Annotated in this window: 41 protein-coding genes, 1 pseudogene and 1 riboswitch (1 of these 43 only partly in view); of the genes and pseudogenes, 17 read left to right on the plus strand and 25 right to left on the minus strand. The window is 71.1% G+C overall.

Going from position 1 to position 50409, the window contains the following annotated elements:
* Positions 1-150: the 3' portion of an NADPH-dependent FMN reductase gene (locus HGBR_RS06890; RefSeq protein WP_019158603.1), read on the plus strand. It extends 423 nt beyond the left edge of the window; only the last 150 of its 573 coding nucleotides appear in the window; its start codon lies off the left edge, out of view; the stop codon is at positions 148-150.
* Positions 151-315: 165 nt separating this feature from the next.
* Here HGBR_RS06890 and HGBR_RS06895 read toward each other — a convergent pair whose 3' ends face one another.
* Together HGBR_RS06895 and HGBR_RS16865 are read right to left on the minus strand one after the other, a co-directional pair.
* Positions 316-1380: an alcohol dehydrogenase gene (locus tag HGBR_RS06895; RefSeq protein ID WP_019158604.1), complete on the minus strand. Its 1065-nt coding sequence runs from the start codon at positions 1378-1380 to the stop codon at positions 316-318.
* A gap of 171 nt (positions 1381-1551) precedes the next feature.
* The gene (locus HGBR_RS16865; protein WP_147522342.1) at positions 1552-2178 is read right to left on the minus strand and encodes a hypothetical protein; all 627 of its coding nucleotides are present in this window, start codon (positions 2176-2178) and stop codon (positions 1552-1554) included.
* 166 nt (positions 2179-2344) lie between these two features.
* Here HGBR_RS16865 and HGBR_RS06905 point away from each other — a divergent pair, with 166 nt between their 5' ends.
* The 3 genes from HGBR_RS06905 to HGBR_RS18775 are packed head-to-tail and all read left to right on the plus strand — an operon-like array spanning position 2345 to position 5852.
* Positions 2345-3805, plus strand: a complete 1461-nt coding sequence (locus HGBR_RS06905) for a sensor histidine kinase (RefSeq protein WP_019158606.1) — start codon at positions 2345-2347, stop codon at positions 3803-3805.
* Positions 3793-4437, plus strand: coding sequence for a response regulator transcription factor (locus HGBR_RS06910; RefSeq protein ID WP_019158607.1), 645 nt, complete (start codon positions 3793-3795; stop codon positions 4435-4437). Before HGBR_RS06905 ends, HGBR_RS06910 begins: the two co-directional genes overlap by 13 nt.
* Before the next feature lie 50 nt (positions 4438-4487).
* On the plus strand, positions 4488-5852 hold the full coding sequence (locus HGBR_RS18775; RefSeq protein WP_019158608.1) for a DUF4097 family beta strand repeat-containing protein: 1365 nt from the start codon (positions 4488-4490) through the stop codon (positions 5850-5852).
* A gap of 156 nt (positions 5853-6008) precedes the next feature.
* Here HGBR_RS18775 and HGBR_RS18780 read toward each other — a convergent pair whose 3' ends face one another.
* Positions 6009-6818: a pyroglutamyl-peptidase I gene (locus tag HGBR_RS18780; protein WP_019158609.1), complete on the minus strand. Its 810-nt coding sequence runs from the start codon at positions 6816-6818 to the stop codon at positions 6009-6011.
* A gap of 80 nt (positions 6819-6898) precedes the next feature.
* On the opposite strand from HGBR_RS18780, the gene HGBR_RS06925 reads away from it, so the two are divergent.
* Positions 6899-7975, plus strand: a complete 1077-nt coding sequence (locus HGBR_RS06925) for an NADP-dependent oxidoreductase (protein WP_019158610.1) — start codon at positions 6899-6901, stop codon at positions 7973-7975.
* 83 nt (positions 7976-8058) lie between these two features.
* On the opposite strand, the gene HGBR_RS06930 is transcribed toward HGBR_RS06925, so the two are convergent.
* From HGBR_RS06930 to ribD, 10 genes are all read right to left on the minus strand, one after another.
* Positions 8059-9084, minus strand: coding sequence for an asparaginase (locus tag HGBR_RS06930; RefSeq protein WP_019158611.1), 1026 nt, complete (start codon positions 9082-9084; stop codon positions 8059-8061).
* 95 nt (positions 9085-9179) lie between these two features.
* Positions 9180-10094 (minus strand): prenyltransferase, encoded by a 915-nt coding sequence (locus tag HGBR_RS06935; RefSeq protein WP_019158612.1) that lies wholly within the window; start codon positions 10092-10094, stop codon positions 9180-9182.
* Positions 10091-10531, minus strand: coding sequence for a lycopene cyclase domain-containing protein (locus HGBR_RS16880; protein WP_019158613.1), 441 nt, complete (start codon positions 10529-10531; stop codon positions 10091-10093). The genes HGBR_RS06935 and HGBR_RS16880 overlap by 4 nt, the downstream gene beginning before the upstream one ends.
* Complete coding sequence (locus HGBR_RS06945) at positions 10528-10923, minus strand: lycopene cyclase domain-containing protein (protein ID WP_083882777.1); 396 nt, start codon at positions 10921-10923, stop codon at positions 10528-10530. The genes HGBR_RS16880 and HGBR_RS06945 overlap by 4 nt, the downstream gene beginning before the upstream one ends.
* Complete coding sequence (crtI, locus tag HGBR_RS06950; RefSeq protein ID WP_019158615.1) at positions 10920-12605, minus strand: phytoene desaturase family protein; 1686 nt, start codon at positions 12603-12605, stop codon at positions 10920-10922. The genes HGBR_RS06945 and crtI overlap by 4 nt, the downstream gene beginning before the upstream one ends.
* Positions 12602-13594, minus strand: coding sequence for a phytoene/squalene synthase family protein (locus HGBR_RS16885; protein ID WP_245533285.1), 993 nt, complete (start codon positions 13592-13594; stop codon positions 12602-12604). The genes crtI and HGBR_RS16885 overlap by 4 nt, the downstream gene beginning before the upstream one ends.
* A 37-nt stretch (positions 13595-13631) precedes the next feature.
* Complete coding sequence (ribH, locus tag HGBR_RS06960) at positions 13632-14150, minus strand: 6,7-dimethyl-8-ribityllumazine synthase (RefSeq protein ID WP_019158617.1); 519 nt, start codon at positions 14148-14150, stop codon at positions 13632-13634.
* A complete protein-coding gene (locus HGBR_RS06965) occupies positions 14150-15553 on the minus strand; it encodes a bifunctional 3,4-dihydroxy-2-butanone-4-phosphate synthase/GTP cyclohydrolase II (RefSeq protein WP_019158618.1) in 1404 nt (467 codons plus the stop codon). Before HGBR_RS06965 ends, ribH begins: the two co-directional genes overlap by 1 nt.
* The gene (locus tag HGBR_RS06970; RefSeq protein WP_019158619.1) at positions 15550-16287 is read right to left on the minus strand and encodes a riboflavin synthase; all 738 of its coding nucleotides are present in this window, start codon (positions 16285-16287) and stop codon (positions 15550-15552) included. Before HGBR_RS06970 ends, HGBR_RS06965 begins: the two co-directional genes overlap by 4 nt.
* A 3-nt stretch (positions 16288-16290) precedes the next feature.
* Positions 16291-17373 carry a bifunctional diaminohydroxyphosphoribosylaminopyrimidine deaminase/5-amino-6-(5-phosphoribosylamino)uracil reductase RibD gene (gene ribD, locus HGBR_RS06975; RefSeq protein ID WP_019158620.1) on the minus strand — a complete coding sequence of 361 codons (1083 nt, stop codon included), beginning with the start codon at positions 17371-17373 and terminating at the stop codon, positions 16291-16293.
* 129 nt (positions 17374-17502) lie between these two features.
* A riboswitch (FMN riboswitch) is annotated at positions 17503-17636 on the minus strand.
* 77 nt (positions 17637-17713) lie between these two features.
* Between ribD and HGBR_RS20740 the strand changes: the two genes are divergently transcribed.
* Both HGBR_RS20740 and HGBR_RS06990 read left to right on the plus strand, forming a co-directional pair.
* A complete protein-coding gene (locus tag HGBR_RS20740) occupies positions 17714-18532 on the plus strand; it encodes a DUF6176 family protein (protein ID WP_245533286.1) in 819 nt (272 codons plus the stop codon).
* A 208-nt stretch (positions 18533-18740) separates the two neighbouring features.
* Positions 18741-20858, plus strand: coding sequence for a RecQ family ATP-dependent DNA helicase (locus tag HGBR_RS06990; RefSeq protein WP_019158622.1), 2118 nt, complete (start codon positions 18741-18743; stop codon positions 20856-20858).
* Between the two features lie 92 nt (positions 20859-20950).
* Here HGBR_RS06990 and HGBR_RS18785 read toward each other — a convergent pair whose 3' ends face one another.
* Entirely contained in the window at positions 20951-21790 is an 840-nt protein-coding gene (locus tag HGBR_RS18785) for a DUF4184 family protein (protein WP_019158623.1), read from the minus strand.
* Between the two features lie 71 nt (positions 21791-21861).
* Here HGBR_RS18785 and HGBR_RS07000 point away from each other — a divergent pair, with 71 nt between their 5' ends.
* Positions 21862-22836, plus strand: a complete 975-nt coding sequence (locus tag HGBR_RS07000) for an NADP-dependent oxidoreductase (RefSeq protein WP_019158624.1) — start codon at positions 21862-21864, stop codon at positions 22834-22836.
* A 54-nt stretch (positions 22837-22890) separates the two neighbouring features.
* On the opposite strand, the gene HGBR_RS07005 is transcribed toward HGBR_RS07000, so the two are convergent.
* Together HGBR_RS07005 and HGBR_RS07010 are read right to left on the minus strand one after the other, a co-directional pair.
* On the minus strand, positions 22891-23658 hold the full coding sequence (locus tag HGBR_RS07005) for a DUF3152 domain-containing protein (RefSeq protein ID WP_245533287.1): 768 nt from the start codon (positions 23656-23658) through the stop codon (positions 22891-22893).
* A 12-nt stretch (positions 23659-23670) separates the two neighbouring features.
* Positions 23671-24963 carry an MFS transporter gene (locus HGBR_RS07010; protein ID WP_019158626.1) on the minus strand — a complete coding sequence of 431 codons (1293 nt, stop codon included), beginning with the start codon at positions 24961-24963 and terminating at the stop codon, positions 23671-23673.
* Positions 24964-25036: 73 nt separating this feature from the next.
* On the opposite strand from HGBR_RS07010, the gene HGBR_RS07015 reads away from it, so the two are divergent.
* Positions 25037-25546: a winged helix-turn-helix transcriptional regulator gene (locus HGBR_RS07015; RefSeq protein ID WP_019158627.1), complete on the plus strand. Its 510-nt coding sequence runs from the start codon at positions 25037-25039 to the stop codon at positions 25544-25546.
* 15 nt (positions 25547-25561) lie between these two features.
* On the opposite strand, the gene HGBR_RS07020 is transcribed toward HGBR_RS07015, so the two are convergent.
* Positions 25562-26293: an IclR family transcriptional regulator gene (locus HGBR_RS07020; RefSeq protein ID WP_019158628.1), complete on the minus strand. Its 732-nt coding sequence runs from the start codon at positions 26291-26293 to the stop codon at positions 25562-25564.
* A gap of 160 nt (positions 26294-26453) precedes the next feature.
* On the opposite strand from HGBR_RS07020, the gene HGBR_RS07025 reads away from it, so the two are divergent.
* Together HGBR_RS07025 and HGBR_RS07030 are read left to right on the plus strand one after the other, a co-directional pair.
* Complete coding sequence (locus tag HGBR_RS07025) at positions 26454-29303, plus strand: FAD-dependent oxidoreductase (RefSeq protein WP_019158629.1); 2850 nt, start codon at positions 26454-26456, stop codon at positions 29301-29303.
* A gap of 323 nt (positions 29304-29626) precedes the next feature.
* Positions 29627-31879, plus strand: a complete 2253-nt coding sequence (locus HGBR_RS07030) for an HNH endonuclease signature motif containing protein (protein ID WP_019158630.1) — start codon at positions 29627-29629, stop codon at positions 31877-31879.
* A 182-nt stretch (positions 31880-32061) separates the two neighbouring features.
* Here the strand turns inward: HGBR_RS07030 and HGBR_RS07035 are convergent, their stop codons facing one another.
* Together HGBR_RS07035 and HGBR_RS07040 are read right to left on the minus strand one after the other, a co-directional pair.
* Positions 32062-33681, minus strand: a complete 1620-nt coding sequence (locus HGBR_RS07035) for an iron-sulfur cluster-binding domain-containing protein (protein WP_019158631.1) — start codon at positions 33679-33681, stop codon at positions 32062-32064.
* Positions 33678-34979 carry an aromatic ring-hydroxylating oxygenase subunit alpha gene (locus HGBR_RS07040; RefSeq protein WP_019158632.1) on the minus strand — a complete coding sequence of 434 codons (1302 nt, stop codon included), beginning with the start codon at positions 34977-34979 and terminating at the stop codon, positions 33678-33680. Before HGBR_RS07040 ends, HGBR_RS07035 begins: the two co-directional genes overlap by 4 nt.
* A gap of 335 nt (positions 34980-35314) precedes the next feature.
* On the opposite strand from HGBR_RS07040, the gene fdhA reads away from it, so the two are divergent.
* A complete protein-coding gene (gene fdhA, locus HGBR_RS07045; protein ID WP_040364829.1) occupies positions 35315-36529 on the plus strand; it encodes a formaldehyde dehydrogenase, glutathione-independent in 1215 nt (404 codons plus the stop codon).
* A gap of 187 nt (positions 36530-36716) precedes the next feature.
* On the opposite strand, the gene HGBR_RS07050 is transcribed toward fdhA, so the two are convergent.
* The gene (locus tag HGBR_RS07050; RefSeq protein ID WP_019158634.1) at positions 36717-37676 is read right to left on the minus strand and encodes a LysR family transcriptional regulator; all 960 of its coding nucleotides are present in this window, start codon (positions 37674-37676) and stop codon (positions 36717-36719) included.
* Positions 37677-37809: 133 nt separating this feature from the next.
* Positions 37810-39270, minus strand: a complete 1461-nt coding sequence (locus HGBR_RS18790; RefSeq protein ID WP_026077412.1) for a S1C family serine protease — start codon at positions 39268-39270, stop codon at positions 37810-37812.
* A gap of 205 nt (positions 39271-39475) precedes the next feature.
* On the opposite strand from HGBR_RS18790, the gene HGBR_RS07060 reads away from it, so the two are divergent.
* Positions 39476-39922: a hypothetical protein gene (locus tag HGBR_RS07060; protein WP_019158636.1), complete on the plus strand. Its 447-nt coding sequence runs from the start codon at positions 39476-39478 to the stop codon at positions 39920-39922.
* A gap of 11 nt (positions 39923-39933) precedes the next feature.
* Here the strand turns inward: HGBR_RS07060 and HGBR_RS16910 are convergent, their stop codons facing one another.
* Positions 39934-42279, minus strand: a complete 2346-nt coding sequence (locus HGBR_RS16910; RefSeq protein WP_019158637.1) for an alkaline phosphatase D family protein — start codon at positions 42277-42279, stop codon at positions 39934-39936.
* 311 nt (positions 42280-42590) lie between these two features.
* On the opposite strand from HGBR_RS16910, the gene dnaK reads away from it, so the two are divergent.
* The 4 genes from dnaK to HGBR_RS07085 all read left to right on the plus strand — a co-directional run bounded on the left by dnaK (position 42591) and on the right by HGBR_RS07085 (position 46847).
* Positions 42591-44444: a molecular chaperone DnaK gene (gene dnaK / locus HGBR_RS07070; protein WP_019158638.1), complete on the plus strand. Its 1854-nt coding sequence runs from the start codon at positions 42591-42593 to the stop codon at positions 44442-44444.
* Complete coding sequence (locus tag HGBR_RS07075; RefSeq protein WP_019158639.1) at positions 44441-45190, plus strand: nucleotide exchange factor GrpE; 750 nt, start codon at positions 44441-44443, stop codon at positions 45188-45190. Before dnaK ends, HGBR_RS07075 begins: the two co-directional genes overlap by 4 nt.
* Positions 45191-45344: 154 nt before the next feature.
* A complete protein-coding gene (locus HGBR_RS07080) occupies positions 45345-46376 on the plus strand; it encodes a DnaJ C-terminal domain-containing protein (protein ID WP_019158640.1) in 1032 nt (343 codons plus the stop codon).
* A gap of 6 nt (positions 46377-46382) precedes the next feature.
* Entirely contained in the window at positions 46383-46847 is a 465-nt protein-coding gene (locus HGBR_RS07085; protein WP_019158641.1) for a heat shock protein transcriptional repressor HspR, read from the plus strand.
* Between the two features lie 19 nt (positions 46848-46866).
* Here HGBR_RS07085 and HGBR_RS07090 read toward each other — a convergent pair whose 3' ends face one another.
* From HGBR_RS07090 to HGBR_RS20435, 3 genes and pseudogenes are all read right to left on the minus strand, one after another.
* Positions 46867-47643, minus strand: coding sequence for a maleylpyruvate isomerase family mycothiol-dependent enzyme (locus HGBR_RS07090; protein ID WP_019158642.1), 777 nt, complete (start codon positions 47641-47643; stop codon positions 46867-46869).
* 41 nt (positions 47644-47684) lie between these two features.
* Positions 47685-49316, minus strand: a complete 1632-nt coding sequence (locus HGBR_RS07095) for an SLC13 family permease (RefSeq protein WP_019158643.1) — start codon at positions 49314-49316, stop codon at positions 47685-47687.
* 195 nt (positions 49317-49511) lie between these two features.
* Positions 49512-50409: pseudogene (locus tag HGBR_RS20435) on the minus strand (PT domain-containing protein); the annotation flags it as partial.

Here is a 50409-nt window from a genome sequence, read left to right on the forward strand (position 1 = left end):
TTCTCGATCTTCACGGACTTCGCAGACGGCGCATTCGCTCCGGAGCAGGTCTCCGCAGACACCTTCGGCCCCATGATCGAGGATCTCGTGGCCTGGGCCGAGGGCTTCGCGGTGGTCCGCCGGAACGCCGAGGCCGCCGTCGCCTCCTGACGCAGAGCGGGGCTGGTCTCGGGCCAGGTCTGAGGCCGCCCCTCACACACGGACGGGGTCCGGTGCGCAGTGCTTCTGCACTGCGCACCGGACCCCGTCCGTCATTCACACGGCGATGCCCAGCCCCGCCTGCGGGCGCTGCGCCTCACCGGCCGAAGGCGTGCCTCAGCCGGCGACGAGCACCGTGCGGCCGGAGACCGTCCGCTCCTCGATGGCCTTGAGGGCGGCGTTGACCTCGTCGGCCTCGAGCGGCTTCTCGACGATCGGCAGCTGCGGCAGGTCCGTCGACTTCGCGAGCTCCACGAGCTCCTTGAGCTCCGGCAGGCTGCCCACGAAGTTGCCCTCGATCTTCAGTTGCTGGAGCGCCACGAGGGTCGTGGGGAACTGCAGCTGGCCGCCGAACAGGCCGACGCTCACCAGCTTCCCGCCCGTGCCCAGCGCACCCAGCGCGGTCGAGGAGGTCACGCCGTTGTTGACGAAGTCGATCGCGGAGGCGAGCTTGCCGCCGCCGGCCTTGACGATGTCGCCGGACGGGTCCTCGCCGGTGGTGAGGACGGTCGCGGTGGCGCCTGCGGCCTCGGCGTTCTTGAGCGAGTCCTCGGAGACGTCCGCAGCGACGATGTTCTTGTGCCCGCGCGCCTTGAGCAGCGCGACCGCGCTGAGGCCCACGCCGCCGGTGCCGATGACCGCGATGGGGCGGTCGGCCTCGGGCGTGAGCGCCTTCGTGACGGCGGAGTAGCTGGTGACGCCGGAGCAGGCCAGCGTCGCCGCCCAGCTGGGATCCAGGTCGCCCACGGGGATGAGGTAGCGCTCGTGCGGGACGTAGACCTCGCGCGAGAACCCGCCGTTCAGCTGCAGCGACAGGTTGCGGCGGGCGCCGGTGCAGGAGTTCTCGCGGTCCTCGGCGCATGCGGCGCACTCACCGCAGCCGATCCACGGGAACACGATGTACTTCTCCGCGCCCGGCTGCACCGAGGCGTCGGGGCCGGCCGCGATGACCTCGCCCACGATCTCGTGGCCCAGGACCAGCGGGAACGCCATGCCCAGGGACTCGACGGGCGCCTTGCCCGCGTCGCCCATGTCGAAATAGCCCTCCGCGCAGTGCACGTCGGAGTGGCACACGCCGGAGTTCGTCACGCGGACCAGCACGTCTGCACCGGTCAGCTCGGGAGTGGGGTGGTCCGCCTCCTGGGCGGGCGCGCCTGCTGATGGGACCTCGAAGACCTTCATGGTTCCTCCTGCCGATCGTGAGCCCCCGCCTCGTCGCAGGGGTCTCCGGACTCAGCCCATCACACCTGGTGGGGCCGGTCACAGTCCCATTCCAGTGGATGAGACGACCGCCGCCGAGGTCGTGGACACCGACCGTCGCGGGTCCGGTTCCGCCGGGGCCCGGTCGGCCGGTCAGGTGCGCACGCGGGCGGACTTGCGGAGCGTGCGGAGGTGCTGGCCGCGGACGGTGCCCACGCCCACCAGCAGGAGGGTGACGGCGGCGGTGAAGCCGATCGACGACCACTGGACCCCCGCGTGCTGGGGCTCGAACGCGAGTTCGTTGATGAGGGAGGAGAGGATCGAGGCGCAGACGGCCGGGATCGTCCACGAGGCGGAGACGCGGGAGGAGATCGAGATGATGACGATCGCGCCGGCGGCCATCGCCAGGGGGGCGACCTGCCAGACCGTGATGACGACGAGGCCGGCGACCAGGGCCGACGGCGGGCCGATGTAGGTGTCCTCGCGCAGCTCCTCCGTGTCGTGGGCGATCGCCGCCGGCAGCAGGAACAGCGCCATGACGCCCAGGACCACGTCGGACCCGATGAGCACGGTGACCAGCTGCGGGTCGTTGAGGTGGAGGCCGGCGATCCAGCCGTTGAACGAGGCGGAGTGGTGCACCGCGGAGTTGACGACGCCCAGCACGATCGCAGAACCCACCAGGATGACCGTCCGCTGCCGGGACCTGTGCGGGGTGAGGGTGCGCGACGCGAGGGTGCGCGGAGCCTGCGAGGGGGGTCGTGCCTCTGGGTGCCTGCTCATGACCACGAGTATGGTCCCCTCACCCGAGTGCGGGCTGGGGGTCGCCCGCACGCGGGCCGAATGGACGCGGACGGCTCCACCCCACCCCGGCGACTAGGGTTTTCCCCACAGAGGTGTGCTGATCACCCCGTGTCCGCGGCTCGTCGTGCGGAGGAGAGTGGATGCCATGAACGAGACACAGACCTACCGAGGGGGCGGAGATCCCCCGCCCTCGTCGGACGCACCGACTCGCATCGACCTCCCGACCGATCCCGCCCGCATCCACGACACCCCGCAGCACCCCTCCGGCACCCCCGGTGCGGTGGGCGGCGCACCGCTCGCCGCAGACGACGGCACCGGCGCGTCTGCCGACCCGACGGACGCGCGCCTGGTCCACCAGCCCATGCCGTGGGCGATGGGCATCCTCAACGTCCTCTTCTCCGCCGTCCTCGCCGTCGTCTGGCTGTGGATCCCCGTCGGCCTCTTCGTCTCCGGCGTCGCCGGCGTGTTCGCACTGGGCTTCGGGATCATCTTCCTCCTCGTCTGGTTCCTGCTGCAGCGCGGCATCAACCACCTCGAGCGGTTGCGGTCCGAGGCCGTGTACGGCGAGCGGATCCGCGTCCCGCAGACACGGACCACACTGCGCACCGGGTTCGGGGGATGGCTGCACCAGCAGTGGCTCATCCTCACCTCCGCCGCGTTCTGGCGCTCGACCGTCCACTCCTTCGTCAAGACCCTGTACGGCGGGACGATCGGCATCCTGCTGCTGGCCGGACTGGGCTTCGGCACCTTCGCGCTGGCCCTGTCGATCAACCCCACCTTCCTCGCCACCTCGGACGTCACCATCAGCAGCCGGGCGGGGCTGGGTGTCCTGGGCGGCGCGGCGATCGTCGTCGCCCTCCTGATCCTGGGCGTGTCCCCGATCCTGGACCGCCTCATAGACCGCGGCCTGCTGCCGTCGACGCGAGCGGCCGCCCTGCGCGCCGAGCGCGACAGCCTCACCCACGAGGTGGGCGCCCTCGAGACCGCCCGCACCGGAGCGGTCGACGCCGCGACGGCGGAGCGCCTGCGCATCGAGCGCGACCTGCACGACGGCGTCCAGCCCATGCTCGTCGCCCTCAGCATGAAGCTGGGGATGGCCCGCCGGAAGCTGGACACGGACCCGGACGCGGGCAAGGATCTCGTCGCCGAGGCCCACCAGGACTCCAAGGACGCGATCACCGAGCTGCGCAACCTGGCACGCGGCATCCACCCGGCGGTCCTCGAGGACCGCGGCCTGGACGCGGCGATCAGCGCACTGGCCGCCCGCTCGCCCGTCCCCGTGACGGTCGACGTGCAGGTGCCGGAACGCGTGAGCGCCGAGGCGGAGAGCGTGTCCTACTTCGTCGTCGCGGAGTCCCTCACGAACATCGCGAAGCACGCCCGGGCGCAGTCCGCGCGGGTCTCCGTCCGAGCGGTGAACCCCGATCGCCTCCAGATCGTCGTCGTGGACGACGGTGCCGGCGGCGCACGGATCGACCGCGGCGGCTCGTCCACCGGCCTGGCCGGCCTGGACGACCGGATCGCCGCGGCACGCGGAACCCTGTCCGTCACCAGCCCCGTGGGCGGACCCACCACCATCGTTGCGGAGGTGCCATGCGCATCGTGATCGCTGAAGACAACGTCCTGCTGCGCGAGGGCATCTCGCGACTGCTCACGGACGCCGGCCACGAGATCGTGGCGGCGGTCGAGGACGCGGGCGGCCTGCTGAGCGCGGTCGCCGGCCTCCACCCGGACCTCGCGGTCGTGGATGTGCGGATGCCCCCCACGTTCACGGACGAGGGGATCCGCGCCGCCACCCTCATCCGGGAGCAGAACCCGGAGGTGGGCGTACTGGTGCTCAGCCAGTACGTCGAGGAGCGCTACGCGAGTGAGCTCATCGCCGGCGGCGGAGGCCGCTTCGGCTACCTTCTCAAGGATCGCGTGGCAGACGTAGTGGACTTCCTCGACGCCGTCGAGGAGGTCGCCGGCGGAGGAACCGTCCTGGACCCCGAGGTCGTCTCGCAGATCCTCGTCCGCTCCCACAAGCAGGACGGCCTGGCCGGACTGACGGAGCGCGAGCGCGAGGTGCTGGAGCACATGGCCTCCGGCAAGTCGAACTCCGCCATCGCAGGCACTCTCTACCTGTCCGCGGGAGCGGTCGAGAAGCACATCAGCTCGATCTTCCAGAAGTTCGGCCTCTCCGCGGACACGAGCGAGAACCGCCGCGTCCTCGCGGTGCTGCGCTTCCTGGACAACTGAGACCCCTGGACTCTTCGTGCGGTGACCCGCACCCATCGTGAGGAACGATCATGGAACACCCGACCACCCCTCCCCAGCCCGACAACCCCCAGAACGGCACCGACCAGCCGACGGTCCCGCAGCAGTCGGCACCCGGACAGCAGCCCACCCAGCAGTACTCGACGGCGCAGTACCCCGCGCACGGTCGGCCCGGACCTCAACACGGTGCCCCCGGCCCCCAGTCCACGCAGCAGTACGCGGCGCACTCGCTGCCCGGTGGGCCGGGTCCGGGCCATCCTGCAGGAGCTCCGTACCCCGCTCCGGTCGGTGGACCCGCAGCGCAGACCTCCGCACAGCAGGCCGCGGCTCAGCCCCGCCCGGTGCAGTCGCAGGCGGCGGGCCCGGCGACGACGCTCACGCTGGGTCGCTCGTCGCGGACCGCGTGGCGCACGATCATCGGGATCGTGGGCGCGCTCGCCCTCATCCTCCCGGTGTCCGCGATGGCGTTCACGGGAACGTCCCTCGTGGGACTCGTCCACGAGGAGTCGACGCACGACCTGCCACTCGAGGCGGACGCCCTCGCGGTCGATGTGGCGGCGGCGACCGTCCGCGTGACGGTGGGCGACGAGTTCGACGCTCCCGTGGCGCACGTGTCCCACGTGGGTCAGGAATCCCGCTCGACGACTCCTCAGATCGAGGACGCGAACGGGGCGACGACCCTGACGCTCGAGGGGAGGGACCGGAGCGCTGACTGGTTCCCGGGCGTTGCCGGCGAGGAGACGAACGTCGAGATCGAGCTGCCCACGGAGTACGCGCAGGAGCTGGCGCTGGACGTGGTCACCCGCTGGGGCTTCACCGAGGTGATCGGCGAGTTCGGGTCCGTGAACGCGATGTCGGAGGCCGGTGCGATGAGTCTCGACGTGATCGCGCAGGACGTGGCCGTCGAGACCGGCGCGGGCTACATCGATGTGACCGGGACGATGGACACCCTCAGCATGGAGTCGACGACCGGCTACCTCGAGACGCAGCGGGTGAACGTCTCGCAGGAGCTCACCGCGCACACGCGCACGGGTGGGATGGACCTGACCCTGGGCGAGTCCGCAGTGCCGGTGGACGGCATCAGCGCCACGACGACGACCGGCATGGTCGATGTGAACGTGCCGCGCGAGGATCGCGTGCGCGGCCAGAATGTCGACGGCTACTCGGTCGATGCGGACACGAACAACGGCACCGCCTCGATCGACATCACGGAGACGAAGCCCGGTGACGGCGTCGTCCCGATCACGGCCAGTGCCTCCAGCGGCGACGTCTACGTCTCCTACGCCGACCCGCAGACAGTCTACGGCGATCCGGACGACGACACGGATGCGGAGGACGAGGCCAATGCTGATGCCGAGGACGACGCGTCCGACGTGGACGACCCCGACGACGTCTGAGCCGGCGGCACAGGAGCCGTTGCCCTCGGAGCGACCGCGCGCGAGGCCGGCTCTTCCTCGCTGAGTCCGTGAATCACAACGATTCTCGCGGTGTGCGACGAACCTTCGTCGCACACCGCGAGAATCGTGCGAAGTAGATGGTGTTCTGCCAGTCCGTCAGTCCGTCGCGCCGATGCCCGGAGCCCGTTCCTCTCCGATGCCCGGAACCCGTGCCGCGTGCAGAGCGCCCTGCGGGGCGACGGGTGGACTGCCGCGATGCTCGACCGCGGCACGGACCGCGGCGCTGAGGCCGCGGTCAATCTGGGCCTGGGTCATCGACCCCTCACGCGTGCGGGCGCCACCCGCATCCGCCGCTGCGCTGTCCGCCTCCGTCGCCTGGGGCACGTGGATGAACCCGGCGACGGCCGAGGCCCTCGCCCGATTCCCGGCAGTACCTGTATCCCTCAGCATCCGAGCATCCTCCAGCGCCCGGTTCTCCTCCTGCACCCGGATCTCCTCCAGTGCTGCGTACATGACCGCGTTGCACACGAACGTCCCCGCCGAGTACGACACCGCCGCGGGCGCGTCGACCGCGGCCACCGCCTCCACCATCGCGGCGACCGGCAGCGTGGAGAAGTGCGCGGCACGTGCACCGTCGACCAGGGGGAGGCCCAGCGGCCGGGCGCCGGTCTCGTCCGGGATGCGCGCCTCCGCGAGGTTGATCGCGACCCGCTCCGGGGTGATCGCCGTGCGCCCGGCGGCCAGCCCCAGGCTCACGACCACGTCGGGGTGGTGCGCACGGATGAGTTCCCGGATCCGGTCGCACGCGGCGGCGTACTCGACGGGGAGGACCTCGGTGACGACGCGAGCGTGACCGGCCACGGCCTCGGCGACGGGGTCCAGAGCGTGCTGGGTGGGGTTGTACCCGTCCCCGCCGAACGGCCCGAATGCGGTCAGCAGCAGGGTGGGGAGCGAACGTTCGGTCATGGCGGCGATCCTAGTAGGGTTGTGGCGAGCGTCGCCCCAGCGCAGTGCGGGGCGGCTCACCAGTGCGAGGACGCGCGCCCGTGCAGCAGGCGCCGCCGCGCGACGAGATGCCGCATCCGGCAGAGAAGGGGACCTCGATGACGACGACCTACCGCAGCTACCGCCTGGCCTCCCGCCCGCAGGGCGCGCCCACGGCCCAGAACTTCGAGATCGCGCAGAAGCCGATCCCCACCCCGCGCGAGGGCCAGGCCGTCCTCCGCACCCTCTACCTGTCCCTGGACCCCTACATGCGCGGCCGCATGGACGATGCGAAGTCGTACGCGGCCCCGGTGGAGATCGGCGGGCTCATGGTGGGCGCGACCGTCTCCGAGGTCGTGGCCACCGAATCGGACGCCGTCGCCGTGGGCGACATCGTGCTGGGCTACGGGGGCTGGGCGGAGTACTCGGTGGAGGACGCGAGCGTCCTGCGCGTGCTCGACCCCGCCGACGTCCCGGTCACCACCGCACTGGGCGTCCTGGGCATGCCCGGCTTCACCGCGTACGCCGGCCTGCTGGCGCTGGGCAAGCCGCAGCCGGGCGAGACCGTTGCGGTCGCCGCCGCCACCGGTCCCGTGGGGTCCGCGGTCGGTCAGATCGCGAAGGTCAAGGGCGCGACGGCGATCGGCATCGCCGGTGGCCAGAAGAAGGTCGACCTGCTGCGCGAGTTCGGCTTCGATCAGGCGCTCGACCACCGCAGCGGCGATCTGCGGGCGGAGCTCAAGGCGGCGGCACCGGACGGCATCGACGTCTACTTCGAGAACGTGGGCGGAGCGGTCTGGGACGCGGTGCTGCCGCGGCTCAACACGTTCGCCCGCGTGCCGGTGTGCGGCCTGGTCGCCCAGTACAACGGCACGTCCGAGTTCGCTCCGGCCGGCTCGATGGAGCGCGTCATGCGGTCCGTCCTCACGAAGTCGCTGACCCTGCGCGGCTTCATCCAGAACGAGTTCGTCGAGTCGATGCACGACGATTTCCTGCGCGACATGACGCAGTGGGTGAAGTCCGGCCAGGTGAAGTACCAGGAGGAGGTCATCGACGGGTTCGACAACGTGCTGGATGCGTTCAACGACATGCTGGCGGGGAAGAACTTCGGCAAGACGGTCGTGAAGATCGCGGAGTGACAGCAACGAGACTCTTGATCTGCGACGAAGCTTCGTCGCAGATCAAGAGTCTCGTCGTGTCTCCGTGAGTGCGTGGCTCCCGCTCAGAGCTGCGGGAAGTCCGTCCCGAACTCCAGCGCCAGGATGAGTGCCAGCCGCGCCTTCCGTGCATTCAGTGTTCCCGCGGGGACGAGTCCGCGGCCCAGCAGGTCGATCTCCGCACCCGGATAGCCGTACGTCCGCTGGAGCACTGCGCCGGCCCCGGTCCGGGACGCGAGCACGACGGGCATGCGCGTGGCCAGCGCTCCCACGCGCTCAGCCGTCCCCGCGGGGACGTGCCCGCCGCCCACACCGGCGAGGACGCAGCCGCGATACCCCGCTGCGGCCAGACCGTCGAGCAGGACCAGGTCGTCGTCCAGCCCGGCCTCGATGAGGGCGACGCGCGGCAGCGCTGCGGGGTCCGCCGGTGACGGCGGGACGGTCCAGCCGTCCGGGACCGGGGCCTCGGTGGGGGTGTGGGGGAGGATGAGCCGGTCCTCGGAGATCCAGCCCAGCGGACCCTGCCCGGGGCTGGCGGAGAACGCCGCGACCGAGGTCGTGTGCGCCTTCACGACGGTCGCCGGGTCGAAGACCTCGTCCGCGAAGACGAGGGACGCGGCCAGTCGCCGGTCCGCCGCCAGCGCGCGGACGCGCGCGTCCAGTGCGGTGATGGCCGCCGCGCGCACGTTCGCGCCACCGTCCGCGCCCGGGAGTGAGGGATTGCGCATCGCACCGTTCAGCACGACGGGGATGCCCGCGTCGTTCAGGAGCGAGAGGACGAAGGCGGAGTCCTCGAGCGTGTCCGTGCCCTGCGTGAGGACGACCCCGTGGGCGCCGGACGCCGCGGCGGCGCGGATCGAGCGGACTGCTGCGAAGAGGTGGGCGAGCGTGATGGAGCCCGAGCCCACCTGCGCCAGCTGCTCGAAGGTCACGTGCGGCGGACCGCCGGGCAGGTCGAGGGTGTCGAGGTGCGCGGCGGCGGCGATCTGCTCCGCACCCACGGTGGGAGCGACGCCGGAGGCCGCGTCCTCCTGCGGGACGGAGGCGATCGTGCCGCCCAGGGCGATGATGTGGAGGTGGGAAGCGCTCATGCCTCGCAGTGTAGGGGGCCATGGGGCCGGGTGCGGTTGACGGTGGTGGAGGGAACCCGGCCCGGCGGCAGGAGCGCTCAACGCGGCAGGAGCGCTCAGCCCGGCGGCAGGAGGCCCGCATGGACGAGGAGCAGCATGGTGACACCGAATCCCACGGCGTAGTTGAGCCAGAGGAAGGACACCCAGCCGCGGTGTGCCTGTGCGGACGTGTCGTCCGTGATGCGGGCGAACCGGGCGACGGAGACCAGATACGGCAGCGCGCCCAGGGCCGCCCATCCCAGCACCGGTCCCGTTCCCAGCGCCAGCAGGCCGGCCGCGGCGTACCCGATGAGCGCGACCCACACGGTGGCCCGCGCACCCAGGACGGTCGCGATCGAGGCGATGCCGGCCTCGCGGTCGGGGCCCACGTCCTGCACCGCGCCGAACGCCTGGCTGGCGGCACCCCACAGGAAGAACGCGCCCAGGCCGAACCAGCCGGCCGCCGTGGGCCACACACCCAGCGCCGCGAGTGCGACCCACGCGGGTGAGGAGAAGTGGGTCGAGGAGGTCAGCGAGTCCAGGAACGGGATCTCCTTGAACCGCAGCCCGCGCGCGGAGTACGCGACGACCGCGAAGAGGGACAGCGCCAGCACCGGCAGCACCGCCGGATGGCCCGCGACCGCCAGCCACACGACGAAGGGCAGGCACGCGACGACGGCAGCGAGGATGACGGTGCGGTGGACGCGGCGGTCCAGGACGTCGCCCTCGACGCCGCCCTTGCGCGGGTTGCGGAGGTCGGACTCATAGTCGAAGACGTCGTTGATCCCGTACATCGCCAGGTTGTAGGGGACGAGGAAGAAGAAGCAGCCCGCCCAGAACGTGGGGCCCAGGTCGCCACCGGCCAGCAGCCAGGCCGCCCCGAACGGGTACGCGGTGTTGATCCACGACAGCGGCCTCGAGGTCCAGAACAGGTGCCGCAGCCGCCGGCCGGCGGAGAGGGGTGCTTCGGATCGGGGCTGGTCAGTCGTCATGGTGTTCCCTCCGTCGCCGAGGCCGCGGCCGCCCCCGCCCGTACCGCCCGGCCGACCGCGGGGCGACCTGCCCGACGGGACGTGGAGCCCGGCAGCAGCGTCCACAGCGCCGGCAGCGCGAGGACGGCGAACACGGTGTAGGCGAAGTCCTCGATCGGCATGATGCCCAGGCGCACGCCGGAGATCTGCGCGGCCCCGTAGTCCACGAGCCCCACCCCGATCATGATGTTGTCGAACACGGCGGTGAGGGTGAGGAGGACCAGCGCGGTGATGCCCAGCGCCCGCCGGTTCAGGCGTCGTGTGCTGCGCGTGCCACCCGGCCCGGAGTCCATGCCCGGCCCGGAGCCCGTGTCCGCAGAGCGGCCTGACCGCAGCGCCGCCACGAGCACCGCGACCGCGGCCACGAGGAACACCGCATTCAGGATCCAGTACGTCATGCCCGCTCCCTCCGCCGCTCCAGCAGCCGCACTGCACCCGTGTACACGTTCATCGTGAGCCAGCAGAGGAAGATGAGGAAGAGGAGCTCCTCGACGGGCAGCTCGGGGGCCAGCAGCACCCCCGTCATATAGGGGGTCTCGCCGCGGAAGAAGACGCCCAGCGCGATCCCGCCCGCATCCCACAGGAGGAATGCCGCGACCCCGACGACGTGGACGATCGCCGCCCGCCGGGCATCCGCGAACCAGAACAGGCGGTGCCGCCAGTCGAGCATGAGCATCCCGAAGAGGCTGAACAGCAGGCACGCGGTGTACGCGAACGGCGTGAACGCTCCCAGGGGCTGTGCCTCCTGTGCCACAAGTGCAACCGTCCCCGCAGCCACCGCCGCACTCATGCGCCCTCCAGGAACCGCAGGGCGTCGATCGCGTTCTCCGCGCTCATGACGCACATGGGCAGCCCCACCCCGGGTGCGGTGAACGCGCCGGCCCGCAGCAGGTTGGGCACTCGCGGCGACACGACGGAATCGCGGAACATCGCGCTCTGGCCCAGCGTGTGCGCGGGCCCCAGCGCGGTCCCGGACCACGCGTGGAACTCGTGCGCGAAGTCCCCGGGCGCCTGCACGCGCCGCACCCGCGTCCGCTGCCGCAGATCCGGCGCCCCCACCCGTGCTCCCACGGAGTCGATGACCCGGTCCGCGTACGCCTCCAGCTCCGCCTGGCCTGCCCGCAGCGACGGGTTCGCGGGGAACGGGACGAGGATGAAGAGGTTCTCGCACCCGTCCGGCGCCACGCCCGCATCCGTGACGCTGGGTGCGCACACATACGTGCTCGCGGGTTCCGGCGGCCCCGCTGCGCGCCCGCCGAAGACGGAGGCGAAGTTCGCCTCCCAGTCGTCGGTGAAGAACAGATTGTGGTGCTGCAGTCCGGGCACGCGGCCCTCGACCCCCAGCAGGATCGTGAGCGCGCCCATCCCCGGGTCTCGCTTCTCCCACACCCGCGCCGGGACGCTCACCAGCGCGGGCGGCAGCAGCCGGGTCTCCACGTGGTGGAGGTCGCACGCGGCCACGACCCAGTCCGGCTCCAGCGTGAGGACGCCGTCCGCGGTCCGGGCGACGACCTCGGCGATGGAGCGGTCCCAGCGGCGACCGCGACGCGGACCCGGCCGCAGCGACAGCACGTCCGCGCCCGTGCGGATCCGTGCGCCCGCGTCGCGGGCCAGCCGCGCGAACGCGTCGATGAGGGTGCCGAACCCGCCGCGCGGATACTGCACGCCGTCGATGAGGTCCATGCGGCTCATGAGGTGGTACAGCGCGGGCGTCCGCTGTGGGTCCGTCGCGAGGAACACGGACGGGTACAGGAGGATCTGCCGCAGCAGCGGTTGCCGGAACCGCGCGTGGACGTGGTCGCGGAGGCTGCCGGTCAGGAGGCCCGGCAGCTGGGGCAGGACTGCCCGGGTGCCGGGGTCCCGCCCCGCTGCGGCCAGCACCCCGCTGCCGAGGCCGCCCAGACTCCGCACCCGGCCCGCCAGTCCGGTGGGGCCGCGGTGCTCGCGGCCGAAGTCGGTGCGCAGTGCGTGCACGCTGGCCAGGTCGTAGAGGCGGGAGGCGCTGTCGAGGTGGTCGTCGAGGGCGGCCGACGAGCCGGGCTCCAGTGCCTCCGCGAGCGTATGGAGGGCCTCGCGGTCCGGGACGATGTCGAGGGGAGAGGGGAACGAGTCGGCGTGCCCGGCAGACGGGAGACCCGTGTCGCCTGCTGACGCGGTGTCGGATCCTGCGGCGGGGGCCGTGTCCGCGTGGCGGTGGCCGGGGAACAGGCGGTAGGAGACGGGCAGGTCGATGAGGTCCAGCTCCTGCGCGGCGCTGGTGCCGAAGCGGCGGAAGAAGGCGTCGAAGACCTCGGGCATGAGGTACCAGGACGGACCCGTGTCGAAGAGGTAACCGGCCTCCTCGTGCGTGCCAGCGCGTCCGCCCACCTGGTCGCGGCGCTCCAGGACGGTCACGTCGTGCCCGTCCTGCGCGGCCAGCGCCGCGGTCGCGAGTCCGGCGATGCCGGCGCCGATGACGACGACCTCACTCATGCTGAGTCACCCTCCGTGCTCGTGGTGGCGGACCGGGTGTGTGCGCCGTCCGTCGCGCCCAGGTCCGCAGCTGCTCGGTCGAGCCCCGGCCACGAGGTGCGGGGACGACCGGCCGCGGCGCGCGCGGCCAGGCCCGCCTTGACGGGGTCCGGCACACGGATGCGGGTGCGCGCGATCCGGTGGGCGGGGGTGGCCGCGATGCGGTGGGTGAGCTCGGCGAACACGCCGAAGGCCGTCCACACGGCAGGTCGGACACGCGTGGGCAGCAGGTCGATCGCGGGCGCGGCCCGGGCGAGTTCCGCGAAGATCTGGCCGGTCAGACGGTCGCGGTCCCCGGTCGTGAAGCCGGTCTGCGCCTGCCCCGGTGCCACGACGTAGCCGCGCCTCAGGCGGGCGGAGTCGTGCGCGATGTCGCGCAGGAAGTTGACCTTCTGGAACGCAGAGCCCAGGGCTCGGGCCCCCGGCAGCAGCCGGTGTTCCGCATCCGCGGGCAGCGGAGCGCCGTCGAAGAAGGCGAGGACGCACATTTCGCCCACGACTTCGGCGGAGCCGTGGATGTAGGCGACGAGCTGGTCGCGGGAGAGGACGGTGGCGGTGACGGGATCTGCCGGGATGTCGGAGCGCATCGACGCGAAGAACGGCTCCCACTGGGCGGGGCCGATGCCCGTGCGGCGGGCGGTCAGCGCGAACGCGTGGGCGACGAGGTCCGTGGAGAACCCCGTCTGCACCGCGCGGGTGATGACGGTCTCGAACCGGTCCAGCTCCACGTGGAGGTCCGCAGGATCCGCGCCCTCCCAGGCGCCGTCGACCAGCTCGTCCGCGACGCGCACCATCGCGTACACCGCTTCGATGTGTGCGCGGATGCGCCCCGGCAGAGCGGACGTGGCCAGCGAGAACGACGTCGAATAGCTGCGCATGACGCGCCGCGCAGCGGTCCGCGCCGTCAGCGCGAAGTGGTCCGCGGGTGAGCGGTGCGGCAGGACGGGCATGGGTGCCATTGTCCCTGATCCGGATCGGGGAGTCGTCTCAGCTCCGACGGATGCGCCGCAGCGTCGCTGCCGTCTCCAGCGCGGCGGCGGTCGCCTCGTACCCCTTGTCCTCAGCGGACGGCTGACCGTCGCCGCGGTCGGCCAGACCCGCCCGGTCGAGCGCCTGCTCGTCCGTGTCGCAGGTCAGCAGGCCGAATCCGATGGGTGTGCGCGACTCCAGCGAGGCCCGCGTGAGTCCGTCCGTCGCGGCGCCGCACACGTAGTCGAAGTGGGGAGTGCCACCGCGGATGACGACACCCAGGGCGACGACTGCGTCGAAGCGTTCTGCGAGTTCCGCGGCGATGACGGGCAGCTCGAAGCTGCCGGGCGCCCGGACCAGGACGGGGGAGAGGCCCGCGTCGCGGGTCGCGCGCTGAGCACCCGCGATGAGCCCGTCCATGACGGTGTCGTGCCAGGACGAGGCGACGATCGCGACGGAGAGGGTGTTGAGCGAGTCCTCCGGATTCTGCGTGTCCGTGGGGGAGAGGACGGAGGTGGGAGCGCCGTGGTGGGCCATCAGGATGCCTTCCTGTCGTGAGCGGAGGTGTCGGTGGTGGGTGCGGGTGCGCTCGCCTCCAGCAGGTGCTGCATGCGGGCCCGCTTCGTCGCGAGGTAGTGGGCGTTCTGGGGGCGGGCGGTCGCCTCGAGCGGGACGCGGTCGACGACATCGATGCCGTGCGCCCGCAGCGCGTTGATCTTCGCGGGGTTGTTCGTCAGCAGGCGCACGCGGGTGAGCCCCATGTCGGTGAGGATCGCGGCGGCGGCACGGTAGTCGCGCGCGTCCTCCGGATGTCCCAGCTGCAGGTTCGCGTCGACCGTGTCCGCACCCTGCTCCTGCAGCCCGTACGCCCGGATCTTCTCCCACAGCCCGATGCCGCGGCCCTCGTGCCCGCGCACGTACACGACGACGCCGCCGTGCTGCGCGACGAGGTCCAGCGACTCGTCCAGCTGCTCGCCGCAGTCGCAGCGGTGCGACCCGAACGCGTCCCCGGTCAGGCACTCGGAGTGCACGCGGACCAGAGGTGCGTCCGCGGGAACCGCCGCTGGCTGCTCCGCGGTCGTCCCCAGGGGCGTCTGCTCCGGTGAAGCAGACTGCCCCGTGCCCACCGCCGACGAGGCCGCAGCAGGGTCCGCGGTCAGCCCCGCCTCGAGGGTCAGGTGCTCGGTGCCGGGACGCCCCTGCGGATCCAGCTGACGCCACGCGCGGGTGCGGAAGTCCCCGTGCGGGGTGGGGAGGGTGACGGCGGGGGTGGCGACGACCTCGGGCGCGGGGCCCAGGGGCTCCTGCGGGAGCCCCGTCGCGACGGCGTCCGCAGCGTCCAGGTGCGCGATGAGGTCCGCGATCGAGATGAGCGGCAGGCCGTGGGCGTCCGCGAAGACGCGCAGGTCGTCGCCGCGCAGCATGGGGCCGTGGTCGTGGACGAGCTCGGCGATGACGGCGACCTCGCCCAGATCCGCCAGGCGGCACAGCTCGACGCCGGCCTCCGTGTGGCCGGGGCGTTCGCGGACCCCGCCGTCGCGGGCGATGAGCGGCAGGACGTGGCCGGGCCGGGTGATCGAGGCGGGGTCCGGGGACTCGGTCGCCAGGGTGTGGACGGTGACGGTGCGGTCCGCGGCGCTGATCCCCGTCGTGACGCCGGTCGCCGCGTCGCAGGTGACGGTGTAGGCGGTGCCCTTCGCGTCCTCGTTCACGGCCGTCATGGGAGGCAGGTCCAGCGCCTGTGCCCGAGCCGCCGGCATCGGCGCGCACACGACCCCCGAGGTGTGCCGGATGATGAAACCCATCCACTCCGGGGTCATCGTCGTGGCGGGCATGATGAGGTCGCCCTCATTCTCGCGGTCCTCGTCATCGACGACGATGACGGGCCGCCGGTCGCGCAGGGCGGCCAGCGCGGTGTCGATGGTGTCGAGGCGGATCATGACAGGTCTCCTTCTGAGGTGGTCGGTGTGGGAGCGGCGGTCCGGAACTCCGTGAGGCGGGCGGCGTACTTCGCGATGACGTCGACCTCGACGTTGACCGCGTCACGCTCCCGCAGCACACCCATGCGGGTCGCGGCCAGGGTGACGGGGATGAGGCTGACCTCGACCCAGTGCTGATCGTCGTCCGGGTGCGCGGGGCTCACCGCGGAGATCGTGAGCGAGATCCCGTCGAGCGCGATCGACCCCTTCTCCGCTGTGAACGGGGCCAGCTCTGCGGGCAGGCCGATGCGCACGCGCACCCAGTCGCCCTCGTCGACGACGGCCAGCACGGTGCCCGTCCCGTCGACGTGGCCCTGCACGATGTGCCCGTCGAACCGGTCGCCCGCGCGCGGGCACCGCTCGAGGTTGACGGGGTCGCCGGGGGACAGCCGGCCCACCGTCGTGCGGGTGAGGGTCTCGCCCATGACGTGGGCGGTGAAGAGGCCCGAGGCCGGGCCTGGGACGGACGACCCCGTCGCCGAGGCCGGGGTCGGCTGTGCGACGGTGTCTCGTGCTGCAGCCGTGGCTCCGGCGTTGGGCGCCTGGGTGAGGCACACGCCGTTCACTGCCAGCGAGCCCCCGTCCGGCAACCCGTCCAGGACCCTGCCTGCGCGCAGGGTCAGCACCGCCGAGCCCTCACCCGTCGGCACGAGCGAGACGACCTCGCCCATCTCCTCGATGATTCCGGTGAACATGGGTCAGCTGCCTTTCGTGGGTGCGGGAGTAGGACTGAGCCGAAGGAGGGTGTCCGGATTCGGCGCGCTGTCCGACAGCGGCTCGACGGGGTCCGACACCCAGCGGATGCCGTCCGCCAGGGTCGTGATGCCCAGGTCTGCGAGACCGGTCAGCCCGTCGCCCAGGAGGAGCGGCGCGATGTGGAGCTCCAGCTCGTCGACCAGGTCCGCGCGCACCAGCGCACCGGCCAGCTGCGCGCCGCCCTCGACGAGGACGTGGTCGAGGCCGCGCGTCTTGAGATCCTCGAGCGCCGAGCGGGGATCGCGCGTGCGCAGATGGATCGTGCGCGGATCCTGCGCCAGGTGCGAGGCGGGGTCGAGGCCCCGCATCCCGACGACGACGGGGACGGGCTGGGTGATCTCGGCCTCGGAAGTCTCAGCGGCCTCGGCGGCGGGGCGGGCGGTGAGTCGCGGGTCGTCCGCCAGGGCGGTCCCGGTGCCCACGATGACGGCGTCGGCCCGGGCGCGCAGGGTGTGGACGCGAGCACGGGAGGCCGCTGAGGTGATCCACTGGGAGGTGCCGTCCGCAGCGGCGATCCGGCCGTCCAGACTCTGCGCGATCTTGACGGTGACGAAGGGACGGCGCTCGCCCACAGCGGTGAGCCAGCGCGCGTTGAGGGCGCGGGCCTGGGCCTCGCGGACGCCGGTCGTGACGCGGACACCGGCCTCGCGCAGTCGCTGTGCGCCGCCCGCAGCGGCGGGGTTGGGATCCGCGGAGGCGAGGACGACCTCGGGGATCCCGGTCTCCAGGATGAGGTCCGTGCACGGGGGCGTGCGGCCGTGGTGCGAGCAGGGCTCGAGCGTGACGCACAGGGTCGAGGCGGTCAGGTCGATGCCGGCGGACCGGGCTGCGCGGATGGCGGTGGGCTCGGCGTGCGCGGTGCCGGCGCCCGCGTGGTGACCTGTGATGGCAGTGCCGTCCGGGGCGATAATGGCGGCGCCCACCAGCGGGTTCGCTCCCCGGACGCCCAGGCGGGCGGCTGCGAGGGCGGCATCCATCGCGGCGACGACGGATGCGTGGGGGATCGTCTGCGGCGACTGATCCATTCATCTCTCCTCGGACCGGTGTCCGAGTCGAGGGAGGTGATCCGTCGGAACGGTCCGACGGAGCTGCGTGGGGATGCACGTCAGGGTTCGCCTGTGCGAACCGTGACGCGGTGCAGTTCACCCGCGCTCACGATGCTCCTCCCATCCAGACTTTCACTGTCGGTCTCGGAATTTCACCGAGTCAACCGGCCCCTCCGTGAAGAGTGGCGCGGCTCGCGGACTGTCACCGCCGGTACGGAATCTCACCGTCCCCGGAACATGTGACACAGACGATAGCAGGGGGTGCGGACGCGGACCAGGGCGGGGTCGGTTCATGTCGGAGTGTGGCAGGGTGATGCGCATGGCTGACGACGACGTCCCGCGCATTCCGTTCCGTCCCGTACCTCGCGAGTTCGCGGGGTTCCCGATGCCTCCGACCGTGCCGCCGGGACTGCGGCTGGAACTCAGCCGCTCCCGCGTCGTCGAGGGGCACGAGGACGAGCTGCAGGAGTGGATGACGGTGCTGACCGACCGCTACGACGAGGCGGTCGCGGCTCTTCCGGCCGAGCGCGCGGTGTTCGAGGCGACGTTCCGGAACCGCGAGGCGGACGGGTCGCTGTGGATCTACCACCTGTCTCTCATGGGCGAGGACGGGGGCGGCCTCGACGAGTCCAACCCGATCGATGCGGCGCACGCGGCGTACAGCCGACGCGTGAAGGAGCCGGGGTGGGAGGAGATCGAGCCGATGTTCATGCTGGCTCCGGACCATCTGCGCGATGCGATGCAGCGGTGGGGCGAGACGGGTGCTGTGGGAGACCTGTCGAGGGACACCCTCGTGCGCCTCGAGAGACGGGGCTGGGACTCGCTGTGCGACGGCACCGGCGGCTCGTACTACGGCGAACTGATGACTGACGACGGCCTCATGGTCCTCGTGAATGGCATGGTCATGGATCGAGACGCCGTCGTGGCATCGCTCGATGGGGTACCGACCTGGGATCGCTGTGCGATGAGCGAGCACCGCGTCGTCCCGATCGGCGCGGATGCAGCCGTCCTCGTCTACCGGGCTGTCGCATCGCGAGGCGATGAGCCCCCGTTCGAGGCACTCATGACCAGCACCTATGTCCTCGTGGACGGGGAACCCCGTCTGGCTCTGCACCAGCAGACGACCGCCACGCACTGATACGGACACTGCGACGCCGCGGCCCTGGTTGCGGTCGCCTGTTCCGCGGACGACCGTGCCCCGGCCGCAGCCCGGGGCCTGTGCCCTGAGCCCGGTCGTGGAGGCCGTGTGTCCGTGCCCTCCCCTAGAGTTCCCCACAAGAGGTCTCGCTGACCGCGGGACCCGGATCCTGCTGAAGACGACGAGCCAGGACGAGCGGAGGCGCCCCATGTATGACGACGGCAGCCATGACGACGGATCGACCACGACCCTGCTGGATGCGGCCACCCGGCTCCTCGTAGAGCTGACCGGCCGCGAGGATGCGCGGCTGCGGGACGGCCAGGCGGAAGCGATCGAGGCGCTCGTCGCGGACCGCCGCCGCGCCCTCGTCGTCCAGCGGACCGGCTGGGGCAAGTCCGCCGTCTACTTCATCGCGGCCAAGCTCATGCGACAGGCCGGCCGCGGCCCCTCCCTCATCATCTCCCCGCTGCTCGCACTCATGCGCGACCAGGTCGCCGCTGCGGCGCGCGCCGGTGTCGTGGCGCGGACGCTCAACTCCGCGAACATGACGGAATGGGACGAGGTGCGGGAGGACCTGGCCGCCGGTCGGGTCGACGTCCTCCTCGTGTCACCGGAGCGGCTCACCAACCCGTCCTTCCGCGACTCCGTCATGCCGGACCTGCTGGGCTCCATCGGCATGATCGTCGTGGACGAGGCGCACTGCATCTCCGACTGGGGCCACGACTTCCGCCCCGACTACCGCCGGATCGGCGCGATGATCCGCGAGCTGCCCCCGGGCACGCCCGTCCTCGCGACGACCGCGACCGCCAACTCCCGCGTCGTCGCGGACGTGGCGGAGCAGCTGGGCGACGACACCCTCGTGATCCGCGGCCCGCTGGCGCGCGCCTCGCTGCGCCTGGGCGTCACAGGAGTGCGCCCGCCCGGCGTGCGACTGGCCTGGTTGGCGGAGCACCTGGGCGACTTCCTGGGCTCCGGCATCATCTACACGCTCACGGTCGCCGCGGCGCAGGACGCGACGCGCGCGCTGCGCGAAGCCGGCTGGGACGTCGCGACCTACACCGGTGGCACGGACCCGGAGGAGCGCGAGCAGCTGGAGGCCGCGCTCAAGGAGAACCGCGTCAAGGCGCTGGTCGCCACGTCCGCCCTGGGCATGGGCTTCGACAAGCCGGACCTGGGCTTCGTCATCCACATGGGCGCGCCGTCGTCGCCCGTCGCGTACTACCAGCAGGTGGGCCGTGCGGGGCGTGCGACCAGCTCCGCGGACGTCCTGCTCATGCCGGGGCGCGAGGACGAGGACATCTGGGAGTACTTCGCGACGGCCTCGATGCCGGAGGAGGACGACGCGCGTGCGGTGCTCGACGCGTTGGCCCACGAGGGGACGCTGTCCGTGCCTGCTCTGGAGACCCGCGTGGGCGTGCGTCGCGGCAGGCTCGAACTGCTGCTCAAGACCCTCAGCGTCGACGGTGCGGTCGAGCGGGTCCGCGGCGGGTACGCCTCCACGGGTGCGGGATGGGAGTACGACGGGGAGCGCTACCGGACGGTCGCGGAGGTGCGGCGGGCGGAGGCGCAGTCGATGCTCGACTACGAATCGACCACGATGTGCCGCATGCGCTTCCTCACCGAAGCACTGGACGACCCTGACCCGCAGGACTGCGGCCGGTGCGACAACTGCGATGCGCAGTGGTGGTCCGACGACGTGAGTGACGAGGCGCGGCACAAGGCACGTGCAGCGCTGTCCTCCGTGGGCATCCCCATCGAGCCGCGCGGCCAGTGGCCCACCGGCATGTCGAACCTGGGTGTCTCCCTGTCCGGGCGGATCCCTGCGGAGCAGCGTGCCGCAGAGGGGCGCGCCGTCGCCCGCCTCACGGACCTGGGTGCGGGACAGCGGCTGCGGGAGTTCCTGGCCCCCAACGCCGCCGATGGACCGGTGCCGGACGACATCGGAGCCCTCTGCGTCCAGACCCTGCAGCAGTGGAACTGGGAGCACCGCCCGGATGAGGTCATCGCGGTTCCCAGCACACGAAGGCCGCAGACCGTCCGCTCGCTGGCCGCGAACCTGGCGGCGACGGGACGACTCACGGATCTGGGCGACCTCCAGCTGGTCCACGACCACGGGGGCCCGGACGTCAACAGCGCTTTCCGTCTCAAGGAGGTCCACAACGCGTTCGCCCTGTCGCCGGAGCAGGCGGAGCAGGTGCACGGCCGGACCGTGCTGCTGGTCGACGACCTGGTGGTGTCCCGCTGGACGCTCACCGTCTGCGCACGCGAGCTCATGCTCGCCGGCGCGAATGCGGTGCTGCCGTTCGCGCTCGCCCTGCGAGGGTGACCGCCGTGCGATCGCGGTGACCGTCACAGGCAGAGCCCAGCGAACGCGGTCGAGGCTGCGAACACCGGCTGCGTCGACTCAGTCGCCTCGGGTCACGAGGTCGCGAGACGGCGATGCGACGCGCGGCGCGCCTTCCGCCGTTCGATGCGCCCCACCCGGAGCCGGTGGATGACCGCCATGACCGTCGCGGCGCAGATGGCCGCTGCCGTCGAGTTCGTGAGGACGTCCTGGATGAAGACGTCCAACGCGCCGGGCACGGTCGCCCGCGCTGCGTGGACGAGCACCAGGGCGACGCCTGCCATCGCCGCCAGCGCCGGCACTGCGAACATCCACGTCGCCTGGTCCTCCAGGATCTGCGGCACCGTGTGCTCGGAGCGGTTCGTGATCCGCCGGACCAGCCAGTAGGCGACGGCGAGCAGTCCCAGGAGCCCCGTCCCGTAGTGCAGGAGGGTGGCGATGTGGAATCCGGCGATCGACGAGTGCAGGACGTCGACCCGCTGCGCCAGCCACGAGTACGGGTGCGTGACCTGGTCCCACGCGATGTGGGTGAGACCGCCGATCATGAACGCGGGTACCGCCAGCAGCCACGGACGCAGACCCGTGGGCCGCGCGTGGGTCCGGCCCCGCAACCGCTTCGGCAGGGCATCCCGGTAGGCCGGCCGCAGCAGCCACCACCACAGGGCCAGGTACAGCAGGCCGATGACGACGTTGATCGTGAGGACGCCCCACGGCGAGTGGAGGATCTCTCGCAGCTGCAGGACAGAGGGGAGTGCGGGGTTCCCCAACCGCACGAGCAGGGTGTCGAGACCCGGGATCGCCCGGATGAACAGTCCGGAGTCCGGCACCATCGAGCCGATGACCAGTGCCGCCAGCGGCAGTCCGGACCGGGCCAGCGGAGCGACGGCGATCGGATGCGCGAACGTGACGGGCATGCGGTGGGGTCTCCTCGATCGGGCGGGCTCTGTCGTAGTGTCGCACTCATGGCTCGCGAAGAGGAGATCGAGTGACCCGGCTCATGCGCATCCACGGCTTCGACCGGTTCGGCTCAGCCGACGTGCAGGCGGTCCACCGCGTCCCGGAACCTACCCCGGGCGCAGGAGACGTGCGCATCCGGGTCACGGCAGTCAGCGTGAATCCCGGCGACATCAAGGTGCGGTCGGGTCAGCGGCAGACGTCCTTCCCCGCGGTGTTCCCCATGGCGATGGGCCGCGAGGCCGCGGGCGTCGTCCTCGAGACAGGCGCGGACGTGCCGCACGGTCTGCGGGTGGGCGACCGCGTCTTCGGATCCTGCGCGTCCGGGATCGGTGCGCTGGGAGAGCAGACACTCCTGACAGCGCAGAGCGCGACCCCCATCCCGGACGGGGTCGACGACGCACAAGCCGCCTGCATTCCGGTTGCCGTGGCCACGGCATTCGATGCGCTCGAGGAGCTGCGCATCGGTGCAGACGACACCCTCCTCGTCCTGGGTGCCGGCGGGGGAGTGGGTGTCCACGCGATCCAGCTCGCCCGGCACGCGGGAGCCCGCGTCATCGGCGTCGCGAGCAGCGCCAAGGCAGACCTCGTCGAGCGCTTCGGCGGCGTGCACGTGGCATCCGGGCCCGGCTGGGAGGACCGCGTGCGGGCAGCTGCGGGTGGGTCTCGGCGCGTCGACGCACTGCTCGACTGCGTGGGAGGCGATGTTCTTGGCGGTGGGATCGATCTCCTGGAGCAGATCCGCTCACCCCAGCCGGGAACCGCCCGGGTGCGCAGTGTCGCGGACCCGGCCGCGGCCTCGGCGGCGGGTGGCGGCGGCGTGACCCGCCGCCGCACCGCGGAGGTCTTCGCGCAGGTGGCGGAGCTCGTGGCGCGCGGAGCGATCGAGGTCGTCGTCGACCGAGTGCTCCCCTTCGACGAGGCCGCCCGCGCGGTCGCCCACGTGGAATCCGGTCACGCGCGGGGCAAGACAGTCGTCACGCTGGACGGCCCGAACCAGGCGTGATCCGCCTGCAGTCCTCGTTCCGCCGGCCACCCGCAGGCCTGGCCCTGCTGACTCTCACGCCACGGACGGCCACGCGTTGGGCTCGCAGCCCTGGAGCCCCTTCGTCTGCTGCTGCATGAGCGGTGCCGGCTCGCCCGCACCCGGGCACGTCTCATGTCCGTGGCCCAGCGCGTGCCCCACCTCGTGGTTGATGAGGTACTGGCGGTACTGGGTGAGCGAGTCGAACTCGTCTGTCGCGGACACCCACCGTTTCGCGTTGAGGATGACGTTGCGGCCGCTGCGGCAGGACAGCTCGCCGTTCGTGATGAGGGGCGCGCACATGCTGTCCGTCGTCGACGGCGCGGCGATGCTGATGACGGCGTCCGCCTGGTCCGCGTCCTCGACGCGGGCGAACGCCACCCCGTCCAGTTCCTCCCAGCCGCGCTCGTCGCGCAGGGTCTCCATGATGAAGCCGGTCGCCTGGTCGACGTCCACCGGCAGGTTCGACTCGACCCGGATCGCGACCTCGAACACCCTCGCACCGCCCGCGTCGTCCGCCTCATCCGATCCCGAGGCCGTGTCCCACTCCCCGCTGCCGGTCACCGGCACGTCGGTGGGCAGGGCCGTGGGCGTCGCCTGCTCGGGGGCCGCGAACGGGGTCGGTTCTGCGGTGGGAGACGCGGAGGGCGTCGCCGGGCCGGTGGGTCCACCCTCGACGCCGAGGTCCCCTGTCCCCGCCGTCGGACCGTCACCGGGTGACGCCGCGGACACCCCGCAGCCCGCCAGGACGGCGGTGGTCACGAGGGCGGCGGCGAGTCCTGCAGCGCGATGAGTCCGAAGCACCGGTCCAGGATCTCACCCCTGGACCGGCACCGGCGACCGTCTGCCGCGTGTCTCGTTCCCGGAGGCGCGCGTCATGATCGAGAGGACGGCCGCGATCGCGCACATCGCGGCACCGCCCCACCACGCGTAGGTGTAGGCGCCGAACTCGTCGCGGACGACGCCCGCCGCCGTCGCCGCGATCGCGGCCCCCACCTGGTGGGAGGCGAACACCCACCCGAACACGATCGTGCTCCGGTCCCCGAAGATCTCCCGGCACAGCGCGACGGTGGGCGGGACCGTCGCGACCCAGTCGAGGCCGTAGATGATGATGAAGAGCAGCATGCTGGGGTGGACGCTGTCGGACAGCAGCCACGGCAGGAAGAGGAGTCCCACTCCTCGGAACGCGTAGTACAGGAGCAGCAGCAAGCGCGGGTTGAACCGGTCCGTCAGCCAGCCGGAGGCGATCGTGCCGACGATGTCGAAGACGCCCACGATGGCCAGGAGTCCCGCCGCGGTCGTCTGCGACATGCCGTGGTCGTGGGCGGACGGGATGAAGTGGACGCCCACCAGTCCGTTCGTCGTGGCGCCGCAGATCGCGAAGGCGAGCGCCAGTGCCCAGAACGACCGGTGCCGGGCCGCGATGAGCAGTGTCTCGATCGCGCGCTTCATCGCACCGCCCGTGGCGCGGTGGGCGGGGACGAACGTGTCCGGGTCCGCGCCGTAGGGGAGGACGCCCCGGTCCTCGGGGTGGTCGCGGATGACCGCGATGACAAGGGGGACCGCCAGAAGCGCGATCCCGCCGACCACCAGGGAGGCGGGGCGCCAGCCGATCGTCTCCGCCATCGCGGCGACCGGCGGGAGGATGACGAGCTGACCCGTCGCGGCACCGGCGGTCAGGACGCCCATGACGAGGCCGCGGCGACGGAGGAACCAGCGCTCAGCGATCGTCGCGGCGAAGACGAGTGCCATCGCACCCGTCCCGCCGCCGATCAGCAGCCCCCAGAACACGAGCAGCTGCCACGATGCGGTCATGACGACGCTGCCGCCGGCGCCCACCGCGATGAGGGTGAGGGCGGTCGCGACGACGCGGCGTATCCCGAACCGGTCCATGAGGGCGGCGGCGAACGGCGCGACGAGACCGTAGAGCACCAGGTTGATGCTCATCGCGACGGACATGATGCTCATGGACCAGCCGAACTCCGTGTGGAGCGGCACCATGAGGGCACCGGGGGCACCTCGGAAACCGGCGGCGGCGAAGAGGGCCAGGAACGCGACGATCGCGACCCACCACGCAGGATGGATGCGGTGCCTCGGAGGATGCGCCATGTAGATGACTTTCGTGAGCGAAGTTGTAGACTGTCAGCGAGTCTAGACCACGATGGGGCGACAGGAGGCTGCGATGGCAGTGCGATCGGATCTGTCGGAGCGGCTCTGCCCGGTCTCCCGCGCCGTCGACGTCCTGGGGGACCCGTGGGTCCTGCTCATCCTCCGCGACGTCCTCCACGGCAATGGGCGCTTCGATCACCTGCGCGACAGCCTGGGAGTCTCTGAAGCGGTCCTGAGCCGCCGTCTGCACTCCCTGGTCGAAGCGGGGCTGCTGGAGCGGGTCGACTACCACGACGGGGCGCGGTCCCGCCGGGGCTACGCGGCGACGGAGGCCGGTGCGGACCTCCTGCCGATCCTCCAGCAGCTGGCGATCTGGGGCGAGAAGCACACCGCCCTGCCCGCCGGCGGTGGGCACATGGCCCTCATCCACGAGTCGTGCGGCGAGGAGACCGTCCGCGGCGAGGTCTGCAGCGCGTGCGGCCAGCCGCTGGCGGCCTCGGACATGTCGTGGTCCAAGCCCTGGTTCGGCCGGATCGACCGGCTGGTGGGCCCGGGGATCGTGCGCGATCCCCGCACCGCCTGAGGCGGGTCGGCCTCCTCAGTGCCAGCGGCCGGTCGCGGCGGCCAGCTCCGTCAGCCGGGCCGCGGTCTGCGCGAACGACTCCGGGGGCAGGCTGTGGGTGGGGCCGGTGACGGTGAGGGCGGCCTCGGCGTCACCGCCCGGCAGGCGCAGGGGGACGGCGACGGCGGTGGTGTGCTCCTCCCACTCCTCGTTCGAGGCGGCCCAGCCGCGGGCGGCGACCTCCTCCAGTTCGACGGTGAGCCGGTCCGCAGACGTGATCGTCGCGGGCGTGAATGCGGGGAGGTCGGTCTCCCGCAGGCGTGCGGCGGCCTCGGGGGCATGGGCCAGGAGCATCTTGCCGGAGCTCGTCGCGTGGCCGGGCGTGCGCAGTCCCACGTAATGGCGGGCGGCGAGGATCCCCGCACCCACGGTCTGGGAGACATTGACGGCGTGGCCGTCGTCCAGGATCGCGACGTTCGCGGTGAGGCCCGTGTCCTCCGCGACGCGATCGCACAGCAGCTGGGCGACCTGGGAGAAGTCCGGTCGGATCGTGACGGCGCTCGCCAGCCGGACGAGACCCAGCCCCAGGGAGTAGTCGCCGCCGGCGCGCTGCTCGACGAGCCCGTGCGCGGCCAGTGAGGACAGGATCCGCGAGGCGGTCGACTTGTGGACCCCCAGGCGGTCGGCCAGGCGCGACACGCCGGCGGTGCCGGACTCCGCCAGCAGTTCGAGGGCCTCGACAGCGCGGTCGATCGATTGGATGCTCATGTCCCTCCTGGGGTTGTGGTGCACGTCTTGACGTGGCCTGCCTCACACGCTTGAATAGTTGCACGATACGCGGCAGTTGCTCAATGTGCAACTGATCGGATCGACGAAGACCCGTCCGCAGAGCGCCAGACCCCACTCCGTCCCACCTCCGGGAGGCATCATGACCACGCCAGCCACCTCCGCTCGAGCCGTCGCACCCAGCGGGCCGATCACCCTGGAGGACCGGGTCTCCGCCTCTGCGCCTCAGCCCATCGACCCGGCCTCCCGCATCGTCATCATCGGAGCCGGTGTCGTGGGCGCCGCGCTGGCGGACGAGCTGATACTGCGCGGCTGCACGGACGTGACCGTGCTGGACCAGGGGCCGCTGCCCGTCACCGGCGGCTCCTCCTCCCACGCGCCCGGTTTCGTGTTCCAGACCAACAACTCGCGCGTCATGTGCCAGTTGGCGCAGCGGACCCTCGACAAGCTCGACGGACTGGAGGTCGACGGCCGTCGGGTGCTCGATCGGACCGGCGGGCTCGAGCTCGCGACGACGGAGGGGCAGCTGGCGGAGCTGCGACGCCGCCTGGGCTTCGCCCGCGCGTGGGGCGTCCCGGCGGAGCTCGTCGAGCCGGACCGGGTGGCGCAGCTGTGGCCCGGGATCGACACCTCGGAGATCATCGGCGCGCTTCACACGCCCACGGACGGCGTCGTCTTCTCGAAGCGCGCCGTGCAGTTCCAGCTGGAGCGGGCCCAGGCCGGCGGGGCCCAGGCGATAGGCCTCACCCGCGTGGTCGACGTCCTGACAGAGGACGGCCGCGTCACGGGAGTCGAGGTCGAGGACGCGAGCGCGGGCGCGTCCGCCCAGGCCGCCCAGTCGGACGGGAACGCCTCAGCCGGCGATGCCGACAACGCTGCCGACGGAGCTCACCGCCGCGCCATCCCCGCGGACGTCGTCATCGCGACCGGCGGGATCTGGGGGCACCTGCTGGGACGGATGGGTGGGCTGAACCTTCCCATGCACCCGATGGAGCACGGCTACGCGTGGACCGCGCCCGTCCCGGACCTGCCCGGCACTGCACCGGACGGCACCCCGCTGGGAGACGACCAGGCGGGTCGCCCCATGCTCCGGCACCAGGGTTCCGGCCTCTACCTCCGCGAGTTCGGCACGCGGATCGGGATCGGCGCCTACGAGCACCGGCCGCTGCCGTTGGCCCCGCAGGACCTCACGGACACCGCGCACCTGCTGGAGACCGGTCAGGAGCCCGCGAAGCGCGGCTTCACCCACGAGGACTTCGAGTTCTGCCGTGCGGAGGCCGCTCGCATCCTGCCCGCACTGCAGGACCTGCCGCTCGAGGACGAGTTCAACGGCGTCTTCTCCTTCACGCCCGACGGCGGACCGATGCTGGGCCCCTCGGCCCGAGTGGACGGATTCTGGGCGGCGCAGGCGATCTGGGTGACGGCCTCGGCGGGGTGTGCCCAGGTGCTGGCCGACTGGATGCTGACCGGCGACCCGGGCATCGCGACCCAGGAGCTGGACTTCGCGCGCTTCGACCCGGTGCTGCTGGGCGACCGGTGGATCCGGGAGCGGGCGGCGGAGGCGTACGACGAGGTCTACGACGTGTCGTTCTCCCACCAGGCGACCACCGTCATGCGGGGCCTCAAGACCAGCCCGTTCCACACGCGCATCCAGGATGCCGGCGGCGTCTTCGACGAGGCGAACGGCTGGGAGCGGGCGCTGTGGCACCAGCAGAACGCGGCGCTCTTCACGGACCCGGAGTTCCGCTCGCGTCCGGTCAAGGCCTTCGGTGCCGCGGCGCGCGCGTCGACGGTCCTGCCGGATCCGGCGCTCGACGAGCAGCCGGACCTCGACGCGCCCGTCCCGGTCGCCGTGCCCCGTCGTGACGCGTGGGACCAGGTCAACTGGTCGCCCATCGCCGCCGCCGAGGCCTGGGCCACCCGCAACCGCGTCGCCGCCTACGACATGACCTCCCTGACCCGGTACCGCGTGCGCGGCGCCGGTGCGACGGAGTGGCTGGAGCGGCTCAACTCGAACAAGGTGGGCAAACTGCCCGGTGCCGTCACCTACTCGCTCATGCTCGACGAGACCGGCGGCATCCTCTCCGACGTGACCGTCACGAGCCTGGGCGGCGAGGAGTACCTCATCGGCGCGAACGGGCCGCTGGACCTCGACCGGCTCACTCGCTCGCTGCCGGAGTCCGGGACCGTCGTGCTGGACGACATCACGACCTCCACGTGCTGCGTGGGGCTGTGGGGTCCGCGGGCCCGCGACGTCCTCGAGCCCATCACGGAGGGCGACATCAGCCACGAGGGCCTGCGGTACTTCCGTGCGGCGCGCATCCGCGTTGCCGGCGTCCCCGTCCTGGCGCTGCGCGTCAGCTACGTGGGCGAGCTGGGCTGGGAGCTCTACACGGAGGCGGCGCACGGGCTGCGTCTGTGGGACTCGATCATGGCCGCGGGCGCGCCGCACGGCATCATCGCAGGTGGTCGCGCCGCGTTCTCCAGCCTGCGCCTGGAGAAGGGGTACCGCGCCTGGGGTTCGGACGTGACGCGCGAGGACACTCCGGAGGACGCCGGTCTGGGCTTCGCGGTCCGCATGCAGAAGGACGGCGGGTTCGTGGGCCGTGAGGCGCTCGAGTCCCAGCCGTCCCACGGCCGCCGACTGGTCGCCTTCGGCATGCGGATGGACGCCGGCAGGCCCGAGGCCGGTGCGCCCGTGTTCGCCGCCGCCTCCGTCGCCGGGGTCGGGGACGGCTCCGCATTCGTCTCCACCGAGGCCGCGGTTGCCGAGTCCTCGACCGGCCAGGCCTCGGACGCCGAGGCCGTGGGCTGGGTGACCAGCGCCGACTTCGGCTACGTGACCGGCCAGGTGATCGGCCTGGCCTGGGTGCCGGTGGAGCGCGCTGTGCCGGGGACGCGCCTGGGCATCATGCGGTTCGGCCGGGTGCTGGACGCCGAGGTGCTGGCCGAGCCCGTCTACGACTCGGGAATGGCGCGGATCCGGCGGTGACTGCGGGGCTCGTGGAGCCCGGATCGGCGCGGAAGCGCTGCCGTGCACAGGTCGCGTGCGCGGGTCGGTCAGTGACTGACGCGCTGTGACGCACAGTGAGCACCTCCTCACCTGCATCGATGAGCAGGTGAGGAGGTGCTCTTCTGCCTGCCGTCAGAAGCGTGAAGAATTCCGAACCGGAATCGTCAGATCTCTGGTGTGAGCGTGCTTGTTCGATTAAATTGTTCTATAACGTATTCGATCACTCGGTGATCGGGATCGTGAGCCGCAGTGGTCCAGGCTGCGGGATGTCGCAACGGAGCGGACAGTCGAAGGGGGTGGCCATGGCGATCGCACAGCAACCGGATGGATCGGTCGAGGACCAGGCCTACGCGCTGCCGTTCTCCGATGCGGATCGTGAGACGCTCATCGGTCGTGCGGCAGACATCGTCCAGCTCATGGATCAGGCCACCGATGTGAGCAGTGGGACCAGTGCGTGCGGGTCCTTGGGACCGCGAGAGGTGCTCGCGGCGCTGCGGGCTCTCGAGGTCGCCCGCCGCTGTGTGGAGAAGGCCGGCACGGATCTGCTGGCCGCCTACGACAGGCTGGGCGACAGCGCGGCGCACGGGTACCGTACGACGGCGGCGCTGCTGGCAGGCGAGTTCCGGATCCCCACCGGCGAGGTGCGCAAGCGGCTGCACCTGAGCCAGAGGCTCACGGGCCGGATCGCGGAGTCGGGCGAGAAGCTCGAACCGGTGAGGCCGGAGATCGCGCGGGAGTTCGCGGACGGCCACATCAGTGCCGATGAGGCGCGCACGCTCTGCGACGCGGTTGAGTCGCTGCCTCCGTCGATGGCCGGCGCCTACCAGGATCGCGTCGAGAAGACGCTGGTGGAGCTGGCGCCCACGGTGCGGCCCAAGGACATCCCGGCACTGTGCAACAGGATCATCCAGCATGTGGATCCGGACGGTGCCCTGCCCGTGTTCGAGCCGGAGCCCCACAAGTACAACGTGACCCTGGCGCAGCAGCGCAACGGCGACTGGCGTCTGCGGGGGCTGCTGAGCGGCCAGACCGGCACGACTCTCCACGCACTGCTGTACGGCAGGATGAAGGACGTGGATGTCCCCGTCACGGTGAAGCCGCACACGGGGTGCCGGGACGACAAGGCTGCTGCCGGTGAGGCGCCCGGGGTGTCCGATTCGTCAGCGACCGACCGCGCGACCGAGCACGCCCGTAGTCGCACAGCTGGTCACGCCGCCGGAGGGGCCGAACAGGGTGCATCCGCCGAGGACGCGATTGGTCGTCGTGCCGATGAGGCTGCACAGTGTGGTTCCACGCAGGATGCGACAGGTCGCGCGACGGGTCGCGGTGCCAGTGATGCCGGGTTCCGTGGTGAACACGAAGACGCGACGTCCGCTGAGGACTACACCGGCACCACCGAAAGCGACGACGATGTGGAAGCGTCCGGGATCCCGCTCGAGGCGGTCTGGGAGAGCACGGAGGTCAAGGTCTTCACGGAAGGACGCGTGGAGATCGAGGGGACGTCGTGGACTCTCGACGAGGATGAGCTGCCGTTCGTCTACGGGCCTGACGGGTGGTTCCAGGTGCTCCCGGAGCGGATGCTCGCGGAGGTGCGGCGCCTGCTGCCACAGGCTCGTGCCAGTGAGACCGGCATGGCGGAATCCGTGATCTGGGCGAAGATCCCGGGCCGGCTGCCCACCGGGCCACCCGGTCCCGGGCAGGCCTCCACCCCGCACGGTTTGGAACCACATGGTTCAGGACCACAGGGTTCGGAGCCTCCTGAGTCGGACCCGACTGGTTCCGCCCGGTATGCAGACTCGGAGCACCCGTCTGCCCGGCCGCTGGGTGCGGCGTCGCGTCCTGCACCGGAGGGCACTCACCGCAGTGGCGTCGCAGATCCGTGGCCCCGTGGTGGTCTCGCGCCCAGTGGTGTGCGCGAGGACGGACAGCGGTCGGACACGATGGTGCCGGATGAGAGTGCGAACGCGCCCGGAATCGCGCGACACGACAGGTTCGCGTTCCTGCTGCGCTGCGTCGCGCGGGAACGGGTCCTCCACGGTGCGGACCACGCACTCGTCATCACGGCGCGGCCGGAGGATCTGACGCGGCCGCATCGTCCGCTGGGCACCCAGACCGGCACGCCGGTGACGCTCGCCAGCACGGAGAAGTGGTCGAGCGCGGCTCAGACGTTCCTCCACCTGCTGGACGGGGGCGGTCGCACCGCGCAGATCCGGTCGCAGGGCCGGTTCGCCACTCGCACCCAGATGGCGGTGCTCGCCGCCCGCGATCAGGGGTGCACCTTCCCCGACTGCGACGCTCCGGCGGAGTGGTGCGAAGCGCACCACATAGAGCCGTGGTCCCGCGGCGGTCAGACGACCGTCGACAATCTGACCCTCCTGTGCCCGTTCCACCACCGCTGGTTCGAGGGATCCGGCTGGGAGAGCACGTTCCGCAGCGGGCTCCCGGCGTGGACGCCGCCCGCCCACGTCGACCGTCGCCGTCGGCCGCTGTTCCACTCGCGCTTCCGCGTCGCGCTGCTGAACCTCCAGCCGCGACTCTGGGCGGATGAGGACTGAGTGGACCTCGTCGTCGGTGGCAGAGGAGACGCACCATCGGCGACGACCTCCCCGTCTGACCCGGCAGCGCCTGCTGAGCCGGCGACGACCTCCCACCACGGCCGGCAGCGCCTGCTGAGTTGGCGACGTCCTCCCGTCTGAGCCGGATGTGCCTGATCGCCGTGGTGCGAGGGGAGTTCGGTTCACGCGTCGATGACGAGGTCGGTGGTCGCCGTCGAGCAGCAGGGGAGGAACTTCCCGGAGTCGATCTCACGCTGCCGGATGCCGCCCTGGTGGTTCATCTCCACCTCGCCGGACAGCTTCACGGATTTGCACGACCCGCACATGCCCTCCTGGCAGTTGGCGCCGATCCGCACGCCGGCCTGCTGCGCGACCTGCAGGATCCGCTCGTCCGTGCCGATCCGCACATTCAGGCGGCTGCGCATGAACGACATCGTGAGCGGTCCTTCGCCCACGGTCGTGAAATCGGCGGGTGAGGCTGCGTCCGGGGTTGATGTCGCACCAGGGGGAGAAGCGGCACCCCGAGGGGTGGCGGCAGCCGGGGCGTCCACCTCAGCCGGAGCCGCAGAGGCTGCGGCACCCACAGAGCCTTCGGCACCCGCAGAGGCTGCGGCACCCGCAGAGCCTTCGGCACCCGCGGAGGCTTCGGCACCCGCGGAGGCTTCGGCACCCGCGGTGCCCACAGCGCCCGCAGCGCCGACTGGTCCCGCCGTGTCCGCCGGTTCCGATGTCCCTCGAACCTCCGATGTCTCCTCAGCGACCGGCGACGTGCCCGCCTCGTCGTCCGCGGCCTCGGGCGCGGGGACGAACACGTCCAGAGCGGCGGTCTGGTTGTCGTGGTAGTCCTGGATGGCCTCGGCGTACTCCTCCGCCAGCTCGCTGGCGAGGGCGACCTCCTCCTTGTACTCGAGCCGCACGTCGCTGGTGCCCGTGAAGTACTCGACGTGGATCGCGGTGTCGTCGACGCCCACGTCCAGCAGCAGCTGCGTCGCGGCGTCGAGGTAGCCATGCGGTCCGCACGCGTACACGTGCCGGCCGTTGGCGTCCGGGGCGACGTCGTCGATCATCGACGTGGTGAGCCGACCGACCATGCCCTCCCACGTGCCCTCCACGCTGCGGTCGCCCAGGGAGTAGTAGACGGTGATGCGGGAGTCGATCGAGGTGAGGTATTCGAGCTCGCGGGAGAACGCGAACGTGCCCGGCGCCGTGCCGTGGTAGAGCACGACGATGTCCGCGTACCCCGGCAGGGTGTGGATCGTGCGGATCATCGACATGATCGGGGTGATCCCGGACCCCGCGGCCAGGAGGAGGTAGCGGGGGCGGCGCTCGGCGTCGGGGAGGTGGAACGCGCCCACCGGTCCCAGCATCTCCAGCACGGTGCCTGGCCGCACGTTGTCGTGCACCCATCCGGACACCCGCCCGTCCTCCTCCCGCTTGACCGTGATGTCGAACGTCCACGGCTGCGTGGGCGCCGAGGACAGCGAGTAGCTGCGATCCACCGGATCCGCGTCCGGGCCGTCGACCGGGAACGCGATCCGCAGGTACTGTCCGGGGCGGAACGCCAGCGGGGCGCCGTCGACCCGGCGGAAGACGAAGGTCTTCATGCCGCCGGCCTCCGGGACGATGCCCACGCATTCGGCCAGGAACTCCTGCGGATGCCACGGATTCAGCGCGACCGCCGCACCCGCGGGGCCCGACGTCGCACTCAGCACCCGGTTCCACGGCATCTCCAGATCGCGGATGCGCTGGGTGATTGCTGCAGCAGGGGCCGAGGTGGGATCCTGCACCAGCTCCTGCGTCATGCGAAGTGCTCCCGCATCCGCTGCACGTACCAGTTGATGAACGCCTCGACCTGGTACTCGCTGCGCATGTACGGCCCGGGCTCGTAGGCGGGGCTGGCGGCGCCGCGCTGGCACAGCTCGACGAACGCCCGGTCCTGGATGTTCGTCTGCTTCCACGTGTGGGTGAGGGTGTCGAGGTCGTAGTCGACGCCCTCGACCGCGTCGTCCGGCACCAGCCAGGTCGTCCGCACCAGGGTCCGGTCCGCGCTGACCGGGAAGGCGGAGAACGTGATGACGTGGTCCGACAGCAGGTGGAACCACGAGTTGGGCTGCAGGTGCATCGAGCAGCGTCCCAGCCGGAAGTCCGGCAGATCGCCCAGCAGCCGCTTCGACAGGCGACGGCCGGTGGCGGAGAACGACTCGCCGTGCCCGTCCAGCGGCTCACGCGAGATGCGGAAGCCGGCCACGCGGGTGTCCAGTTCCTCGAGCACCTCGTAGGGGAGTCCATAGCGTTCGCAGCGCTGACGCAGCTCCAGCTCCGCATCGAGGTTCCGCTGCCACACCTCCGCCAGGTGGGGCGGGACGACCTCGTCCGTCAGGCCCCACGTGGGGAACAGCGAGCACGCCAGCTCCGGGTGTCCGTCGCAGTGGTAGCACTCGCGGTTGTTCTCCATGACGAGCTTCCAGTTGCCCTCTTCGACGAGGTCCTGCTGGTGGGCCACCTTCGTCCGCGCCAGGTCGTGCGGGGCGACGTAGGGCTCGAACAGTGCGGAGACCGCGTCGAAGTCCTCCGGCGGCTCATCCGCGAGGCACACGAAGATGAGGCCGGCGACCTCGCGGGAGTGCACCGTCTTGAGGCTGTAGCAAGAGGGGTCGAAGTCGATCTCCCCCGGCGCCGAGGCATGGATGAGCGTGCCGTCCGGCTTGTAGGTCCACGAGTGGTACGGGCACACGATGTTGCCGGTCGTCCCGGAGCGCTCCGGCAGCACCCGCGCTCCGCGGTGACGGCACACGTTGTGGAGCGCGTTGATGCCGCCGTCGTCGTTCCGCAGCACGATGATCGAGTGCGGCCCGTAGTCGACGGTGATGTAGTCGCCGGGCTCGCGGACCTCCGCGACACTGCCGGCGAAGACCCAGTGCCGTCCGAAGATCCCGTCCATGTCCGCGGCGAAGAACGCGGGGTCGGTGTAGAACGGGGAGGCCAGCGACAGGCCCGGCGGCCGGTCCTCCAGCAGTCGGCGGTGCTCTGCGACCCGCTCCTGGGGGAAGGAGTCGGTGAGTCGTCGGGTGGACCGGGGAGTGAGGTTGACTGCCGCCACGAATCTTCTCCTTGAGGGGTGTGCCGCGCACGACGAGGTGATGCAGGTCACCGCTCGTCATGCCGCAACTCTAGGAACGCGGTGGGCGCGGGAAAAGCGCAGGTTTCCGCGGGTGACCGTGCAGATCATCCGCATGATCCGATCGCCGATTCGCGCGGATCCGCGGAACGCCATCGGCCGCCCCGCTCACCTCGTCCGTCCGCATCCGACCACCCCGCCCGAGGCCGCCTCCAGCACCCTTGACGGTCCCCTTCCGCGCTGTGGAGACTGCAGGCACGCGCCGCCTCTGACCGGTGCCGCTGCATGATCACCCCTGCATGATCGGAGACTCAACGATGAGCAACAGAGCAGTCAGCTACGCGGGACCCGGCCGGGTCGAGGTCATCGACACGCCCTACCCGGAGTTCGAGCTCAAGGACGGGCCCGGTGTGAACCCGGCCAATGTGGGCCGGAAGGTGCACCACGGCGTCATCCTCAGGACCATCGCCACCAACATCTGCGGCTCCGACCAGCACATGGTCCGCGGTCGTACGACGGCCCCGGAGGGCCTCGTCCTGGGCCACGAGATCACCGGCGAGGTCGTCGAAGTGGGCCGCGACGTCGAGTTCGTGCCGGTGGGCGATGTCGTGTCCGTCCCCTTCAACATCGCGTGCGGGCGCTGCCGCAACTGCAAGGAGGGCCAGACGGGCATCTGCCTGAACGTGAACCCGGACCGGCCCGGCTCCGCGTACGGCTACGTCGACATGGGTGGCTGGGTGGGCGGTCAGGCGGAGTACGTCCTGGTGCCCTACGCGGACTGGAACGTCCTGAAGTTCCCGGACCGGGACCAGGCGATGGAGAAGATCCTCGACCTCACGATGCTCTCCGACATCCTCCCCACCGGCTTCCACGGCGCGGTGGGCGCGGGTGTGACGGTGGGGTCCACCGTCTACGTCGCCGGTGCGGGACCCGTGGGTCTGGCCGCGGCGACCTCCGCCCAGCTGCTGGGTGCGGCCGTCGTCATCGTGGGCGACCTGAACGCGGACCGGTTGGCGCAGGCGGCGAGCTTCGGCTGCGAGACCGTCGACGTGTCGAAGGGGAACCCGGCCGACCAGATCGAGCAGATCCTGGGCGTGCCGGAGGTCGACTGCGGCATCGACGCGGTGGGCTTCGAGGCGCGCGGACACGGTGCCGACGCCGCCACCGAGGCACCCGCCACCGTCCTCAACTCCCTCATGGAGATCACCCGCGCCGGCGGCAGCCTGGGCATCCCCGGCCTCTACGTCACCGGCGACCCGGGAGCCGTCGACAAGGCCGCCCAGGAGGGTTCCCTGTCCATGCGGTTCGGCCTGGGCTTCGCGAAGTCGCACACGTTCGTGACCGGCCAGTGCCCCGTCATGAAGTACCACCGGGGCCTCATGCAGGCGATTCTCCATGACAAGGTCAGCATCGCGAAGAACGTGAATGCGACCCCCATCGGGCTCGAGGACGCCCCGCAGGGCTACGCCGCTTTCGACGAGGGCGCGGCCCAGAAGTTCGTCCTCGACCCGCACGGGCTCATCCCCCGCTGAGCGAGCGGCAGGAATCCTCGGGGCCCGCGGGGCCGGGATGGTCTGCAGAGGACCGGACCAGCCTCGCGGGCCCCGCACGTCGCCGAGGCCGGGACCAGAACTGGTCCGGGCCTCGGCGACGTTGTGGGCCGGCGACTGCGGGGCTGGTGACCGCCGGGGCTGGCGACTGCGGGGCAGGGTGGCGGGGTCAGCTGGGAGTGCGGGTGGCCTCGGCGGTGGTGCGCAGCGCGTCGAGAGCCTCTGCGAAGACCGTGTGCGCCCGCGCGCCCCGGCGCAGCACGGCGAGGATCCGCCGGCTGGGAGCCTGCGGGCCGTCGAGGGGGACGCGCACTGCGCGGCCGCCGCCGTACAGCGGCATGAGGCGGGGGATGAATGCGATGCCCAGGCCGTCGCTCACCAGCGATTCCTGCGACCCCCAGTCCGACACCTGGTGGACGACGCGCGGCGTGGCGCCTGCGGCGGCGAACGCGGAGACGAACAGAGCGCGGTACGGGGTGCCGGGGCGGTCGGTGATCCAGGGGTCGCCGGTCAGCTCGTCGAGGCCCACCGAGGTGCGGGCGGCCAACGGATGGTCGGCGGGGAGGAGGACGTCCAGCGGGTCGTCGACGAGCGGGATCTGCTCGACCTTCTGCTCGTCCAGCTCGTGCGTCATCTGGATCGCGACGATGACGGCGATGTCGAGCCGGTCGGCGATGAGGAGGTCGACGCAGCGGGCGGGGTCGGCCTCGACGATGTGGACGTCGAGACCCGGGTGGGTGGCCTTGAGGCCGGCGGCGACCGGCGACAGGAGGGAGCTGGTCGCCGTCGAGAACCCACCCAGTCGGATGACCGCCGGGGTGAGGTGCTGGTCCGCGTTGCGCACGGCGGCGTGCGTCTCCTCCCACAGGGCGACGAGGTCGTCCGTCCGTTCGACCAGGGCGGCGCCGGCGGCGGTGAGCCGCAGGCCCCTGCCGTCGCGGACGGTGAGGCGCACGCCCAGGGCGCGCTGGTACTCGCGCAGCTGGGCGGAGACCGCAGAGGGGGAGTAGCCCAGGGCCTCGGCGGTGGCGGCGATCGTCTCGCGGGCCGCGAAAGTGCGCAGGACGATGAGGCGATGATCGAGCAGGGCTGTCTCCTTCTCCGGAGGATCCGCGGTGCGCCGGTGCACGCGGTGACAGCAGTCTTCCCCATCGCGGTCCGCGAGGGCAAGATGCGGAGCGAGCCGCCCGACGGGGGAGAAGCGCCGTCGGGCGGCCCTGAACGGAGGACGGCCGGGTCAGGGGTGCAGGGTGGGCCGGTCGTCAGTCGGCGGGACCCTCTGTGAGTTCGACGGTGGCGGTGTGCGTGTTCCCGCTGGTGTCGGTCCACGTGAGCTCCACGTGGTCGCCGGGCGCGTGCTGGTCGAGGACGTCCGCCAGCTGCGCGGCGTCCGCGACGCCGGCTCCGTCGACAGCGGTGATCGAGTCACCCTGCGCGAGTCCCACCTGCGCGGCCGGGGTGCCCTCGTAGACACCGCCCACGACAGCTCCGGCGGTCGTCTGGGCGCCGGACCCCGCGCCCGAGGCCGTGGTCGCCCCGGATCCGGCCGTCGGGTCGGCCTGGGAACCGGTCCCCGCGCCGGGCGCCGCACCGGACTCCGTGCCCGACTCCCACGACCACCCCGATCCCCGCTGCCGGAACGACGAGCCGTCGGCCGGCACGGACGTCTGCGGCGAGGTCAGCGCGACGCCCAGGAACGCCGGGTACCCCAGCGTGTTGGTCTCCGTCTGGATGCCGTCGATGATGTCCTGCGCGATGTCGAGTGCGTCGTCGATCGGGATCGCGAATCCGGTGATGTCCGCGCTGCCCTGCGACGCGGCCGTGTTGACGCCCACGACGTCGCCGTCCTCGTCCAGGAGCGCGCCGCCGGAGTCGCCGGAGACGATGTCCGCGTCGACCTCGATCATGCCGGTGAGGGACTCGGACTCCGCCGAGCCCTCCGCCGCGGTCGTCACGCTCGCATCGAGCGCCGTGACCGTTCCGTCCGCGGCCTGCAGCTCCCCGGCGCCGCCGGCGTTGCCCACGGCGGTCACGGTGTCGCCCACTTCGACGGGGTCGGCCGCGATGTCGGCGGGCTCGAGCGCGGCATCGGACAGGGTGTCGGACCCGGCGTTGGCCTCGGTGCTGGAGGCGGCCCCGGCCTCGGACCCTGCCTCGGTCTTGGGCCCGGCCCCGGCCCCGGCCCCGGCCCCGGCCTCGGAGTCGATCGTGAGGACGGCGACGTCCTGGGTGGAATCCGATCCCACGACGGTGGCCTCGTAGGTCTGCCCCGTATCGGCCACCGTGACGGAGATCGACGTCGAGTCCGCGATCACATGGTTGTTCGTGAGGATCGTGCCCTCGTCGTCCAGGAGGATCCCGGTCCCTGCGGCGGCCGCGCTCTCGTATCCCATCTCCGTCTCGATGAGCACGATGCCGGTGGCCTCGTCCTCCGTCGCCGGCTCCTGCTCGAGAGTGCTCTGGGTATCGAGGGTGCCCTGGGAGGGGGAACCGGATGATCCGGGTGTCTGCGTCTGTCCGGGGACCTGCGTCTGGCTGGCCGCGTGCGTCTGTCCGGGACCCTGCGTCTGGCCGGGGACCAGGAGCTGGGCGGAGTCCAGCGCCACGGCGTGCCCCTGCACATCCGGTGCCGCGCCGGCGGCGGGGACTCCCGCCCCGACGGTGAGGATCACGGTGAGTGCGAGGGCGCCCGCGGAGAGCGCGCCTCTGGTGATTCTGTTCATGGTCCCGGCCTTTCCCACTGGTCCGATGTCGTCACCACTCATTCCGCCACTCCCACCTGTGTCGGAGCCATGTCGCGGATCGCGGGAGCGTGTGAGGACGCCGCGACTATCGTGGGAGCAGATCCCGGAGTCCACTCCGGGACCCCGCGCACATGGTGGGTCTGCCCGCACACTGCGCGAATGCGCGCGATGAAGGAGCGGAACGATGAGCGACGAGAAGACGACCGGCGGATTCAGCGACGCGGAGCTCGCTGCGATGAAGCAGCGCGCGGCGGAGCTGCGGGCGGAGGGCGCCGGCGGATCCGGTACGGCGAAGAAGAAGCGCGAGGCGAAGGCCTGCGAGGACGCGCTCGCCGCCCTCGAAGGATCGGACCACGAGATCGGCAACCGCCTCCACGCGATCGTCCGCGAGGAGGCGCCGCACCTGGACCCGAAGACCTGGTATGGCTTCCCCTCCTACGCGCGCGACGGGAAGGTCGTCGTCTTCTTCACGCCGAAGACCAAGTTCGACGAGCGCTACGCGTCCCTGGGCTTCAACACGGACGCGCTTCTGGACGACGGGGACTTCTGGCCCACCGCGTTCGCGATCCTCGCGATGACCGACGAGGTCGAGGCACAGGTCCGCGACCTGGTCCGCCGCGCAGCGGGCTGAGCTTAACTCCGTCAGTCCGTGTCGTCGCCCTCAGATGCCTGCTCGTCCAGGACCGCGCGGCGCCGCCGCGCGGCGAAGGTGAGCCCGAGGCCGCCCGCCACCGTTGCCAGGCCCAGACCCAGCGCGCCCACGGTGTCCGCACCGGTCCGCGGCAGGTCCCCGCCCGGTCCCGGGGCCGGTGTGCGGTCGGGGCCGGGATCCTCCGGTGGCGGCGTCGACGGCCACGACGGCGACCCTGACGGTGAGGGCTTGGGCGGAGTGGAGGGTGTCGGCGACGGTGATCCGGTCGGCTGCGGCGTCCCGGTCGAGGTGGGAGATGCTGACGGCGACCCCGACGGTGAGGGGGCCTCGGTCGCGGTGGGGGTGGCCGTCGGAGTCCCCGTGGGGGTCGGTGCGCACTCCGCCCGGCGCGGCGCATCGCTGCGGGGGCCCACGGGACCGGAGGCCTCGCTCGTCACCCGACTGCCGGCGACCGTCTGGAACGACACCCGGTGCTGCGGCCGGTGGGTGGGGTCGACCCGCGGGTCCGGCTGAGACGACGAAGGCTCTGCCGTGAGGTGGAAGTCGGCCTGGACCCGCTCCTCGGTCACATCGATGAGGATGAAGCCGTGGCCGATCCCGTCCATCCAGCGGAGGTGCGGGTTGATGGCACCCAGGACGGCCTCGGCGACCTTGACCGCACCTACGGAGACGGTGGGCGAGCCCAGGACGCTGCGGACGATCTCGTAGAAGCCGTCCGAGGACACGGACGGGCACACGAACTCGACGCCCGCCGGTGCTGGGGTCGTCGCGAGCGACAGCTCCTGCGGGACCGGGACGGGCTCGGCGATCATGGGCGGGATGGGCGACCCCTCGCGGGCGGCCGGCGCCGGGGTGGGGTTCGACGCGGGTGTCGCGGTGGCCGTCGCGGCGGCGGCGCGGGCGGCCTCGGGGTAGTCCCGCACTGCGGCCTCCAGGACCGCGTCCGGATCCGCGACGAGGTCCTCGACCCAGCACGAGTGGATGTCTCCGGTGAGGATGACCGTGTCGCCGGCGGCCGCGGGCTGGCGGGCCATGTGCGTGAGCAGGCTCTTCTGATCCGCGCGGTACCCGTCCCACGCGTCCGCGTTCACCATGACGGAGCCCTGCACCTCGCCCATGTACTGGCCGGGCCACGCGAGCGGCGACACCATGACCTGATTGCCCACCAGGTGCCATCGCCGCGGCGTCGTCAGACCGTCCTGCAGCCACTCCATCTGCGCGGGATCCATGATGTGGCGGTCCGGGTCGTTCAGCTCCTCGTTCGTGTCGGGGCCGCCGATGAGGACGAAGGACCCCACCTGCTCGGAGCGGTGCTGGCGGGTCTCGACGACGGACAGGTCCGCGAGGTCGCCGTAGGTGAAGCGGCGGTGGAAGACCGTGCCGTCCTGCGTGGTCGCCGGATCGACGCGGATGGGCAGCCACTCCGTGTACGCCTGGAACGCGGCGGACATGCGGGTGGCGTAGTCGCCTTCGCTCTCGTCGTGGTTCTCCGCTCCGCCGGACCACGCGTTGTTCGTGATCTCGTGGTCGTCGAACGCCGTGATGAACGGGTGCAGCCGGTGCGCCTCCCGCAGATCCGGATCCGTCCGGTACTGCGCCAGGCGGATGCGGTAGTCCTCGAGCGTGACCGTCTCGTGGGCCGGTTCGTGGTCGCGCTCACCCACCAGCTCGTCCGGCCCGTACCGGTCGTCGCCGTTGCCGTACTCGTAGAAGTAGTCGCCCAGGTGGAGGACGAAGTCCAGGTCGTCGCGCTCCGCGATCGCCCGGTAGGTGCCGAAGTGGCCGCCGGTCCAGTTCGAGCACGACACCTGTGCGAACCGCAGTGCGTGGGTGGTTCCGGGCTCGTCCGGTGCCGTGCGGGTGCGGCCCACCTCGGACGTCTCGTCGCCGGCCGTGAAGACGTAGAAGTACTCCGTGTACGGGTCGAGGCCCGTCACGTCGACCTTGACGACGTGGTCCGAGTCCGGCGAGGTCGTCACCTCGCCGCTGGCGACGGCCTCCGTGCACTCCGGAGTGGGGGAGACGGTCCAGCGGACGGTCGCGGGCGTGCCCCGGTTGGAGCCCGGCAGTGCCGGCTCGCCCTCCACCCGCGGGGTGAACCGGGTCCAGATGATGACGGAGTCCGCGGTCGGGTCGCCGGAGGCCACCCCGTAGCCGAACGAGCCGTCGAACGCCGGTGCCGCTGCCGCCCGACCGCCGTCGAGGCCCCACAGGGCTGCCGCTCCCAGCGCGCCGAAGGCACCGGTGCGGAGAACGTCGCGGCGCCCGAGCGCGCGGGGACCCGGCGGCGGCGAGGGTGCGGGCAGGGCTGCGGGGTGATCATCTGCGCTGGTCACGCCTGCCATTCCACCGGGCGCGCGTCCGCCGGGGCAACGCAGAATCGGCTTCTCGCACCGAGTTCACGGAAGTGTCATCGCGGTGTCACCGAGGGGGGTGCGACGCGCGGTGCGACGTGCGCGCTGGAGGCTCGCCCGCACCTCCCCGAAAAATTCTCCCGCATCCCTGGAATAACACCCCGCGCACACAAGTTGAGTCTGGTGAACGCAGGTTTGCTGAGGTTCAGATTGACATGATCGCGACACCTCGGAAGACTGGCGGCAGAACATGAGCCGACCAGGCTCAACAGAGTCCAAAGGAGAGTGAAACCATGGCACGTGCAGTCGGCATCGACCTCGGAACCACCAACTCGGTCGTCGCGGTCCTGGAGGGCGGCGAGCCCAAGGTCATCGCGAACGCGGAGGGTGCTCGCACCACCCCGTCCGTCGTCGCGGTCAACAAGAACGGCGACTGGCTCATCGGCGACATCGCCAAGCGCCAGGCCGTCATGAACGTCAAGAACACGGTGTCGTCCGTCAAGCGCCACATGGGCACGGACTGGACCACGGAGCTGGGCGGCAAGACGATGACGGCACCGGAGATCTCCGCGCGGATCCTCCAGAAGCTCAAGCACGACGCCGAGGACTACCTCAACGAGAAGGTCACCGACGCCGTCATCACGGTGCCCGCGTACTACAACGACGCGGAGCGCCAGGCGACGAAGGACGCCGGTGAGATCGCCGGCCTCAACGTCCTGCGCATCATCAACGAGCCCACCGCCGCTGCACTGGCCTACGGCCTGGAGCGCGGCAAGGAGGACGAGCTCATCCTGGTCTTCGACCTGGGCGGTGGCACGTTCGACGTGTCGCTCCTGGAGGTCGGCAAGGACGAGGACGATTTCTCCACGATCCAGGTGCGCGCGACCTCCGGCGACAACAAGCTGGGCGGTGACGACTGGGATCAGCGGATCGTCGACCACCTCATCAAGGCCGTCAAGGACAAGGACGGCGTGGACCTCTCGAAGGACACGACCGCACTGCAGCGTCTGCGCGAGGCTGCTGAGCAGGCGAAGAAGGAGCTGTCCTCCGCCTCCAGCACCAACATCTCGCTGCAGTACCTGTCCATGAGCCAGGAGGGCCCGATCCACCTGGATGAAACCCTCACGCGCGCCAAGTTCGAGGACCTCACCTCGGATCTGCTGGAGCGGACCAAGAAGCCGTTCGAGCAGGTCATCAAGGACGCGGGCGTCACCATCAAGGACATCGACCACGTCGTCCTTGTGGGTGGCTCGACCCGTATGCCCGCTGTGAGCGAGGCCGTGGAGAAGCTGGCCGGCCGCGAGCCCAACAAGGGCGTGAACCCGGACGAGGTCGTCGCCATCGGTGCGGCGGTCCAGGCCGGTGTCCTCAAGGGCGAGCGCAAGGACGTCCTCCTCATCGACGTGACCCCGCTGTCGCTGGGCCTCGAGACCAAGGGCGGCGTCATGACGAAGCTCATCGAGCGCAACACCCCGATCCCCACGAAGCGCAGCGAGACCTTCACGACTGCAGAGGACAACCAGCCCTCCGTGTCGATCCAGGTCTTCCAGGGCGAGCGCGAGTTCACCCGCGACAACAAGGCGCTGGGCACGTTCGAGCTGACCGGCATCGCGCCGGCTCCGCGCGGCGTCCCGCAGATCGAGGTCTCCTTCGACATCGATGCGAACGGCATCGTGCACGTGTCCGCGAAGGACAAGGGCACGAACAAGGAGCAGTCCATGACCATCACGGGCGGTTCCGCGATGGAGAAGGACGACATCGAGCGCATGGTCCGTGAGGCCGAGGAGCACGCGGAGGAGGACAAGAAGCGCCGTGAGGCGCAGGACGTCCGGAACAACGCGGAGACCCTGGCCTACCAGACGGAGAAGCTCGTCGGCGAGAACGAGGACAAGCTGCCCGAGGACGTCAAGACGGAGATCAACTCCGACGTCGAGGCCCTCAAGGAAGCGCTCAAGGGCGAGGACGACGACGCGGTCAAGACCGCGTACGACCGCCTCGTGGAGAACCAGCAGAAGATCGGCGAGGCGATCTACTCGCAGCAGACTGACGAGCCGGCCGCCGGTGACGCGGATGCCTCCGCTGCGGACTCCGCTGAGGATGAGGTCATCGACGCCGAGGTCGTGGACGAGGACGAGGAGAAGAAGTGACGGCGAACGAGGATCCCCAGGACGGCCGCACCGAACCGGGCTTCTCGTTCACCGACAAGCGCCGGATCGACCCGGAGACGGGCGAGCCCAGGCCCGGTGCGCAGCCCCAGCCGCAGGCCGGGGACCAGCCCCAGCAGCGGGACCCCGCCGCCGAGGCCCCGGCCGGCTCCGGTGAGCCGGCCGGGGACCCGGCCCAGGCCTCGGCGACGGATCCGGTGGCGGACGAGACCGCAGCAGCGGACACGGCGGACCTGGGGGTCGAGATCCCCGAGGACGCGTCGTCGCTGACGGACGAGGTCGTGACCGAGGGCGGCGCGCAGTCTCCGGACGCGGTCCTGGCCGAGGAGCGGCTCGCGGACTTGCAGCGGATCAACGCGGAGTACGCGGCCTACCGCATGCGGGCCAACCGCGAGCAGGACCGGGCGCGCGAGAACGGCGCGATCGCGCTGGCGGAGGCGCTCATCCCGGTGCTGGACGAGGTCCGACTGGCGAAGGAGAACGGTGACGTGACGGGGCAGTTCGAGGTCCACGTGACGAAGCTGTTCGAGTCGCTGGAGAAGGCCGGCGTCGTCCAGTTCGGCGAGGCGGGCGAGGAGTTCGACCCCGCCGTCCACGAGGCGCTCATGCAGCAGCCCAGCGATGAAGTGGACGGGCCGACCGTCTTCATGGTCATGCAGCCGGGCTACCGCTACGGCGACCGCATCATCCGCGCGGCACGCGTGGGCGTGCAGCAGCCCGCCGACTGAATCGGCGGAACGCTCGGGTCCGGTTCCCGTGGGCGCCTGGTATCCAGGCGCCCGCGGGAACCGGCCCGGACGATCATCCGGACGGTGACCGTCCCCACCCGGCAGGGTCCGGGAGGGGCGCGGTGGCCGACCAGCGAACGAAGGGAGGTGCCAGGTGAATACCGGACCCCAGAACGACTGGTTCGAGAAGGATTTCTACAAGACGCTGGGCGTCCCCGCGGACGCGACGGACGCTCAGATCAAGAAGGCGTACCGGAAGCTCGCGCGGAAGTACCATCCCGACCAGAATCCGGGTGACGCGAAGGCCGAGGCGAAGTTCAAGGAGGTCGGGCAGGCGCACCAGGTGCTGTCCGACAAGGAGACCCGGGAGCAGTACGACCAGGTCCGACAGATGGGCCGCGGAGCGCGCTTCAGCGCGGGCTCGGGTGGTCAGGCCGGGGGCGGAGGCTTCGAGGACGTCTTCTCCGGCCTCTTCAACACCGGCGGAGGACCCGCAGGCGGCCGTGGCGGCTATCGGACGACCGGTGGCGACGTGCCCCCGGACTTCGCGGACCTGTTCGGCGGAGGATCGCCCTTCGGCGGCTCCCCGTACGGCGGGTCGCCCTACGGCGGAGGCTTCTCCACCGGGCCCACGAAGGGCGGCGACTACAAGGCGTCGACGACCCTGTCGTTCACAGAGGCAGTCAAGGGCGCATCCGTGAAGCTCACGATGCCCGGCGGCAAGCCGCTGACCGTCCGCACCCCCGTGGGTGTGAAGGACGGTCAGAAGGTGCGCCTGCGCGGCAAGGGCAAGTCCAGCCCCAACGGCGGCGAGGCAGGCGACCTCATCCTCACGGTGAACGTGAAGCCGCACCCCGTCTTCACCCGCGACGGCGACAACCTGCGGATGGAGCTGCCGGTCTCGTTCGACGAGGCGGCGCTGGGTGCCGAGGTGTCCGTCCCCACCCTGGGCGGACAGCCGGTGCGGATGAAGATCCCCGCGGGGACGCCGTCCGGACGAGTGCTGCGCGTGCGGGGCCGGGGCGTCGAGGGGAAGTCCACGACGGGCGACCTGCTCGTCACCGTCGAGATCTCCGTTCCGAAGGACCTGCCGCAGGAGGCGAAGGACGCGGTCGTCGCGTACCGGGAAGCGACGGCGAGCATCGATCCGCGCGCGGGCCTGATGGACGCGGCGCGGAAGGCGTGATGAGCGATGCGCATCTCAGCAGATGCAGCGGTGTACGTGATCTCCGTCGCGGCGGATCTGGCGGGCATGCACCCGCAGACGCTGCGCCAGTACGACCGCCTGGGACTCGTCAGTCCTGAGCGGACGGCAGGGCGCGGTCGGCGGTACTCCGCGGATGACATCGCCCGGCTCCAGCTCATCCAGCGGCTGAGTCAGGACGAGGGCATCAACCTGGCGGGGATCCGCAAGATCCTCGATCTCCAGGATCAGCTCCGCCGGGTGCGGGCGCGGGCCGCGGACCTGGAGCAGCAAGTGGAGCGGATGGAGGACGCCGCCGGCACCGGCAGTCGGGTGTTCGCGGCCGGTTCCACCGGAGACGTGTTCTCGATCCTGCGCGGGGAGCGACCGCAGCGGTACTCGCCCGGCAGCGCGCTGGTCGTCTACCGGCCGGACGGGGCCGGGCGCCCCGGACAGGGACGCCGCCGCGCGTGATGCAGGGGCGCCCCCGGGCTCAGAGCCAGGCGGGCGGAGTGGGGAGGTCGTGGGCGGTGCCGCCCCGGATCCCCTTGCGGCGATCGTCCGCGGTGGAGCGCGGCCAGCCGCGTCCCATGAGGTAGCTGAGGACTTCGGCGGCCTCGCCCTGGACGACGATCGGCTCGACCGAGTCGCCGGTCACCGCATCGCCTGTGCGGATGGTGAGGTTCTGGTCCCGGTCGAGGAACTCCAGCTCGTAGTGGGTGGTGGTGCCCTTCTTCTCCCAGATGCCCGGGACCTCGCTCAACAGCCGGTCGACGACCGCGGTGGGGTAGTCCAGCGCGGTCGCACCGATCCCCAGGTCCAGGGCGTGGATGAACGCCTCGCGGGCACGAAGCCATGGGATGTCCGCGGCGATGATGTCGTCGCCACGACCGGACACCAGCGGGCTGGCCCAGGTCTCCGGCGTCATGAGGGCGATGGACTCGTCCAGTTCGTCGACGACCTCGTGCGCGATCGCGATCGCGTCCTCCCCGCTCGTGTGCGTCGCGGAGTCGAGGATCTCCTGGTCGCGGGCCTCGCGTGAGGGGTACATGGGGTTCTCCACCCCGGTGCGGGCCCAGTCGAGCAGGCGCATGAAGCCCTCCGCGTTGTGCACCACGTGCATCGCGACGTGCACGCGCGACCAGCCGGGCAGCAGCGACTCCTCGACCATCCCCTTGGGCGAGATCTGGTCGAGTGTCTTGAGGTAGAAGCGCTCGCCCAGTGAGCGCAGGTCGAGATCGGTGGTGAGGGACTCCGCATCGAAGGTCATGCGCCCAGCTTATGCACTCGCGGTGCGGCCGGCGGCATCGGTCACACGAGGCCGATCCACTTCCAGTACGTGGCGGACAGCAGCAGGACCAGCAGGTACCCGATGACCGTCAGGGGGATGCCGGTCTTGAGGAACTGCGTGGCGGTGAACGCGCCGGTGCCGTAGGCGAGCATGTTCTGCGGGGCGGAGATCGGCAGGAGGAAGCCGAAGCTGATGACGAACTGCTGGATGATGACGAAGCCCAATCCGCCGTCGGCCGCGCCCGGCAGTGAGGCGGCGAGTGCGATGTAGACGGGGATGAGGGCGGACGCCAGCGAGGTCGCGGAGGCGAAGCCCAGGTGGATGAGGATCGTGAACGCGGACACGAGGGCGATCGTGGCCAGCATCGGCATGTCCGTGATCCCCAGCGAACCGAACACGGCTTCGGACAGCCACGCCGCGGCACCGGTCGTGAGCAGAAGCGATCCCAGGGAGATGCCGACGGCGAAGACGATGAGGGTTCCCCAGTTGACGAGGTCCTCGAGCGTCTTCCATGTGAACACGCCGATCTTCGGCACCAGCAGGAGGGCGATCGCGACGAGGGTGATCGTCGAGGAGTCGAGCGGGTGGAGGATCCCCTCCGTCGACCACATGAGGAGCAGGAGCACCGCGATGACGATGAGGCGGATCTCCTTGCCGGTCATGGGGCCCAGCTTTGCGAGGTCCTGTGCGACGATCTGCCGTCCGCCGGCGATCGACTCGACCTCGGGCTTGATCGCCCAGCGCATGACGAAGTACAGCGCGACGGACATGAGGACGGACCAGGGAGCGGCCCAGATGAACCACTGTCCCCACGACACGTCGATCCCCATGGATTCTGAGATGAAGCCGACGGCGACCAGATTCTGCGCGGCGGCGGTCTTGATGCCGATGTTCCAGATGGACACGGCTTGGGCGGACGCGATGACGAGGAGGGCGCCCAGACGGGAGTTCTTGGCGAGACCGAAGGCCGCGACCATGCCCAGCAGGATCGGCACGACGGCGCCGGCGCGCGCCGTGGCCGAGGGGACGAAGAACGCGAGGACGATCGAGATGACGATGGCGCCGATGAGGACGTGCGAGGTCTTTTCGCCGGACAGCTTGAGGACCCAGAGCGCCAGGCGCTTGTGGAGTCCGGTCGCCTGCATGGCGGCCGCGAGTGCGAGTGCGGCCGCTACGAGGGCGACAGCGGACGACGAGAACCCCGCCAACGCGTAGCCCAGCGCGTTCGAGCTGCCGACGGGGTCGGACTCTCCCTCCAGCCCTGTTCCCGGGGTGAGCCCCAGGATGATGGCGATGAGGCCGATGATGAGGGCGGAGCTGACGGTGTAGGAGATGGCCTCGGTCACCCACATGATGACGGCGAAGGCGAGGACTGCCAGTGCGACCTGGCCCGCGGGTGTGAGACCTCCCTCGAGGGGGAGGAGGAGCACCACGACGAGTGCCGCGAAGGCGGAGAAGAACCAGATCGGTTTGAGATTCAGGTGTGCCAGGAAGCTGTCGGGGTGGGCATCCGAACGCTTGAGCGCTGACTCCCGGTCGACGACGTTCTTCTCGGCTCGGGCCTCGTGCGTCCGGGCGGACCGCTTCTCTGCGCGTGAGCGGAGGCGGGAGACGTGCCGGGAGGACTGCCGGTCGTCGGGCTTCTGGTTCATCGGACACCCTTCTGCGTCGGTCGGCCGCGTTTCCACGCCGCTGCGTGGACGGGGCCGTGTCGGTGGAGGTGGTGGACGGATGAGCCGGACGGGGCCCGGACTCCCTGGCGGGAGCCCGGGCCCCGTCGCTGTCGGCGGAAGGAGGGATCAGCTCAGGTGCGTGATGATCCTCTTCTCAGCGCCGACGGTACTCGCTCAGGCGCCGTGGTCGAACCGACGGCGGCTGATCACGACGGCTGCGCCACCCACAGCCAGCAGTGCGGCACCCGCGGCGAGTGCGCCCAGCTCGGCACCCGTGCGAGGCAGCTGACCGCCGTCGTCCGAGCCGTTGTCGTCGGACCTGTTGTCATCCGAGCCGCTGTCGTCGGAGTCACCGTCGTCGGAACCGCCGTCACCGGAGTCGCCGTCATCCGTGGTCACGGTGAAGGTCCCCGTGAGGTCGTCGGCGGACTCCGCTGCGGCCTCGGCCTTCGCCGACTCGCTGCCCGCCTGGGCGGCGTCCTCGTCGATGCCCGACACGGCGACGGAGTAGTCGCCGATGTACGAGGCGGGATCGATCGACGACGTGCCGTAGACGACGGTCGACGCGACGCCGTCTTCGGCCGCGGTGGCGGAGAGGTCGGCCGGATCCACGTTCTGGCCGGACGTGGGTGCGACGGCGAACTCGATCTCGTCGCCGGGCTCCAGACCGGTCACAGAGAGGATGACGCCGTGCTCGGAATCGACGAACTCGGACGCCGTGATCCGGTCGGGCGAGATCGACAGGGCGAGCTCGTCGCCCTGGTCGTCGTCACCCTGGTCGCCGTCGTCACCCTGGTCGTCGTCCCCGTCATCTGTGGGGTCGTCTGTGGGCTGCTCGGTCGGGTCGTCCGTCGGGTCCTCGGTGGGCTCCTCAGTCGGCTCGTCCGTCGGGTCCTCGGTGGGCTCCTCAGTCGGCTCGTCCGTCGGCTCCTCGGTCGGCTCGTCGGTCGGGTCGTCCGTCGGGTCCTCGGTGGGCTCCTCAGTCGGCTCGTCCGTCGGCTCCTCGGTCGGCTCGTCGGTCGGCTCCTCGGTCGGCTCGTCCGTGGGTTCCTCCGTGGGCTGCTCGCTCGGC

Origin of the sequence: Brevibacterium senegalense, from assembly GCF_000285835.1 — a bacterium.
Classification (GTDB): Bacteria; Actinomycetota; Actinomycetes; order Actinomycetales; family Brevibacteriaceae; genus Brevibacterium; species Brevibacterium senegalense.

What these genes read in the sequence shown, in the direction of transcription:
- HGBR_RS06895 (WP_019158604.1), bottom strand. Translation starts at nt 1,380, where the DNA reads ATGAAGGTCTTCGAGGTCCCATCAGCAGGCGCGCCCGCCCAGGAGGCG.
- HGBR_RS16865 (WP_147522342.1), bottom strand. Translation starts at nt 2,178, where the DNA reads ATGAGCAGGCACCCAGAGGCACGACCCCCCTCGCAGGCTCCGCGCACC.
- HGBR_RS06905 (WP_019158606.1), top strand. Translation starts at nt 2,345, where the DNA reads ATGAACGAGACACAGACCTACCGAGGGGGCGGAGATCCCCCGCCCTCG.
- HGBR_RS06910 (WP_019158607.1), top strand. Translation starts at nt 3,793, where the DNA reads ATGCGCATCGTGATCGCTGAAGACAACGTCCTGCTGCGCGAGGGCATC.
- HGBR_RS18775 (WP_019158608.1), top strand. Translation starts at nt 4,488, where the DNA reads ATGGAACACCCGACCACCCCTCCCCAGCCCGACAACCCCCAGAACGGC.
- HGBR_RS18780 (WP_019158609.1), bottom strand. Translation starts at nt 6,818, where the DNA reads ATGACCGAACGTTCGCTCCCCACCCTGCTGCTGACCGCATTCGGGCCG.
- HGBR_RS06930 (WP_019158611.1), bottom strand. Translation starts at nt 9,084, where the DNA reads ATGAGCGCTTCCCACCTCCACATCATCGCCCTGGGCGGCACGATCGCC.
- HGBR_RS06935 (WP_019158612.1), bottom strand. Translation starts at nt 10,094, where the DNA reads ATGACGACTGACCAGCCCCGATCCGAAGCACCCCTCTCCGCCGGCCGG.
- HGBR_RS16880 (WP_019158613.1), bottom strand. Translation starts at nt 10,531, where the DNA reads ATGACGTACTGGATCCTGAATGCGGTGTTCCTCGTGGCCGCGGTCGCG.
- HGBR_RS06945 (WP_083882777.1), bottom strand. Translation starts at nt 10,923, where the DNA reads ATGAGTGCGGCGGTGGCTGCGGGGACGGTTGCACTTGTGGCACAGGAG.
- crtI (WP_019158615.1), bottom strand. Translation starts at nt 12,605, where the DNA reads ATGAGTGAGGTCGTCGTCATCGGCGCCGGCATCGCCGGACTCGCGACC.
- HGBR_RS16885 (WP_245533285.1), bottom strand. Translation starts at nt 13,594, where the DNA reads ATGCCCGTCCTGCCGCACCGCTCACCCGCGGACCACTTCGCGCTGACG.
- ribH (WP_019158617.1), bottom strand. Translation starts at nt 14,150, where the DNA reads ATGGCCCACCACGGCGCTCCCACCTCCGTCCTCTCCCCCACGGACACG.
- HGBR_RS06965 (WP_019158618.1), bottom strand. Translation starts at nt 15,553, where the DNA reads ATGATCCGCCTCGACACCATCGACACCGCGCTGGCCGCCCTGCGCGAC.
- HGBR_RS06970 (WP_019158619.1), bottom strand. Translation starts at nt 16,287, where the DNA reads ATGTTCACCGGAATCATCGAGGAGATGGGCGAGGTCGTCTCGCTCGTG.
- ribD (WP_019158620.1), bottom strand. Translation starts at nt 17,373, where the DNA reads ATGGATCAGTCGCCGCAGACGATCCCCCACGCATCCGTCGTCGCCGCG.
- HGBR_RS20740 (WP_245533286.1), top strand. Translation starts at nt 17,714, where the DNA reads ATGGCTGACGACGACGTCCCGCGCATTCCGTTCCGTCCCGTACCTCGC.
- HGBR_RS06990 (WP_019158622.1), top strand. Translation starts at nt 18,741, where the DNA reads ATGTATGACGACGGCAGCCATGACGACGGATCGACCACGACCCTGCTG.
- HGBR_RS18785 (WP_019158623.1), bottom strand. Translation starts at nt 21,790, where the DNA reads ATGCCCGTCACGTTCGCGCATCCGATCGCCGTCGCTCCGCTGGCCCGG.
- HGBR_RS07010 (WP_019158626.1), bottom strand. Translation starts at nt 24,963, where the DNA reads ATGGCGCATCCTCCGAGGCACCGCATCCATCCTGCGTGGTGGGTCGCG.
- HGBR_RS07015 (WP_019158627.1), top strand. Translation starts at nt 25,037, where the DNA reads ATGGCAGTGCGATCGGATCTGTCGGAGCGGCTCTGCCCGGTCTCCCGC.
- HGBR_RS07020 (WP_019158628.1), bottom strand. Translation starts at nt 26,293, where the DNA reads ATGAGCATCCAATCGATCGACCGCGCTGTCGAGGCCCTCGAACTGCTG.
- HGBR_RS07025 (WP_019158629.1), top strand. Translation starts at nt 26,454, where the DNA reads ATGACCACGCCAGCCACCTCCGCTCGAGCCGTCGCACCCAGCGGGCCG.
- HGBR_RS07030 (WP_019158630.1), top strand. Translation starts at nt 29,627, where the DNA reads ATGGCGATCGCACAGCAACCGGATGGATCGGTCGAGGACCAGGCCTAC.
- HGBR_RS07035 (WP_019158631.1), bottom strand. Translation starts at nt 33,681, where the DNA reads ATGACGCAGGAGCTGGTGCAGGATCCCACCTCGGCCCCTGCTGCAGCA.
- fdhA (WP_040364829.1), top strand. Translation starts at nt 35,315, where the DNA reads ATGAGCAACAGAGCAGTCAGCTACGCGGGACCCGGCCGGGTCGAGGTC.
- HGBR_RS18790 (WP_026077412.1), bottom strand. Translation starts at nt 39,270, where the DNA reads ATGAACAGAATCACCAGAGGCGCGCTCTCCGCGGGCGCCCTCGCACTC.
- HGBR_RS07060 (WP_019158636.1), top strand. Translation starts at nt 39,476, where the DNA reads ATGAGCGACGAGAAGACGACCGGCGGATTCAGCGACGCGGAGCTCGCT.
- dnaK (WP_019158638.1), top strand. Translation starts at nt 42,591, where the DNA reads ATGGCACGTGCAGTCGGCATCGACCTCGGAACCACCAACTCGGTCGTC.
- HGBR_RS07085 (WP_019158641.1), top strand. Translation starts at nt 46,383, where the DNA reads ATGCGCATCTCAGCAGATGCAGCGGTGTACGTGATCTCCGTCGCGGCG.
- HGBR_RS07090 (WP_019158642.1), bottom strand. Translation starts at nt 47,643, where the DNA reads ATGACCTTCGATGCGGAGTCCCTCACCACCGATCTCGACCTGCGCTCA.
- HGBR_RS07095 (WP_019158643.1), bottom strand. Translation starts at nt 49,316, where the DNA reads ATGAACCAGAAGCCCGACGACCGGCAGTCCTCCCGGCACGTCTCCCGC.